Genomic DNA, 57,671 nt, shown 5'->3' with positions numbered 1-57,671 from the left:
AATTCATGCTCGTGAGGATTGCGCGATGGTGCGTGCGGCACTCCGCGAAACGCAGCCAACCCTTTGCTGAATGCTCGCAGGAGCTTTTCAAAAGCTTGATGACAGGGCGAAACGGCGGCCCTTATTTTTGATAAGGTCAGCAGCACGTTCAAGTTCGTTCGTATACGTTTTAAGCGCCTTTGCAGAACGCTCGTCGAACAGCTGATCAGCCATCCGCCTCGTTCTGTTGATCTCTATTTCAATCTCAAATTTGTTGAGCATTGGGAATCTCCAGCCCCCGCTTCGACCTTTAGATCTTTTCAGAAAATGGTTAATAATCTGTGAAGCCGCGGTGGCAAAAATGAGATAGCGTAAGCTACAAAGCGTTCGCGGTCGCACCTCCTTGCAGGGCGACATGAAAGAATCATTTCTCCCCAATCGTCACGCTTGTGCGCAGTTCTCTTGCCGGTTTAAAGTGGAGCGCGCGCCGCAGAGCGAACTTGGCCGAAAGCCGACCGGCCACTTTTGGGCGCCGAAGCGGACGGACCGGAAGCGCCTAGTTGCGGACATTCCGTTGCGCCGGTGGATCGTAACTAGCCGCGTCGTTCGAACACGTAGTCGCGGCTATCATCCAAGCCAATCACGTGAAGCGATGCCGGCTTTCCGATGGCTGGCAACGCAGTGCTGTCCCTGTTGAAATGCACGAACACGTAGTTTCCGCCGAACTCGACAGCTCCGTGACGAACACCAATACCAGCGGCAACGGTAATCTGATGCCCGAACTTGCTCTCCGAGACGACGTAATTTGTTTCCCTGTTAGCTGTGGTGATTTTTCCATCACGCAAAAGCAGGCGGGCGCAACAAGCGTTGATGTAGGTGCCGTTCGCCCAGGACTGCGACGGTAGTATCTGCCGGGGCGAAACGGCGTAGATCAGCCCGAAAACAAAAAGCATCCCGGGAATTAGGATCAGACTGCTCCACCCCACCAAAGATGAGCGCATCGCTTCGTCAGCTGCTCTGCCAGAAGACGCCATACACATACGATGACGGAAATTATCGGACGGAGCAATGCCTGGTTTCCACCACCTATCGCCGTTCAAACCCTTTGCGGGCGTCCAAGGCGTCCGAAAGCCGACCGGCATCTATCGTGTGGGAAAGCTGCCAGTTCGCAAGCACCCAATTCCAGTCGTACAGGCACGCGCCCTTTTCCTAGAAATTGGATTCTTTTTGGACTTATGATCCGGCTTGCCGTCTATCCAGTAAGATGCGTTCGACATGAGCTTGAACCGGCTTAAGGTCCGTCATGAAAAGATGTTAGCTCTTGACGAATCCAGATATGGACCTGATCGTCTGGAATTGGTCCTAACTGAACGTATTATGCTTTCGCCGCCCGCCAAATGAAGATACAAGCGAAATTATAATTCGTATGTCGAAGGTTGGTCTACGATGGGTATAATCCGGATAATTTTCGTTGAGGATGAACCGGACATACGCTCGATCGTCGAAATGGCGATGGGCCTCGACGACAATATATATTATAAGAGTTTTGAAGATGGTCCATCGGCATTAAGGTTTGTCTCTGAAACCCAGCAATGCTTTGATATGGCGTTATTAAATTTTAAACTTCCATTTATGACGGAAATCGAGTTGCATAGGCAACTACGTTTAATACCAATATTAAGAAATATTGTAACGGCTCTGGTAACTGCTCACGTGTCTGAAGACATAACTGGTTATAAAGATCTCGGCATCAGCGGATATATATTGAAGCCGTTCGATCCGATATTGTTAGCGAAGCGGCTGCGAGATATTTATAAAGAAGGTCGAGCAACTTAAAGCAGGCGAATACGTGTCTGGAGTTTGGAAACTGGGAAAGGCGCGAATGGCCAATTATTGGTCAACACGTCTTGCGCCGACGTGGTGGTGCGCGAAAATTTGGTAGCTTATCGCCGGTCTCTTTAGAGAGACTGGAAAGGTCGCGCCGGCGACATCCCTTTAAAATGGTTCGCGGACAGCGCCTACAGCGCCGCGCGGCGTTCATCAAACGATCGTAAGTTGCCGGTGCTTGGTTTCCGGGGAGATCCACATTCGACCTTTCATGTAACCTATCCCACCCCCCCAATCCGGACATTCGTTAACCTGAATGTTTTGAAGCTTGAGCCCCTTCTGGGGCAACCCGTCCTCGCCTCCGGAGTTACGAAGTCCCAGACCCAAGGAGATACGTGATGGCCTCGCCCCCCACCAAGACTGATGAGAGCAACGCCGTCAAAATCGCACGCGGTCTTGTGGCAGGGGTGATCGCTGGCGCCGTTGCGTCCTTTGCGATGGACCGTTTCCAGGCGGCGGCATCTCCGCTACTGCCGTCGGGCGGGGGCAATTCGGAACCGGCAACCGAAAAAGCGGCGGACGCCATCACGACGGGCATCACGGGCCATACGATCCCTGATGCAGACAAACCTCTTGCTGGGCAGGCGGTCCATTATGCGGTCGGGATCGCTTTAGGTGCTGCTTATGGTATCGCCGCGGAGTTCCGACCTTCGGTTACCTTGGGCTTTGGTACGGCGTTCGGGCTTGGCACCGCGACCATATTGGACGAAGTCGCGGTCCCCGTTACGGGGCTTGGCAGCCCTCCGTGGGAAGCGGGGATCGCGAGCAACCTCTATTCCTATGCCTCTCATCTCGTCTTTGGCGGCGTGAGCGAAATCGTGCGCCAGCAGGTCGCTAGCACGCTGACGCCGCAGCAAGTCGGCTAAGCCCTTTTCACGAGGGGCATCGACGACTTACTTGTAGACATTCAAGCGCCCTTCTTTGCCTGCCACTTGCGCTACTGCATCAGCAGGTGTGCGGTTTTAGGCGCTTTTTGACTGATGCGATACCAGTGAGGTTCGCATTACGACGACGCTGATGCCGTTCCCATCTTCAATGGATGATGGCGAACCTCACCTTTGCGGTCAGGTCCAAAACAACAATTCCATCCCAGACGGGAGCATTGCCAAGCACGCCGACGGTCTGCACGGGCCAGTCGGCGAAGCCGGTTGGCTGAGCAGGATTGGTGAAGATAGTAATACGACAGAGAGGGGCCTTGCCGATTGAAACCAGGCCTGTGGAAGGTGCACCTGGGATAAAAAGCGGCTTACCCCAAGCACTGCCCTGACAGTTTGTCGGCGCGCCTTCGGTGGTCACGCGGTTGGTCAGTGTGCACCAGGTCGCTAAGTCGACGTTGAGCGGTAATTCGCTAGACCCGGTATCGAACACAAAGGCGTCGCTGGTGGGCAGACGCGCCTGGGCGACATGCCATGCTCATGGAGACTGGATCGATTGGCGTTGATGATGACGTAGTCTGGCGAGATTTTGTCGCAATCGGGCGAACTCCTACACCCGCGTGCCCGGATGTGTGACGTTCAGAGCCCCGTTTCCACAATGTCGATTCCTGAGATCGGCAAACCATCTCGGTTGTCACTGCTTAGAAGGGGGGCGACCAAAAGCCTGATTGCGGGCTACCGTGAATCTGTGTCCAAATAATGCACAGGTGCTGGGTTTGGTGGAATTACGACAAAGGCCGCCGATCCTGCTGGATCGACGGCCCATGTGTAACTCTGGCTGACGGTTCAGGCGTAGGTCGTTTGGATAGCCGGCTTACGATGGCTGCGCACGCCGGCGCCAACCATACCGAAGCCGAGCAGCATCATTGCCCAGGTCGCCGGTTCCGGCACAGACGGGACGATGACCGGGATCAACGAGACATTACCGTTGAGCGAAAATGGGCTGGTAGTCGCGTTGGGGGTGAAGTTCTCGACACGGAAGGTGCCGCCGGTGGCCGAGGCAGCACTTGTCGCAACGATGCGGAAGAAAATGCTAGACGCGCCGGTCAGTGGCGCGAAGTTCAGGATGCGGCTCGTATCCGAAGTGCCTTGGGTAAAGTTTGCGAGTTGCGTGAATGCGCCGCCATCGACCGCAGCGAAGACGGCCATGTTGCTTGGACCGGTGTTGGAACGAACGGACGCGAACGCGAGTTGATTGACCACCGCGCTATAACCGGAGGTGACGTTGAAACCGAAGTTCAAATAGTCATTCGGATTGGCCGCAAACGCGCCCCAACCAGACGAATTGAACCCGTCCGTAGCACTGACCGGCGTCAGTCCGCCGCCTCGAGTGAAGTTTACGCCGATAAGGTTCGCCGCGACGAACGATGGCGCTTCGGTTGCGGTAATTCCCGAATTGTCGCTGAAGTTATACTGGAGCAGCGATGCCGCGCAAGCGGGGTTGGCAATGGCGAGTAGGCCGAGTGTGGTCGCGCCAGCGAGGGCAGATTTGATAAGTTTCGCAAACTTCATATCCAGCAACATTCTTCTTCCCCTTATGTGATTGGCGAGGGCCATCTCCCACTGCGCTGCGAAATATAGGAGAGTTGTGACAACGCTTTGACAGGAAACGAAAAATTAACGTTCGTCAAAAATACGGTCGAGACCATGCTGCGTACACGAGTAACAGTCCTGATACGCCTACCGCCAACGTTACTTCCATCCTCTATTTGAAGCGCGAACCCATTGACCCGGCGTGGTGATGGCGTCCGCTTTTAAGAACCGCTATCTGCAGCATGAACGTCAACAACTGGGCGAGAGTGACTGGCAAAGAGCCAACCTAATTCGGGTTTTGGACGCTTCAGGAACGCCTGACAATCAACTCGAAAGTTTGTGATATTCAGGGTGAGTTTACGATTTCATCGCTACCCCCCCACTTTTGAAAGGAAATCCAAATTGACTGATGAAACTACGAACACTGTTGAGCTCGCGGCCGAATTGACGATGGCATGGCTGTCCAACCCGAATACGCGCACGTCGGCGGAGGATGTCCCGGCATTCTTGAGGTCGATGCATGACGCAGTGATCGGTCTTTCAACTGCGTTGACAGCAGCTACCGCTGAGGAAGCTGCTCCTGAATTTACTAGTGCGGTCACTGCGCGGAAGTCGCTTGCAAATCCGGATGTCATTATCTCGATGATCGACGGAAAGCCCTACAAGACGCTCACGCGGCATCTCTCTACCAACGGCCTGACGCCCGCTGAATATCGTGCGCGATATGGTTTGAAGGCCGATTATCCCATGACCGCACCGTCCTACTCGGCAATGCGTCGTGATATGGCGAAGAAGATTGGTCTGGGCAGAAAGCCGGGACAGAAAGCTTCTGCCAAGTCCGAGGCGCCCGCATCGACCACGAAGCGTGGTCGGGGCCCCAAGGTAGCCGAGCCTGCTTAAGGTGACAGGCGGCGAGCATGGCAGTCATGTTCGCCGCCACTAGGCTCTGTCCTGACGTAGATAATCGTCCGCTATCGGGCGTTTCCAGACCGGCAGCTTTGCCGCTTGAAAGCTGCGAGTCAGCTTCGCGCAACAGCCGGCGCGCCGGCCATGCCTACCAGCATGCCGCAAAAATTCCGGAGCATTGTTGTGCGTGATAGGTAGGACTAATGTTTAAATCACCTTGGCACTGGATGCGAATGGCGCTGAGCCGCTTTGCTGATTTTCGAGGCCGCTCTTCTCGACCTGAGTTCCTGTGGTCGCTGATTGGCCTGCTAGGGATATGGTATGTATCTCGAACGATCTTGAGCTTGGTCACAGTTGCCCCCTCGTCCTTCATTGCTTTCCTTCCTCGGGCGGTGATCGAAGTTCCGGCGCTGGCGGTTCTGGTAAGGCGGTTGCATGACCTGAATCTATCGGGCTGGTGGCCAATCCCCCCGCTCCTACTGCTGGGGCCGGTCGCATTTATAGTCGCTGATCTCCCAATTCTGCAAAGCCCGACACCAATAGCGGTTTTGTCGTTCGGGTTCATGGTCTGGGTGGCAACAATGCCCGTCGTGATGGTCTTGTCACTGTTCTGGACGGGTAGACAGGGTGTTCCCGGACCTAACCGCTATGGGTCTGAACCTCAATAATCGTAGCGCACTGCCCGTGGACCGGAACGACGTTGTTGCCGGTGGAGTTCATGGCAAACTTCCACCGCCGGTCAGGGAAGAGGTGGCTGCCCGTACTGCCTGCGACGCGGCAACGCGTTGAGGTTGCTGGCGTGGTTGTCTTCGTCCCCGAGAAGGCGGACCTACAAGCCATGCTCACCGCTTTCGGGCGGGCCGACGGACCTACAGCGCGCAAAAAGCCTCGCGGCTGTGGCGTAGAGGCTTTCCCGTTTCTCGATCCTTTTCGGGAACGGCAGCTATCGCCAACTACCTCCTGAAAGCTGCCGGTCCGTTCCCCACCATCTATTGCTGTTTAGACCCTTCGCGGGCGTCCATCGTGCCTCAAAGCCGACCGTCAGCTATCGGGCGGGAAAGCTGCCAGTCCGCAAGCGCCCAATAGCGGATGTCCGTGAGCTCAGACGTTGTTCCATCCGTCGTTGCGGTTCGAGAAGAGGCGAGCGATAATGTTGCAAGAACCCACGTCGGAGTTGCGCAGCTATGGCGGATGCACCGGTTAAAGGCCCCTCATCCTACTTCCCCTCCATCGAGAAGAAGTATGGTCGCTCGATCGCTGAATGGCAGGCGTTGGTGCGCCAGAACCTCCCGGGGAAGCACATGGATCTGGTTAGCATGCTGAAAACCGACCATGGGATGGGTCATGGTCACGCGAACGCCTTGGTCGCGCACACCTTGGCAACAGCCAAGAACTAACCACCCAAACAGTCTGTATAGCTCCCCTGCCGGGTCGTTTGTACAAACGTCCTCTGATGCGGACCGTCAGAGACACTGAGATCGACGACCAAGGAAATGTTTATAATACGCACAGCGACCCGTGAGCCAGAATTAGACCAAAGTCGTATGCCAGCAGCAGTTTAGGAGCGATTTTAACGAAATTGATTAAACGCTTTTCGCACATATATTTCGTATAAGGCATTGTGCGTATTGCATCTGGTCTTCCTCCTCGAGTGATATCGAGTGGTTCAAGCTCTGTCAGAGCGAACGTTCCGCGCGCCGTTTCAGATGACGTAACGAGTTCAGATAACGTAAAAGCCCGCAAAAACTTGTCGGGCAACAAATTTAGCGACGGGGCGCTATCGATCGATGCTCAGCTGCCAGTTAGGCAGACCTATGAAGTTGACCAGCAGGTATTCGTAGCTGGAAGGCTTCAGACTGTTGTGACTTCATATAACAACGGTTCTATGGATGTTTACCAAGAAATAAAGAATCAATCATTCAGCGGTGACAGCAAATTGAATGGAAATGTGACGCTAAAAGATGATTATTATTTCAAAAGCGTACGAGGTAATTTTATCGACAGATTAGCGTAACATCAATCGTAAGAAGCCCAGTCGGTCTGCCGCAAGAAGGGTTTGACGGGATGACGCGCTAGCACCTGTGGCAGTGCTTAATCCGTCGATTCTGGACAGTAGCCACCCCAAGTCCTAAAGCGAGCTAACGACTTTTACCCAATCAGCTGCTTAGCCCCCCTGCCCTGCAAGCTGAACGAGCGGTTGTTTACGTTAATCCCAGCCCAAGAGCAGACGAGCGGCTCTTCACCAAACCCGGTTGTTCCTGATGCAAAATCAAAACTTTCGCATCAGCGCAGTGACATACGGTTACCGGAAGCAATGACTCGATAACGAGCTACTGGTAGTGGAGGGCCATGACGCCAACCTACAGCTTTGAAGTTGACCCGGCCCTCAGTCTGGTCGCCTGTCACATGGCGGGCTTCTACGAGCCCGCGGATGTAGCGGAATTCGCTGCGGCGCGAGATTTGGCGCATCAGCAGCTGCGCTGCGGGCCGAACCAGCATCTCACTTTGATTGATATTCGCGAGATGAAAATTCAATCGCAAGAATCAGTCGCGGCGTTCGAGAAGGTTCTGCACAGCCCTGCGCACTACTCACGGCGAATTGCGATCGTCGTCACAAAATCTCTATCTAAAATGCAGGTTCAGCGCGCGGCGCGCGATCGTCCGGTTCAGTATTTTGAGGACGACGTTTCTGCTGCCCGTCTTTGGCTTCTGGAGCCGCCCTCACATCCCTGATGCAAAAATCACGGGTTTTGCATCGGCTAACCAGTGGCAAAGAACCGTGCGATCCGCATATGCAAAACTCTGATGAATCTTACCAAGCACCCAGGCTCGGCTTCACGATAGCAAGGCCCCCGAACCCGTTCGTGTCGCTTTCTGCCAGATCCGGACATGCCGCTGTCGCAAAAGAAGGGATATATGCGGCGTCGAAACCTAGGACATACGCGACGGCCGAACCGCATGCGCCTCACGTCATGTGGTCGAGCACCTGTCGCACTTGATCGGAGGCTGTGGCAGTCATCGACGGAATGGCGTTAACATGGCGTTCGCGCAACTCGCTCGGCGAGTAGCCGAATGCCTTGCGGAAGCTACGCAGCAAGGCGGCTTGATCGCGAAATCCGTAGCGGACGGCAAGATCGTCGAGCGTGCTGGCGTTGAGCGGATTGCACATAGCTCGGTGCACCGCGCGCAGTCGACGCGTTCGATCATAGGCAAGCAGGCCGCCGTCAAATTCGAACAACCGGTACAGCACCGATCGGGAGATACCGAGGGCAGCGGTGATCCCAGCCACCGACAACGTGCCAGGTGGCTGCGTTGCGACATAGGTCTTCGCCGCAGCGAGGAGTGACACTTGTCCGGCATTCTTGCTGACACCTGCAAGCTGAAGAGCGGAGGCTGTAAGATCGCGCAGGATTGTCGCATAAAGCGGCGCGCTGCTTGCAGTCGCTGAAGGAAAAAACCGGATCATGCCGAGTACCGTGTCACGCAGCAACGCAAGCTCGGGGACGGGAGCAAGTGGGCCTTGGAAGCCGAGAGGGCCGACAGCCTCCTCAAGGAAATCCCGCGCGAAATAAAGGATCAAGCACCGGATGCGCGTCGATGTCGCCGTACTGGGCTGCGCATAATCGCGGACGAACGAGACAGGCGCCTCCAGCTCGAACGTCTCGCCACCCGCTTCGAAGGTGATCGCGCCTTCAAGCAACTGGACGATCTGCACGTAATTGAGCTCGACAGCGTTCACCAACGGGAGATTGCGGGTGGCCACGAATGGATCCACCTCGATCAATGCTATCTGCAAAACACCGAGGTTCCATAGATCGCCGCGTGCAAGGAACGACCCTGGTAAACGCTGCTCCAGCCTGGCGCCGACCGAGTGCGCCGCCCAGTACGCGAACTGCTCGGGCTCCGGCAGGGGCGATGTGTCCATGACGATCTTGGAAATCGTCTCGCTGCATTCATCGGACATCGCTCACCTGGAAAAGGGGTTGTAACACGTGTCGTTGCTTATGGACCATCAACTGGCAACTGGGCTCGCAGCTTGGCGCCACGCTAGGGTTGTGGCTTGAGGCGCCGCCGAACCAACACTTCCCCAAACTGCTCCGACGAGCCACCAGCCATATGCATGGGATAAACGTCGGCTTTTCACGCGAGGTTGAGCCATGCCGCTATCACGAGACTCGCGAGTCTCAAGACATACGCAACACACGCGACGTCAGCGTTGTCGCACGACGGGCATGGTCAATGTAGGGGTGACTGCTTTTCAGCCCCTAGTTCTCTTCGAGGCCCCGAACGAGACTAATTGGGACGCCGAGCCTAGCTCAGTGGGATTCTAGGTCGGTTAAGGCTATCCACAGACGATGAACGTTTTGCTAAGGATACCTTAAAGTACCAATCCGGGTACAAAAGGGAAGAGAAACTAACATGCGCAGAATTGTGAAACTCAAGGCAATGTTAGCGATGACTGGTTCTTTGGTCATGTTGCTTGCATCGAGCGGTCAGGCGAAGGCCGCGTCGTATGTTTACGAATTTCACTTTAACGCAGAAGGATCGTATTCTGCCTCGAATATTTCGTACACGAGTGACAAGATCGCTGCAAATACATTGGACTATCTTAGCGGAAGCGTGAATGGCCTGATAATCAATCCGCTGGTATTTAATGGATTCAGCTATAGCGCCGGCTATGGCTTATTTGGTGACGAAGGTAAGGTGGTCAGTTACTTCTTTGCTCCAGATACTGCCATCACAGGAGTGGGATCATATGTAACTACCTATAATGCTAAGCGTGGGATTGGATATCCAGGCGGTGGTACGGCCTATGACAACGGTAGTGGCGTTTTGACCATATCTTTGGCGTCCGCCGTTCCCGAACCCGAGACTTGGGCAATGCTGATGGTCGGCTTTGGAGTAGTTGGAGCGGCAATGCGCGGGAGTCGTCGTTTGTCTGTAAAGTTCGCGTAACTCCGACCTTTTTCAAGGTGAAGACGCCGCTGATTTGTAACCGGCGGCGCCACTTCAAATACGGGTGCATAACTATGACCAAGATGATCGCAAAGCTTTTGGCGTCTACAACTGTGATCGCGGCCGCCGCTGCGACGCCAGCCAGTGCCACCACTCCCGTTGGCGGATATACGTTTGCAGATGACGCTTTTGCGGATGCCGTAGTTATTACGGGGGACGCAACGTTTTCTAGCGGCATTACCCCCGTTTCGGCACTGATCGACAAAGACGTTAACACCTACACCGGCGTAAACGGCACGCTCAGTTTCGCGTTCAACGACAACGTCGTCTTCAACGGCGCGGGTAACGATCTTGTACTGTTTGAACTAGGCAATATTCTGGACGGCTGGAATGTCACGATCAACAGCATCACCCGCGCCTACACGTCCTACTTCACTGGTAGGCAGGGCTCGCAGTACCAGGTCAATGCCGCCGCGATCGACCTGTCGGACTTTGGGCTAGCAAACGGCGCTACTTTGAGCCGTCTGCTTCTCGCGCCCGGCAGTGGCACTTCCACTTCTCTCGTAGGCGCTCTGAACAGCCAATCGGTCACAGCCGCGGTGCCTGAGCCCGCAACCTGGGGCATGATGGTTCTGGGGTTTGGCGCAATGGGCTTCGCGATGCGCCGTCGCCACAAAGTGGCTGTCTCCTACGCCGCTTAACTCCCGGCTCAGTAGGATCGAAAGGAAGCCGCCAGCTGTATGGCTGCTGGCTTTCACTATGGTGAGTTGCTGCCGGTCACCGGTGCGGGCGCTTACCACACCGTCCTCACGTCGCTTATTCCTGGTCGACCCGCGCGTGCGCTGGCCAAAGCGAACCGCTCTGGTGACGGGAGCGAACAAGGGTAGATGAAGTTCGCAATCGCCTAATTACAGTAGTTCGGACAGAAAGCGTCGCGCGTGCTGACGCAGCGCCCCGCAGCGACCGTCGATCGTCTCAGTATCGATCGAAGCGAACTTTTGTGGGCTTTTAGGTAATTTACTTCATCCGGTGCGCGCGTAAGCTCGGTTGACGGCTCGTGTCCCACGCTGCCGGGGGACGTTAACATGAAACTGATCTTACGCGGATTACTTGGTGGCGCATTAGCGCTCAGCGCCACGTCGGCAGGCGCTGCGTTCATCACAGGGCAAATCTCGGTAGCCGGTTATGCCCAAGCGGTAGGCAGCACCGGGATGGGAGCGGCAACCGGCATTACCTTCGCTAATGCCGCTGGAACATCAGTGTCTGGCAGTTCGGGAACGCTCACCAGCTACGGCGCCGGCAGCGGCTCATTTGCCTCGATCGGATCTTGCGCGTCTCTGACAAGCGGCTGTGGCACAATTCAAAACATAAGCAGCTTCGCCAGCCAGGGTACCCTCCAGAACTTTGTTTCGTTTTCAAGCGGCCTTGCTTTTGATTTGGCCAGCGTCTCACAAGTCACCCGCCCCGGAGCGAACCAGTTGTCGTTTACCGCGCTGGGCAATTTGAGGCTTGCGGGCTTCGATCCGACACCCGGACGTTTCTTCTTTTCGGCTCAGGGCGATAACATCACCAGCTTTAGCAGTGCATTGTTGGCCGATCGGGTCACGCCGAGTGTACCTGAACCCGCCATTTGGGCGATGATGATCGTGGGTTTCTGCCTAGTCGGTGGTGCCATGCGCCGTCGCCAGACGCCCGTCGCCTTTGCTTAAGTCGCACCCCTAATTGAGCTGAATGAAGAGCCGTAGGTTGTGCAGTCCGGCGGCTCTTTTGCGTCGAAGACGTATGTTCGCTTTCCACCACCTATCGCCGTTCCAGCGTCGCTAGCGCGTCTACCCTGCCCGTAACCCGACCGGCAGCTATTGGGCGAAAAAGCGGTCGGGCAGCCCCCGCCCAAACCCGGTCGTTTAGTCTGTACGCGCAAGATCCTGAAACCTACCGTTCGAGCCATAATCAGATTCCCGTTTTTCCATGTCCGGCAGGCAATTTCGGGAAAACTCAATTGGGAACAGATTTTGAGAAAGCGGCTCGTTCGGCGACGACGAAACCATTGCCGCACCACGCCTTTCCCGCTGGACCTTCGTTTTTGAGAAGCCCGCTCCCCCCCTACCGGAGGTCGCCGGGGTCAGTTTTCCACGCCAAATCGAGTTGCCCGCGGCGACAGTTCCGTCCCCCGACTCTCCGCAAGCGGTCCGTAAAGATCGGGTCGCCGTCCGCGCATCCATCTGCGGCCGCTGCTGGTCTCCACCGCGTCTAACTCAAGATCGGCCAGAACCATGTCATCCCCGATCGACCTCGATTCCGAAAGCACGTCTCCATAGGGATCGAGAATCATCGCGTGGCCCGTTCGCACTTCGTCCTCGTCGCGCCCGACGCCGTTGCTGAAGACAATGAACAGCCCATTGTCGTGGGCGCGCGCAGGTAGCCAACGCATCAACCAGTTACGTCCATTGAGGCCTTGGAACTCACGCCTCAGACGTTCGGGGTCCTGCTCGCGTTCTTCCCAATAGCTAATCGGAATATGCTTCATACCCTTTGGGCTGAGCGAATTGGTGCCTCCGGTCTGATGCGGCGCTAACAGCACCTCGGCGCCCAAGAGCGCAGTCGCGCGTGGATTTTCGATAAGGTTGTTGTCCCAGCAGATGAGCATACCCACGCGCACTCCCCATGGCGTGTCGAACACCGTGTAGCCATTGCCGGAGCAAATAAGCGTATGCTCGAAGGCGTGAAGCTTGCGATGGGTATGCCCCGACCCATCCGGCATACAGAGCCGATAAGCGTTGTAGAGCTTGTCATCCTCGTCATGCTCAAGCCAACCAACCCCGATGGCAATTCCCAGATCGCATGCCAGGCCCGCAACGCGCGACACGCTTGGTCCATCAACTGGTTCGGCGAGCGCGTAGAGGTCCTCACGATCCAAACCCGGCACGTGCCAATACCCGCTGATGCACATTTCAGGCAGGCACGCGATCTGTGCTCCTGCCGCGGCTGCGGTTCGGGCGAAATGCTCGACCCGCCCGAGGTTGTATTGCTTATCTGCGGCCCTGTGCTGAAACTGGACAGTGGCGACGCGAAGGCTTCTGCTCATGGAAATGCTCCTATCGGGGCCACCATCGCGATCTACCAGTATAACTCCAATGAAAGGTAGGGGATGGTGTGATAACTGGCAGGAATGGATATTGAACGGCTCCGAGCTTTCATCGCCGTGGCGGATCATGGCCATTTTGGCCGTGCAGCTGAGAAGCTTCACATCACACAACCAGGATTGACCAAACGGATCCGCGCTTTGGAACACACGCTTGGCGGCACCTTGTTCGATCGCGATCGGCAACCGATCTTCGTGACGCAGTTAGGGCGTCATCTGCTCCCGGTTGCCCAGCGCTTGGTGCGCGACGCCGACGCGTTCTTACTAGAAGCCCGCCGCACAGTTGCAGGGGAGACCGGAACGCTTGCGATCGGCTTCGGGCTATCGACGATTACGCTCGCTCCTCGCATAATCAGTAGGTTTCGTTCTCTCGTTCCAGATGTCGGGGTGACCATGAACGATTTCTCTTCACGCGAAATGATCGATCGAATACGTCGCGACGAACTGGATCTGGGGTTCGTTAGATTCCCCGTCTCAAGCGACCTCGCCTCGGTTCCGCTTGCGACTGATCGGTTGGCGATCGCCGTTCCAGCTGATTTCGAGCTTACGAACGAAGGTCGCCTAAGCCAGCTTGAGAAGCTCAAGTTCGTAGCACTACGTGACGAAAGGGGCCCGGGTCTTGCTAGACAGATCCGGGAATGGTGCCACGCGCACGCCTTTAACCCCGTGGTGGTCCAACAAGCCGACGACATCCAGACAGTACTTGCACTCGTTGCGGCCGGAATGGGATGCGCGATAGTACCGGCAAGTTCCGTCTCGCTACTCCCAGGCCGACTTAGATTATTCCTGCTGCCCGGTGACGAGGCGGTCTGGCGTGTAGGCGCAGTCTGGATGGCTACACGCACTACGGGCCCGTTGGCGCGGGCGACAAGGCTCATCCAGGATTGGTCTGAGCCGAACGCGGCAGGGGCCGAGATTCCATTCGTCTGAGATCCTACCATTGCCGTTCGCGGTCGGCACTGATTGCTTCCCGTTTCTGCATACGCGCCCGGTTTTCAGGACGCTGCTCGCATTCCCATTTCTCGATCCTTTTCGGGAATGTCGTTTCGGGCGCTTCCTCCCGATGTTAGTCGTCCGAATTTGAACGGTACTGGGCGCGATAGGACTGCCCAGCCTCTATCTTGAACTTCGAGAAAATAGCGACGATGGGTGTGACTGTTCTCGCAGCCAACGACCCTGAGTGCCCCTGAGCGCATGCATTGCCCAGGATTATGGATTGTTAGGGAGACTAAAAGTTAAGGCAGGTTGGTTGTTGAATCTTTTTCAATCCGAAGCATTTGCAGAGCTTCCGAAAACGTTCGCGTCTAATCGGATGGGATCGATGCGTGAATTAGCCAACGCGCCATGGAGTGCGGCTCATGAGCTTGGCTATATCTCCTATTACCCCAATCGCTTCGTGCAAGCGCATATCAAACTAAATCATCATCTCATTGGATTCGAATTCGAACCAGGTGTCGTCCGCGTTCAACTCGACACCGGACCAACGCTTGACCGAATAATTCGGTCGGGCTCATTTTACTTCGTACCCGCCGGAACAAAGGTTGAAGTTCGCAAAGAACATATATGCGAAAATCTGTTGATTACCCTCGACCCCCAGGTTTGCGAGCGACTCATCCCTGGTCTTTCCTTGCTCCCAATGCTCGAGAATGTTGAGTCTGACGTCATTTCAAAGCTAGCGTTCGACTTTCGTCGGGCATTGCTCGCCGGGCTTCTCCTCCCTAACGTGGTCCCCAATCTCGTTGACGCACTCCTTGTGTCTTTACGTCAGCGGATCAGCGGCCCTGGACCACAGAACGCTCCGATCGGGATCTCGCCGAACCGAATCAAGCGTGCGCTCGACTTCATCGAAGAGAATTACGCTGCAAACGTGTCAGTCGAAGACATCGCATCTGCGGTTGGAGGCATCAGCGTCTTTCACTTCGCGCATGTGTTTCGGACTGCGATCGGGCGCGCACCCTATCGGTGCGTCGTTGAACGCAAGCTTCACCAGGCAAGAATCCTGCTTTCTGAGACGTCGGATGACATCGCGAACGTTGCCTATGTTGCAGGTTTTGCTAGCCAGGCGCACATGACCGAGACCTTCTCACGTCGGATCGGCGTCACTCCTGCCCAGTTCAGGCGAATTTCCTACACTCAACTCGTCGCAGCTTTGCCGTCACTGTAGGGCGCTTGCGGATCGGCTTAATTGCTACGGTTGATCTCGCGTGACAGGGCTCGGCTGGCTTCGCCCACGCCACGCTTTCACCCCGGCAAGGCAAAGTAGCAGGGAAGGCGATGTGGCCGCGTGTATGGCGAATGCATCTGTAAATCTTCAACCAATCAGCAGGACGCTGAGCACGAGAACTACTGCGGCGGGGATTGACTGTGCGAACTGATGCGCACGGAAAAGTGTGCCGATCGCGCCAAGCATGATCAGTGCGCCAAGAACAAGGCCGATCGAACGTGTTGAGCTATTCATGATAAGTACGAACGCTGCTCCTTCAAGCGCAGCGGTCACAAACCGAAAGGAGGGGTGGTAACCCCATTGAGCGTACTCTTGGCGTATCGAGGCAGGACCCACGAAGTTGACGATGGCGCCAATCAAGAAGATTCCGGCCACGGCGTAAATCACCCAGCTAAGGAGCGGATCAGATATGTGGACCCTCGATATTAGCGGCATTCAACCCTCGATCCAGGTGGAGACGACTGTGCAGCCATTCTGCTCCATCATTGCTCTTAGATGCGGTGGTAGATTTCCAAGGATGAGCGTCTTTATGGGGCGGGCGCATGCCCAAGCCTTCTGAAGGGCAGGCATTGCTGTTTGAAAGTGACGTTCGAGGGACTCAACGTCGTCGTGCTTCTCGATTGCGTATATTCTCGTTGGATTGCTCGGCTCGCGGTAGAAATTGTAGCTTAAACGAACCGCATTCTTTTTGGCGATTTCCGTAATCTCTCGAAACGTCGCTTCAAATTCCGCCTCGTTTACAATGAGTTCGAGTTCGATAAATAGCTGAATCGCGCTCGTCATGAGCCTTATCCTTTTTAATCTTGATATCGCAACGATACCGAAGCTGGCTCGCGCTGGCTTTCGCAATTCTGCGAAAATGTGCGTCGCCGTTGTCAAGCGAGGTCGATGCGACGAGCACCGAAAACCGACATCACGGCGTGATGGTCGATGCCGAGGAATTGGGTACGCAGCGGCCGTCGCCACCGCCATGGGAACAAGCCTTCACCAAATGTAGGTTCGATCGATCAAGCTTCTACGTGATTCCTGTGCTTCTCTTGTGGTGAACCAGCTCTCCGGCTGAGAAAGGACGAGGCCGAGCGTGGCTAGCCGGACCAGCCGAAGATCATCACCTGATTCTTCTAACATGGCGCTTTGAAGGGTTGGATGATGCAAGTCGGTCGGTGTCCGGCTTGTCGCAATTAGCGCGAGATCCTGCCTCAAATCCGGAAAGTCTCTGGCGTCGGGGCTAAAGCTGCAACGAACGATTGCGCGGGTCAACCGCACTACCACGACGTCATCTCTCTCCATCGCACAGAGCAATGTCCGCTCCAGATTGCTGCGGCGATCCACAACGATGCTCCTATGAGCTGAAATAGGCGGAGTTTGAGATAACATTGAGATAGCCGTTCGCACCCGCCGCAACGACCATGAACAAGGGCAGCATGGCCAGCTGAAACTCGCCATCGATCAGGAATGTGGTCGCGACCGTCACCGTGATTGCCAAAAGGAGACTGGATCCGACAAAGCTCATGCCGGGCCAAAGCAACAGTCCTGCAGCGACCATGTCGGCCCCTCCCCTCACATAGAGGAGATTTGAGGGATACCGCTCTCGCCAAGCACCTCTTTCCAGCCAAGCTGGACGAACCAGCTCACACAGGCCCAAACCGCCAATGCTTGCGGCAAGCACGAGATTGAAGGCGTGGTATTCAGCGTCAGACATAGCTTAACTTCCCGGTACGCAGGCAGGAAGGGCAGGCAACGTGCGATAGGTGAGCACGTGCGCCAATCCAGACACTGCTGGTTCGACGCCGCGGCTGGGAAGATCCGCACGGGAGCGGAGGACCGAGACACCACCGGTCCACTCTATTTTCGGCAGGGTTGTGCTAGCAGAACGCCCCATGAGTGCAAGCTCACCGGGGACACCGAGATGGCGTAGCGGATGGCGAGATGGCGACTTGGACGGCCAAAGGCGTTCAGCTCTGATCGAATTTGCTGCCGCTCGACCATTCCCGAAATACCATCGGTTTCGAGAATGCCCGCGGCGTCTCGCTGGCCGTTCCCTTTCGAGAACGACGTTTACGCCGCTAACGCCACACTCGGAATTTCGGATAGGCAGCTCGCAGTCTCGAAAGCGGACATACGTCCATCGCTGTGACAAGCTGCGATTTCGCGAGGCCAACCACATGCGTTGGCGCGGGAACATTGAACCGGTACCGCAATCAAAATGATCGCCAGCTCCATTCGAGGCTGGCGATCATCTGTCACTGCCTAGAAATTCACCCGGGCACCCAGGCGCAAGGTGCGTGGTTCAACTACCCGGCTCAACCGAGCATCGGTCGGTCCCGCGGTGTCGAACGAGGGAATGTAGGACTCGTAGAAATAGGCGATGTCCTTGTCTCGGCTGTCGAGGATGTTGAGCACCTCGCCGTACACCTCGAACCGTCCGATCTTGCGAGCGGCGCGGACGTTGACGATCGTGCTTCCTGAATCCCGGACACTGTTGTCTTCGATCAGCGGATAGGGCCCGAGATGGCGGACGCGAACGCTTGCCTCCCAAGGATTGAGCACCAGCGCGATCCCGGCGGATGCGGCGTTCTCGAAGGCGTTGGGAATGCGATCGCCATTGTCGTACCGCGACCGGCTCGCTGTGTAATTGCCGTCGATCGCAAGCCACGGCCTGGGCCGCCAGAACGCCACCAGTTCATAGCCACGACGTTCGCTCGCACCGGTCGGCTCGACCGCATTGGAGTCGCCGACGAAGCGCAGTTCACTGTCGACGTCGAGCCACCAATAGGTCGCGGTCAGCGTAATGCCGGGCAGCTGCCACCGGGCGCCGACTTCACGGCCGCTGCCGCGGACCAGCACAGGCACCGGCGTTTCAACGTTTACCGCGCCGCGGACGTCGTTGGAGTGGAACCCGCGCCCCCAGTTGCCGTAGAACTCCAGCCGGTCGGTCGGCGAGTACGCGATCGATGCCTTGGGCGACAGGATCGTGTCGTCGCCGCTGCCTGCCCCCGCCAACACCGCCGCCTGATCCCGCGCGCGAACGACGTAGTGATAATAGTCCCCACGAACCCCGCCAATCAGGCGGAGACCCGTAACGGGCGTCCACGTCGTTTCGCCATACAATGCTGCCGACGCTTCCTCGACATGGTAGCGGCCGAGCGACGACAGGAACGATCGCGCGCTGGTGCGATACACACCGACGCTGCCGATATGGTCGTAGCGCTCTTCGGTACCGAGCGAGACGGCAAGGGTCGGCGCGAGCGTCCAACGCTTTTCGCCCCTTGCACCGACGATCCAGCGTTTGTCGAACTGGCGGATCTGCGCGCTGGTCCCGTCCGGGTCGGTGTAGGTCGGGTTCGAATACATCGACCAGTCGTAGAACTGACCATAGACATTGGCGTGCCAGTCCGGCTGGCGGACCGCGACATTGCCGACGAGCCGTGTCGTTTCGCCGCGTGCCGTCGGATCGGGTGAACAGAACACGTCCTTGCAGAGCGTGGTACCGATGATGCGCTCGGGAATCTGTTCGGTCGGGCGCCAGGTCGCGCGGTAGGCGTTGAGCGACGCTTCGATCTGGCCTGCACCGGCTGGAGCAGTATATTTCGCAAAGCCAGATGCATGTCGTAGATGTTCGGGCTCCTCCCATGGTCCGTTGTAGACCTTGGTCTGTGCGACGAGCGTCAGCTTCCCCGCACCAATCCCATCAAACGTCCCGCCCGCGGCGATCCGACCATAGCCATAAGAGCCGCCCTCGACCGAAAGCCACGGCCGAGCAAAGCTGTCGATCGTGGTCATGTAGGCAGCCCCCGCCAGCGCGAAGTCGCCGCCATCCGCACGGTATGGCCCTTTGCGAAAATCCTCGCGCGCGACGATCTCCGGGATCAGTCCGTTGAGATCGAGATAGCCTTGGCCATGACCGTGGGTGCGCAGGTTCATTTGCACCCCGTCGATATAAGTCGTGAAGTCCGATCCATGATCGAGATTGAAGCCACGCAGGAAGTACTGATTAGCCTTGCCGCTTCCCGAATGCTGCGCAGCGACCATCCCGGGAATCGCTTCCAGCAATTCAGCGACGCGCAGCAGCGGGCGAACCAGAAGGTCTGCACCGGCGACGGTGCCCTCACTCGCTGCATGCGCAACACCGATCTTTGCTTCGCCGCGGCCGAACACGACGATGTCGTTTGGTGCCTGTGACGGCACAGCCTCGGTGTCTTGCCCCTGAGCCCATGCGGGTGTGGCGCTACATGCCGAAGCGATAGCTACGCATTCGAGCCATTTTGTTCGTAATCTCAGATTCTTCATGTCCGTCCCCCGTGCGCCAAGCGACTTCGGACGGGGGCGTCCGCTTTGAACGGTCGGCACGCGTCGGCAGGCGGACGCAAGCGCCCGCGACACGAACCGATGCGACCCCCGCCGCTCGTTCGTCGCTCAGACGGAAGAACCGTGCCCCGACCATCCCCTGGACCAAAGCAAGAGCGACCAGACGCTGGCAGGTCTCCTGGCTCACGGGTCGTCGCTCGACATACGGCCTTCCCGGATCTCGACCGTTACGGCGTTGGTCCAGTGGCTGCACCCTCCAGAAGAGGGCGCGATGTACGTCTCGCTCGCCGCTTACAGTTGCAGGGACAGCCTCGGCTTCGGGAGAGCGTCTCCCACACCGTGTTCCCTATTAAGTCCCTCTCGGAACACCAGCGCGATCATTGCCCGGCCAACAATATCAGCCGGACCTTTGCGGCGTACCTGTGACGGTGCCAATCCGCAAGGTTCGTGAGCGATCATATAAAGATTTCTTTATATGACGCTTTCCTCTGCCGTAAATTAAGACCCGTAGAGGGTGGTCTGTGCCGTACAGTCGGGCACGGCGAATTCTAAAACAGCATTCTCGCCGGCCAAGCGGTCGGGCTGCGTACCGTCGCCTGTCCTCGATCGCTTCCCGAAGCGGCCAGTCGGCTTTCCACCAAAACACGACATTCACATGTCGCAAAAAGCGGGACTTACGAGACGCTCGAAACTCAGCATTTTTGCGACGACCCTACGGGTCCCAAAGCGCGCGGCAGTTCAAATGGCATGAACCGCAGGACCTATGAGGGGAACTTTGCCACCTGACAGCTAACGGTCGTAAGTGACTGGCGAGCAGCGTCACCACGGGTCGGTTGTGACACTGCCGCGGGTCGAGCGGTCGAGCTGACGTTCTGGGCAGAGGTCGAAGGCCACCGCCTATTCGCCCGTTACCCGGCCTTGAGCTTCGCCTCGAGCGACGCACGAGCAGCATCTAGGCGGATCGGATCCGTTTTTGTCGAAAGCCGGTCGCGGGGCTTCTGACCAAGGAAGTAGGCGATGCGTTCGGCATTCGCCCCGCTCGGATGGGGAAGACCGTCGAGAATGGTCGAGCGATCAACGATGCCCTGATTGGCCAGGTAATCGAGCATGGCGCTCACCTTCGGTCCTAACGGCACCAGAAGCGCGCCGCGCAAGGAGCGCAGTTCCTCGCCCAAGTAGGTCAGCAGCCAATCCCGCATAGACGGGATGCGAAGCGCGTCAGGCTGACCGGACCAGTTTTCGCCATCGACAAAGACCGGGTAGCGCAGCGCCGAGGTGAAATGGACGAGGTCTGCGCGCTCGCTCCAGAGCAATGCGGTGGACGCAAGTTCGAGATGCCGTGCGACGCCGATCTGATCGAGCATGGCGACTAGGTTGGCGCGCATCGGACCCGAAAAGCTGGCGAACACCTTCGCTTCCGCAGCTGCGTCAATCACGCTTGCGCCACGATGCAGAGCGGCTCGTGCAGCCGAGAGCGCGTTCCGGGCTTGTTGAAGGCCCGGCGTAAGGCCGACAATGGCGATGCGCGCTGTCGGGTTCATATAGTCGAATGGAGCGTAGACCATCGAGACGGTCCGGCCGCCTGCATCGGCGTGCGCCAAAGCGAGCTTGGCCGCAGTCCGCGGGTCGGAGACTTCGGCATCGGTAAGATCACGGACGGTAGCGGCAAAACGCGGGAAAAGAGACTGGGCCATAGCTTCCTTCGTGGATTTAGAGTTGTGGACCCGACGCAGATCAGCGCCGACTGCCAAGCGTCTGAAAAGCTGCGAACAGGGAATCGGACGAGACGTGCAGCGCCACGGCGTAGCGTCGCAGTTCGGCCGCGGTCGGCATCTCGTCAGTAGCGCGACGCTTCATGATAGCGGATTCTGCCTCGTTGAGGTCGGGTGAAGGGTCGCCAATCCGGGAACGACCGATCGCGAACACTTTGGGTCCCGGCTCATCATGAAGATCGTTAGCGATCCTCCAAGCCCACCGCCCTTCGTATGTCTCTTCTTCACGTAGAGGCGCGAAGTTGCGGCGGGTCACGACCCAGTTTGTCAACGCCGGCAGGTCGAGTTTCGACCTGACCAGGCTCAGGCCATCGCGGCTGAGCGTGTTGCGTACGGCGGTCGCCGGCATACCGGTGAGGGCAGCCACTGCCTCGGTCACGCTTTGATCGATTGCGCCGTCCTTTCCGTCCGAGGCCTCGCTCGCGAGGAAACAGCCGTCAGCGATCTGCCACCTGTAATATGCCGAAAGGATCGTCCGCTGGAGCGCGCTTCCTTCGCGGTCGAGAGGTGAGCTGTGCCGACGGCTGAACCGAGCGAGTGAGCCGACCATAATCTGCTCCAACTCGTCGACGTCGTCTTCCGAGATCGATCGGCTCTCGGCGGTCGGGCGGAACGCGCTGTGATAGGCGGCGGTGACGATGCGCGTCATGTTGAACCGCAATAAGTCGATGCGCTCCAACGCTTCGCTGCTCTCGCCATCGTCGATGGGATCGAATGGAAAGCCGATGAATGCGCTCGCTGCGTCGGCGCTGGCGATTAGGCCCAAATCCGCGGCTTGCGAGCGCAGGTGCTGCTTCAATTCGACCATGACCGCCTCCATTGAAAAGGGCGGCTCGGGCATGGTGTAAGTCCACAGGTCGTCGAGCCGGTTCACGGGTTCGTCGATAAACTCAAGCGAGCCCGGTGCGACGAGACTGGGAGCTGATCGACCATCAGACATACGGATGGCGAAGCCCTTCCGCACCAGTTCCAAGGCTTCAAGGTAGCTGGGAACGAAAACAGCGTTCTCTTTGTGGTGGCGCTGCGAACCGTAAGCCGGATCACCGAGAACGAACATACGATCGCGCTGGCGCCAAGGGCGCTCGGTCAACCCGGTCGCCGAGTTGGTGCGCTGGATGCGGGTGAGATGGATGGAAATAGGACTTCTCCGATTGATCAGTGCAGACGGGCGGCGGTGATGACCAAGCCGTTGGGTGCGAGGACGACGTAAGCGTTGCGGTAGCGGTCGAGCCGGGGTGCATGGTCGCCAAGAAGGCGGCGAGCCTCGGCCCAGCTATCCTCGTCAAAACGGTGAAGGGTACAGCCGCCGCCCGCGTCGACGGGATCGGTCAGCTCCGTCAGGAAGGCGACGACATGCTGCGGTATCGAACGCTGCTGCATGCGCAGCAGCGCATGTTGGGAAAGAGGATGGCGGAGGTTGATGTTTGACGAGGGGTGCATAGCGAACTTCCTTGCTGATGCACTTTGAATAACTCCGCAATTATGGCAGTCAAGCTAAAAATAGCAACCACTCGTGGCAGATGTGCGCGTCATAACCGGGCGATCGTGACAGAGTCGCGTTCGCAGCTTCCGTGGGCTTATGGGTGCCAGAAGCGCGGTTTAAATCGCATCCAAAGTTGGAAATGAGCCTCCCCCCCGACGGTTTCAGGCCTGATCCAGGCATCGCACTGTCGCAAAAACAACGCCGCCTGAACGAACGTCCGTTCTGTCGCGGCCCTTGCTCGAAAGCGGACTGGCAGCTTCCCACCCAAAATGATCAATATATTGGTGTCACAACCGAGCGGATGTGACACTCTTCGCTGCCGGCAATCTACGCGCCGACATTGCCGGTATGCCTTCGATCGGGCATTGGTGAAGATAGAGATCGGTCGAGGGTGGGTATGGATCGCATCTACGTCCGCGAAGGTGATGGCCTGTTTCTGGGTGCCATCAAGCTTGTTTTCTTTGCTCCGCTGCTCGCGATCCCGATTTATGCGGCAGTGCGGGGATGGAACGCACTCACAGCGTTGCATTGGCACCCGGCGCTGATCGTACTGGCGGCATTTGTCGCAATTGGCGTCATAACCGCAATCCTGACTGCATTAGCGAGCGCCCTGCCCCGCACGACAACCGCGATCGGCATTCTCTACTGCACGGCTATGTATGGCCTTGCCGCTTATGCCATCACCCATGACCCGATTTGGACCACGGTAATCGCACTTTTGACGGCAGTCATATCGTGGGAACCTGTTGCCGCCTTTATCTCACGTCGAGCGGCCCACTGATTGCCCAGGGCCTATGACTTTCTGGCTCGGCCGTATGGCGAGCCCCTGTTGTGCTACAACCTTTTCAGCTCAACGGCTCCTTGTAGGTGGTCCCGGTATTCGGAAGGGTTTCAATCCCTGTCGCTCAATCTCGGCCGTAACCATCTGTAGCGTCTGAATTCCTGTCATAGCACGCAACAGTAGCAGCGTTTCGATCTGCACAGCGCTGGGCTCGCTTGCGACCTGCTTCTCGTCGATGGATGCAATAGGTTGTTTTTCTACCTGATCGCGCAGTTCGTCCAGCGTTTCGCCAATGTCGATCATCGCGGCCCGGATGCTCGCAAGCTCCTCGCGCATGAGGTCCGCATTCGCCAGCCGGTCACGCAGATAGGTGCTGATCGGGATGCCACGCGCTTCGGCCTCGGCAGCATAAACCAGCATCTGGCTCTCGTTCAGCCGGACCCGCACCCAGTTCTCAAGCTTCATACGACCTCTGGCACGCTCTGTGTCCAGATAGACTACAGCAAACTACTGATAAATCATCACTTATTCCACTAGTCGGCACGTTCACGGCACAGTTCACTCGGCGTGCTGATGGTTTTTCTGTGTTATTTCAATAACTTGCCGGCACCGAAAGGTGCGTATGGTGTACGACCCGAAATCACGAATTTAAGGGCCGCAATTGAAGCTCTGACAGGCAAGAAACGGGCTGGCCGAGCTTAAGGGGGTCCGAATTACCCTGATGAGCGCAGCTCAGCAGGCTCTACGCTGATAATAGATACAAAGCAGTGCTGATGGTACAGATTTAGTACTTTCGTGGTACGGCTGTGGTACAATGTTAGTACATAAAATACGCCGATATTTGGCATGATACGATCATGATACATTAATCGTACAAAGATGGTACAAAACGTTGACGGGTCTGATATGTCCTCATAAGGGTCATCAATCGCCAAGGAAGGGACTAAAACAGGATGACAGACCTGCCAGCCCTCAAGGATCAGATCACCAGGTTCACGGGCAAAACCCTGGCATCACAACTCCGCGTCCTTATGCCAGACATCGACAGCCGGGTTCGTGAAGGAGTGGACCATGAAACGATCGTGGAAGGGCTTACCAAAGCTGGCCTCCCAATCAGCCTCAACACGTTTCGGGTTTATCTGTATCGCTACAGGTTAAAAGCTCGCGCTTCTAAGATTGAACCGCTGGTTGAAATCGTGCGCTCCGAACCTGAATCAAATACGGATCGCAATACCGTTACTTATCCCAAGCCAATGGCGGACGATAATCCCCCATCGGACTTACCAGAGACGGAACCTAATAACGTTGCGGTTGATAGCCTGTCGCTCGCTGACCTTCTCGACGCGAAAAAAAGTGACGCCTATATCGATCAGTACATGAACCGCCGGCCTCGTTTGTTGGGTCGCAACCGCGGCCAGCCGTGACGCTAGGTTACGGCTTGCGCTTGGCGGATTTTCGCTTGGCGGCGCGGGCAGCTAACTCGGCCGTGTAGCGCTCTGACTCCTCTTCCTGCTCCTTCCACGCCTGCTCCATCGCAGGATGGATATTGGGTCCGTCCGTTAATTCCTCACCGTTGAGGACATAATCAATTGCCTCGTCCTCGATAGAGGTCCGGATCGTGTTGTTAGGGTAGCCGGGGCCATATCTAGACCCTGTCCAGGTGCCGTCATCCTGCGGCGTCAATGTGCCCATGGGACCAGCTTTGGAAAAGACGATCTGCGCCCGGATAGGATTCTCACGAATCATCCGCCCCACGGCTTCAAGCTTCTCGGCAGCACTCATCCGAGGTTTGCGGACTTTGGCCGTGTCGTCGGGCGTTTGAGCCATAGCTTGCCTCCATAACAATATTGGAGGCACGACCCGGCTGAAGAGCCGGGCGTTCGTAACCCTGCACAAGCACAAGGCGCTGCCACCTTTGGGCAAGCCTTGGACATGCGTGACAGCCACCCGGCCGAGAAGCTCTCGACCGGACTTGTGATCATCGGGGTTACGACGCCCCACGGCCGGGATTGACCGAACCGCGGGTCTATGGTCGCAGAAGGAAGCGCTTTGGACAAGCTGGCGTGACAGAGACGGGCGTTTCGACGATCATCACCCCCATCGAGCCGGGACGATCCTGCCATGAACGATGCCCTTCCGAGTTTCCGGACACCGGTCGAGCAAGCCGCCTACGCTGCCGTGCTGGCTGACCTCGCCGGCCGCGATCGAGGAGACGAGGCGGTCATGATCTTTCGTGAACCGACCGATCCGGACGCGGCGGTGGTCGCCGATGCCATAATCCGCGCCGGCAATGTCAGCGACGCGCTGTACGCCCGCCTCCTCGCCGCTGCTGATCGCCTCTATGCTCCACCGCCTGTCACCCGAGCAGTTGCATTCGATGCGTTCGGTACGCTGGTCCATATCGGTCGCAAGTGGCATCCGTTCGAGCGGCTGATCCGGCAGGCCCGTGACCGGGCGGAGGCTCTGCCCTCGCCGATGGTCCAGCCGATCGGTCTCGCCGACTACGCCGCTGCGTTGGGATTGCCGCACCCGGACGACGAGCTAGCGATGCTGGGCGAGGAACTGGCGACGATCGCGCTGTACCCCGACACGCTGGATGCGTTGCGGCGGGTCCGGGAGCAGGGTGTGAGGATCGCCGTCGCCTCCAATCTGGCACTGCCCTATGCGGCCCCGCTGAAGGCCCTCCTGGGTGATCTGGTGGATATCTGGCACTTCTCCTTCGATGCAGGTGCGATCAAGCCTGACAAGGCGTTCTACGCCGGTTTGACGACCAAGCTCGGCTGCGAGGCCAGTGAACTGCTGATGGTGGGCGACACCTGGCGCGACGATATCGTCGGCGCGGTCGAGGCCAGATCGCGTGCGCGGTGGGTCAATCGCGAGGGTCACGCGTCCCATGCCCGCCGGTTTATCGCCGTTCGCGAGCTGGGTGATGCCTATCCCGATCGCCAGAGAGCTGCGCAAATGACTGAGCTGGAACTTGTCCGCAGCAGCATCAATGCGAACCTTGAGCACCTTCATGCCCAGCAGTGGGCGGTTCGGGTGGGTCTGTTACGGGGTCGGTACATAGAACGGACCCAGATATACGTTAAGCGCCGACAGGCCCGCTCAGGCGACGCAAATCACCTGTTTGTCGTACACCAGTGCCGGCGGTCGAGATCGACGCCGTTCGCAATGGGTCTCAGCGGACGGGTGAGGCGGAGCCAGCCTTCTCAAAAGGGATGGTATTCCGGGAACTACGCCGCAGGCGGGCTAAGCAGGGTTTCCAGCTTACCGAGCGTCTTTCCCCAAGCGCCCGCTCGCCTGTAGTCGCGTTTGAAGCCATGATAGTTGACAGATACGAGTAAGTTTCCGCCTATAAAGTTTGGCGACGGAAGTTGCCCGTCAGGCTCCTTGCCGCCCTCAAGCTCCTTCAGGATGCCCTCCACTTCGGCACTGTCCTGTACGGATAAGGCATACGACACGGCCTTATGATCTTCGCCCGGTGCGCAATGGGGTGAGGACGCGCAGGCAAAGGACACGGACCACCCCTTATCCGTCCGATTGGCGACGATGCTCAACATCGTATCGAGCGGTCCATGTCCCACGTCTATGATCTCGACCTGACCGTTTGCGCTTTCAGCAGGCAGTCCAGCTAGGCGTCGAATGTAGACACTTGTCGTCTCGTGCTGCACGGTTTGAGCCAGCACCTGTGGGACATGGATCAGCGTTACGGCTCCGATCGCCATCCATCGAACAGGCATTTTCATAGCGGTTTTTTGCCCACATTATTGAGTGACCCGACGTTCCGGCTCTACATCTTCATCGAACACCACTCCACTCCGGCGATCTACCCGAAAGTGGCCGATCAGGCTGGAGCAAACATCCTGGCTGGGCAAACATGGCCGGGAGGCGTGGGCATCGAAGAAGAAACTGGTCTTGTCAGCCCGATCCAGCCTGATGACCGCGTTTGATGCATTCCGGTTGGCCGCATGGCTCAACCGTTGGTAAGCGACGGTTCGTACCTCTCGGCGAGCGCTGGCCTCATCCATGGGAGGAGCCGCAAGGGCACCCGAAGCGCAAGCAAGCCAAGCGGCGAATACAATCCGTACGACACGCAAGCGCATTTCGACCTCCACACCCACCTTTTACTCCGGATCACGCTTCCCGAAAAGGAACGGCGATCGAGAAGGCCGGAGCGTTCTCGGAATCGATGGTTGAGTGAGCGCGCCAGTGGCTTCCCAAAACTCGTCATGCACGCGGATATGAGAAGGGGTCTGCGCCGATCTCGACTGCCAATCTCTGGCGGTGAGCAGAACGACGAATTTGACGGGCCGATTACTAGATTGCGGATGCACAGGCATAAGTGACAAGCTTATCAAGTAGGCCCGCCTTCGAGATTGCCGTCAATAAACTCTGCGCGGGGCATGACGCACCACCGCCCGTACAGTGCCGTTCTCTTTTGTTCAGGGCGAAGATTCGGTGTCGGTCGCGTCGCTTCAAGGAAGGCATGAAGTCTTCCTCTATCCCGTCGAGATCGGCGGGATGCAAATATCCCAACTTGCGCGCGGGGCACGCCAAATTCGCTTTAGAAGCAAATGCACCGTAAGCCGGCGACGTCATGATCTGGGCATCGAGGCGATCGGGCACCACAACAGGCAAGGATGCGGATGTGAAGAAAATAGCGAGGATCAACATACGATTCTCTCCTGCGATACGTTTGATCCGCATTAGACTGTGGCATCTATGGCCGCAACTATCTACAGCGGGGTGGCTGCTTTGCCAAAACGATGGTGAAGTGGGAATGTGCGAACTTTTACATTATTAACGATTTTGGCATGTGATCGTCGAACTTTGGCCTGGTATTCAGGGATCATCAGCCATCGGAGCGTGTCATGGGAATTATAGCGGCAGTTGTATCCCCTTCGACCCAGATGGAATGGGGTGCCCCCTTTCCATCTGCGACCGTTGTGTCGGGGCCTGAGCATACAAAAACTGTCGATGCCGCAACCCATGTACAAGAATGTTTTTTACGCTATCGATTCAAATCGAATGCGTCGCTATCTGCCATAGCGGACTTTTATCTTCATGAAGGAAAGGCTAATAAAGCGGTCTTGTTTGACGACTCTAAGAGCAAGATTGCTGAATACCGGACACTCACATTTACGAAACAAAAATTCATGTTCGTGACATTGTCACAAGAAACTGGTTATGTGCTCGGTGCCGTCGTATTTCAGGTGCGTAGCGGCTGCTCTCAACCATAGCAGGCGACTTGCTAGCGCAGAGTTCCCGAAAACGAACGGTCGGCGAGACGGCGCGGGCGTCTTGGAATCGATCGTGTTTTAGGAGCGCGAGCGGCTTCCCAAATCCAGTCACGAGCATAAAAACGGGAAAAGCTTGACGCCGCTCACACACTGTAAACGCGCCCACTAACCGGCATGCTCGAAGCGCCATTTGGCGGGCATGCCCGACCGATGCGATCGTCGAGCGCGTCAGTTCTCTACGGTATGACCTTGGACTGGGATTTTCCAGCGTAGTTTACCAGTGACGTGGGATTGCACGGGATTACCATCCGCTCCCATCACTGGTCGAATCATATGCCTCGTCAGCAGCTGACAGATGGCGGAGTCCCGTTGAGCCGACCCGGTCGAGGGACTTAATGTGCAGTCTGTAAAACCGCCGTCAGGGTTTATAGTCACGTTGTAGGTGATAGGGGTATTCTCTGCCCCAGATACTGTTGTAAATAAAGCCTGATGGTTTGGTTCGGCTGCCGCAGCAATGGCGATGATCGGCGGGCCGCCCGATGGCGTTCCGATCCCGTTCATTCTCCATTTGACGCCGCTTATGACATAGCCGCCGTCAATTGGTCGCTGCTGCCTATCCTTTGCAGGAGTAAATCGACCACGGTGAACGGCTATAGCACAGGTGGCGCGATCTAGAAGCGGGTGTCCGCTGCTGTGGGTAACGCGGCATCCTGTCACCATGCCATGAGGATCGACCGCCAGAAGCGCGGAGACGTCGCCTTCTTCTGCACCCCGGATCGACGCGGCGGGATAGTCGTCGGGGTGAAACCATTGATCAAGAGGGATAAGCGGCTGCGCCGGGATTACTGCGTCCTGTGCCATGGCCGACTGCGCAAGCAACACGCCCGCTGCGGCAATATAAGACCTCATCCGGCGTTCCTCACGCTACCTGCCAGCGCAAATTACACAAACCGGCTGACGGCCCCATGACTGCCGCATGAATTCGTACTGCTATTCCCGATTTGTGGCCGCGATGGGCCTGCCCTCGATCGCCTAAGGACATGGTGTCGGAAAGCTCGAGCGTTCTGATCTGCGAGTGGGTATGAACGCCACTGAGAATCATTCAAAAACGAGAAGCGTTCAAGGTCGTGATCGCTAAGACGCCTATCAGAATTGCATCAGGGCTGCTGCTGCTTGTTAGTGCGCCGGCAACGATCGCTAGCGTTCCCGTGGCCTTCGCGTCGTTGTTCTCGTTCGACGCACCCGGTTCGATGTCGACCCTATCGGGATGGGCAATGTTTCTAACCATGATGGCGTGTCCGTGGTTGGCACTCGGCGCGGGAGCAGTCGCGTTCAAAAACCTCGTGATAGGATCGACAAGGATGCTCATCGTCGCGCTGTCGCTGATAGCCGCGCCAGCGACAGCAGTGCTGCTCTTGGCATGGAGCATGTTCGGGGCACCGTCACCGCCACCTCTTTGCCCTGCAAAATCCTTTCACGTCGCACCGCAGAACCAGGACCCTCGCTGCCTCTCCGGCCGCCCCTAAGAAATAACGCCATATCAGAACGAAAGAACGACTTGAGAAGAGAAGGCGTTCTCGATCACGCCGATCAAGGGCTGTAGACCAGAAGCTTGCTGGTCGGCCGGTGTTACGGTTTGGGCTCGGTCCCCAGCGGCCACCCTGGCGAAATCTGCCCGCTGCGATCCTGCATATAGGCTGGCAGACCCCCATATATGATTTTGCAGGCGCGATTGAAGTTACGATCATCTGTTGGCACCGCCGCCAGCGCCTCCGCTTTGTGGAACGTATAGACGTGATCCTTGCTGGCTAGGGCCTCGTCTTTAACCCGCGTCGCGACGTCCGGGAGCATGGCTCCGTGATATTCAGTGCGGTCGATCCCCTCCTCCGTAGCGATGGCATGGAGCAGGAAACCCGCCATCGTGCAGCCCGTTCGCCGCGCGCCTGAACTTCCGTTGACGACGGTGATGAGGATGAAGGACGGCGACGTCGACGTATGGTCGAGTGCCGCGCGGAAGTGGGCCTGGTTCTGCACGAAGCCCTGCTGCGCCACTGAGGCGCTACCGAATGCCGCTACGCTAGCGACCGCTGCCATTTGCCAAAATTTCGTCAGACGCATCACGTTTGCTCCGGCCGTCTCGCCTATGCGATGAATTCCGGACCGTCGATGAACCTTGGCTGTCTAATAGCTCTAATACTTTTCTAATCGCGTAGTCATATCACGCGGGAGCATCTTCGGCTGATCGCACATAAGCGTACAGTGTTGGCTTGGAGATGCCGAGCATGGCGCCGCCACGAAGCTACTCCTTCAGTTTCTGCAGCCCTGGCCGGGTAGCGACTGTGCCGCGACGTTCCCGAAAGGGAACCCTGCACAGTAACGGTGGCCAACAGCGACGAGTGAACTGCCTCCACTGCAAGCCGCTTTCCCAAAAACCGTTCTCAAACCGTATTCCCGAAATGGCGTCAGCTCAACGGAGTTATGGGAATGCCGGGGACGCTCTTCAGGCGACGCAAAACACATCCTTAACGGCAGGTCTATCTAGCAGCGTCGAAAACGTCGGGGTAAAGCAAGAACACAGTAAGTTTTGACGGTGTCGGAAAACGGTATGTTTTCGACGGACCAGGCCGGTCGCGTGCCCGGCACCTTGGCCGAAAACACCTGTTTGTCGTGCAGTCGTGATTACGACTGGGTTTTTCACACATTTGACCGCTGATGGAGACACTCTGCGCAGGTCGATATGAAGCCGACAGCTAAGCCGTTGCTTCCAGCTCACGTAAGCTGCGGCCGCGCGTCTCTCTACCTGAGCGTCCGATCAGTACCGCTGACAGCGTCATTGGTATGATCAACGCGATCGCCGCGCCCCCCATCGTCGGGATCAATCCAGCGAAGGCCCCCAGTTGGACAGCAACGCCACCAAATTTGCTACTACCCGCGATAAGCCCGGTAGCGCGTCCACGGACGCGTAATGCGTAGTTTTCGGCTGCATAGGGAAGTAGCACGGCGATTAATCCGTTTGTGCCAACCACCAGTAACGCGATCACTGCGATGAGCAGTGGTGGCCAAGCCAGGGTAGGCGCCGGCAGTAGGGCTCCGGCAAGCCCGGCGAGTGTGAGAAGCACAGTGCCGATCAGAGTGCGCTTGCTGCTCCAACGGCTGTAAAGGAAGGCCGCGATCATGATCGTGGGCAGGGCAACAAGTGCTGAGCTGGCGATAATGCCGCTTGCAATTTCGGCACTGAAGCCTCGATCTTGAAGATCCGAAGGCAGCCATAGCAACAAGCCGAAGTTGACGAAGCTCCAGGACAGGGCCGTGATCACCAGGGCGATGGTCAATTCGCGGTGGTGAGCCGCTGCGCTGCCAGCGTCCGCTGGGGCTGCTTGTGGCGCACGCCTGACGATGCCAAACTTTCGAGCCATGTCAGCTAGCTCGGCGTCCATACCCCGTTCCAACAGAAAGCGCGGGGACTCAGGAATCCACCTTGCCATCGCAAGCAGCAGCAAACCGGTGGGAAAGCCCTGCAGCCACAAGCTACGCCAGCCGAACAGGGGCTCGAACAGATGCGCGGCACCGCTCGCTGCGAGGTAGCCACCGACCAGTCCCGTGCCACCAACCAGCACAAGAACCCAGCTTCTGTGCCGTGGAGGCATGATCTCCGCCAACAGCGTGTAGACAACGGGCAGCATTCCGCCAGCCGAGCACCCCATCAGAAAACACATGAACAGGTTCCAGCTGTAGGAAGGCATAGCTCCGCAGATGGATGTCGAAACGAACAGGATCGTCGACAACAGGATCGACACACGCCGACCATAGATGTCCGCAAGCCACCCCCACAGAAACGAGCCAACTGTGGTCCCCGTAAGGGCAACGAACGGAAGCAGGGCAACGGTCGATTTGGCGAGCCCATACTCGCCACGCATGCCGGGAAGCACGAAGCCGAGCGTTGCTGGCTTCATAGTGTCGATGATGAGCCCGAGGGTAAGCACCAGCAGAACGGCAGCATGCGAGCGCGTCAGAGGGGTATCATCGGGCGCTTCATATGCGACGCCAACGCCTGCACTGTGATCAGGCCGTTTCTTGGGTAAAGCGCCAAAGATAGCTGCCGGCACGCCGACGCCGATCAGCGCCATGCCCAGGTACATCCATCCGTCCATCGGCATACCCGACAGGTGATTGCCCATCGTATGGGCCATCGCGAGCATCGGTAGGTGAAGTGCAACCCCAACGCTGATCGCCGCACAGCCTGCCCAGAAGAGCGGCCAGCGCTCGCCGACAACCGAGTTTCCGCGGCTGCTACTGCCATTCGCCATTCATTTTCCCCCACCAGCAGTTGCGACATACGCCGCACGGCTTGCCAGCCGCAAGCAGAGCACCTGCCGGCGGGGCATGTTGCGGCTTATGGTTGCCGAATGGCTTTCAAGCCTGCGGCTCACCAAGCTGAGCGTCCATAAGTGGGCGTTTTCGACCGATCCCTTTTTCCGATCGGCGTTATGTTTTTGAAAGAAAAGTGCGGCAGATTTAGCGCAGACTACGGTCGTTATCAAATAGTGAAACTGCTTGACCACCGCGAACCGTGTCCTATCTAGAAAGAGCGGGCCGGGCCCCTCTGACAATTTCCCTCGGGTGATTGTGATGTCGGACCGCATCGGGTTATCTCGATATAGGCCTGGCCGCTTTGCCTCCTGTCGTCGTTGATGATCCGATCTTTCGATCACCGATTGAAAAGAGGCTCTGAGCATGGAAACCAACAGACCGGCACAGCTCCATCAGCAGTTGGAGAAGCACGCGCGTATCGCGATGGTGCGCCGAACCCCGACTTCTCCAATTGTGCTGCAGTTGTAGCGCTTCGAGTTGGGCTTGAAAGGTCGCTTGTGCGAGCCACCCGCGAGATACCTGCCCTCCTGACCGCTAATCCCGCCCCACGTCATCACGTTTGTTAGAGGTCCCCATGCCTGAGCTGCTCTCCTTGTTATTCCTAGGTACGCCTGTCTGGATGTGGCTGGCATTTCTCGGCATCGTCGCAACGTTGCTGATCCTCGATCTGGGTGTCTTGCACCGCGGACAACGGGAAATCGGAGTACGCGAGAGCCTTGCATTGTCAGTAGGTTACATCACGCTGGGACTGGCGTTCGGCGGATGGATTTGGTGGTATATCGGGCCTACTGCCGGCCTCAACTACGTGACGGGCTTCGTCATCGAGAAGAGTCTCGCGATGGACAACGTGTTCATCATCGCCATGATCTTCGGCTACTTTGCCATCCCCCGCATACACCAGCACCGCGTACTGTTCTGGGGCATCCTGGGTGTCATTGTCCTGCGTGCAGTGATGATCGGTTTTGGCGCGGCATTGGTCGATCGGTTCGAATGGGTATTGTACGTCTTTGCTGCCTTCTTGGTTTTCACCGGTATCAAGATGTGGCTGACTGCCGACACGGAATATGACGTAGCCAGTTCGCCCGTTTTACGTTGGGTTCGCCAGCGCATGCCGGTTACCGACCAACTTCACGGCGAACGTTTCTGGGTGAAAGAGCAGGACCCGGCAACTGGGCGCATGCGCCGGATCGCTACGCCGTTACTACTGGCTCTGGTCATGATCGAATGCGCTGACGTCATCTTTGCGGTCGATTCCGTGCCGGCCATCTTCGCGATCACAACGGATCCATTCATCGTCTACACGTCGAACATCTTTGCTATTCTTGGGTTACGCGCGCTCTATTTTGCGCTCGCCGCGATGGTCGACCGGTTCCATTACCTTAAATACGCCTTGGCCGCGTTGCTGGTATTTATCGGCTCGAAAATCTTCGTTGCCGACATCTTCGGGCTCGCCAAATTTCCGCCCGCAGCGTCGTTGGCGGTCACCTTTGCGATCCTAGGTTGCGGCGTCGGTTGGTCCTTGTGGAAAACGCGAGCGGCTGTCTCGGCATGAGTTTGAACGCGTCCGCCGGCATTGGGAGCGGACCGGTCACACGCTGTGGTTATAGCCGTACTCCGCTTACTGGAACTGGCGTTTAAGACGCACAGGGATAAGGTGGCTGCTGATTATGACCGTCCGGCCGTCTACCAACATCGTCAAAAAAAGGGATCAAGATGCGCGCCGCTTTAGCCATCATCGCGCTAGTCTCTGCTCAACCTTGCTTCGCGCAAACTGACCCGAGGCCAGGCCCGCCTGCAGGTCGGCCTTTGGAGGCAGGCACTGCCGGATGGAGCATTACCGTTGGCGTCGCGCCAGTCCTCAGTCCTGCATGGCAAGGCTCGCGAGACATGGCCTTGGCGATTTTCCCCGACTTGCGGATCAACTACAAGGACGTGATCTTTGCCTCAATTCCTGACGGTTTGGGCTGGAACGTGGTGAACCACGACGGGTGGAAGGCAGGACCTCTGGCCAAACTCCGCTTCGGGCGGGATGAGGAGCGCGGGGGATCGCCGTTCCTCATTACAGGCGGGAGTGACGCGCTACGCGGCCTCGGCGACGTAGATGCAGCTGTTGAGGTGGGAGGCTTTATCGAGAAACGGGCTGGGCCATGGCGTGGACGGATCGAGGTTCGTCGCGGCTTCGGCGGACATGACGGCGTTGTCGCCGACGGGTCAGTTGCTTACCAAGCGCGCCGGGGACGGACCATCATCAACGTCGGGCCTCGCGCAACGCTGGCAAGCCGCGAGTATATCGAGACGTATTTCGGCATCGATGCGGTCCAGTCGCAACGGTCCGGGCTTAGACCGTATTCTGCGTCAGGCGGACTATTGTCCTACGGTGTAGGCGGTACCGTAATTCGTCCCCTGAGCCGGCGAAGCGCCGTCACGCTTTTCACTGGCCTGGATCAACTAGGTCAGAACGCAGGCGATTCACCTCTCGTCCGCGAACGTGGGCGCCGGACCCAATTCACCCTAGGTCTCGGCTACGGATTTAGGTTCAACCTCTAATCGAATCAGACGCATATACCCTACGCCGGTAGCCAGCGACCAAGCCTGAAATAACGAGGATCGCGGCAGCGCCGGTTGCTACGGCAATAGGTCCTGCAGCTTGGCCACCTGCAGCGAAGATAGCAGCAAGAGCCCAAAGGAAAACAGCTGCGTACGGCAGATTGCCACGTCCTCGGACCAGCACGGTGGCCGCGATGAGTCCAGCAATCACGATCACCGCTGCACCGATTACCGGCGCGGCTGCACCGCCCTCCATGCCGTGATACCTCAGGCTAGCTGCGATGTTGACGGTGGTAGCGACGGTCAACCATGCGGCGAGCGCGCTCAACGGAAGGTACGCACACCACCACGCGGTTTTCGACACCGCCGCATTCGACAGGGCACGATAGGCAATGATCAGGCACGTCAGCGTGAAGGTAATGATCAGAACCGATACGAAGCTTAACCCGTAAAGCTGTGTGTAAGCAGCCCAGAGTGCGTTCCCCAAAAATGCGCCCGCTGCCGGCCAGCGCAGGCGATGAAGCAATGCATTTTGGCGCTGTGCGGGCAGGGCCTGATAAACAGCAAACACCGTGGCTCCGAGGTAGAGCGCGCCCCAGATCGAGAATGCCCAGCCTGCCGGGGTTATCAAGGTTCGGACCGCCAGAGACCGGGATCCGATAGGCTCACCGATCCCAATCTGCGGTAAAAGAGGCGTTAGAATTTGAAGCGCTGCTGTCAGCAGCACCGCGAGATGCGGCAGATCGAACGCGGTCCGTTGGGGTAAGGTATTCGTTGCCATTTTTCCACAACGGCCGATCAGCTTACGCGTTGCAATGTCACAAAGAAACTCGCTCGCATTCAGCGCTATCGTACTTAAACTGTCCTCGGGCGCCTGACATATTGTCATTTACCCGAGGCTTCAGTGGGACGACCCAGAGGCCTTTATCCACGATCCCGGTTGCGACGCGAAGGCGGTATCTTATCGTGTTCTAAAGTGCAGAGGATAAGACGCAATATACCAGCACCGGTACGCCAACCAAAACGATTAAAACTAAGAGGTTGAGCTCCATAAGTCGGCTCAGCCAGTCCTCACCTTCATTCTGCCGGGCTTCGGCATCAGCCTTAGAATAGTCTTCTACAATCTCCAGATCGAATTTGTTCGAGAAAAAACTTTGTGGTCGCATCCGCAAGAAAGGCTGAGGTGCTGGATTGGCAGCTTGATGCTGACGGTCATCCTGACACAAATCATCGGATTTCGAGACTTGGTTTTCCACTACACGGTTTCCACTTATTCGAGATCATGGGCTCGCAGAACGCGTCCCAAAGGTCAGATCGAATAAAGCCCGAACTCGAGCGGCAGTGGCCGCGAGCTCGGGCTAAGCGCGTGCGGCGAGTTGGCCGGCGTGGTCGCGGAAACGCTTATGTGTCGCAGGAGCGTACATGCCAGTAACATCGGGGACCCGTGTCCTAATGTCAACTCGTGCAAATCCATTTGCTCTCCTATTGACCTTGACCGGCTAAACCCTAGCTTGAGGGAGCGGGCCGGGCCCCTCTGGCGGTCGTCTCAGGACGAACGTGATGTCGGACCGCATCGGGTTATCTCGATGTCTAGGCCTGGCCTGTTTGCCTCCTTTCATCGCGACTGATCCGATCGTTCAATCGTTGGTTGGAGAGCGGCTTTGCCTATATTTTCTCACAAGTTGACCCAGTTGCATGCCCGGCTGGATGAGCAGATCCGCGTCGAGATGAAGCGACGCATGCCCGATACCTTGCGGCTATTTCGGCTGAAGCGGTTGCGTCTCGACGTGAAGGACCGCCTGCACGCACGCGCCTTGCGGCCGCAGTTCAGCTGAACCGACACGCTGAACCATCGTTGTAGAATCATCGTCCGTAAGGATTGGCTTCACCGATCAGAATGGATCGGGATGGCAAAAGGAGAACGAATATGGCCTATTTTCTAACCGCCGGCTTGGTGCTTGCTGCTACCGGGGCGGCCCTCGGCATGACTGTCGATCATCAGAACCAGGTGGATCACCGCAGCGGTCCGGTCGCCGTCAAATATCGCGGTGACGTTGTCATCACGCACAAGCAGGTGGGCGCGGTTGCACCTGGCGGAAGACCGTCGTCGCTACGCTGCGACTGGGCGGCGAGCATGTCGGTGGCGCGACACGCGGTCGCGGCATCGGGTACCAGGCTGGTGCGCAGCATCGACAGCGAACCGGTGATTTCGGGCACCCGGCCCGGCTGGTGCGTTACGAGCCATGGCGCGATCAAGAAGGAGGTCGCGACGAAGTCAGCGGACATGCAGCAGCATCTGGTAAAGCTGGCGCAGGAAGACGAGCAGATGCTGCGCGTCGAGCTCGACCAAATCCACGGTCCGCAGCGCGCAGGATGATCCGGCGCGTTCGATTGGCGGGCGTGCTCGGTGCCGCAAGTTGCGGCCTGATCACGCCCGCGTTTGCACAAGATGCCGGGTCGGTAACCTTGGAGGTGATGAGCGAAGAGGAACGGCGCGGGCTGAGTTGGAGTGAGGGACGTGCCGCGCTGGCAGGCGATATTCGCGGCTCGCGCGGCCGGCTAGATGCATCGGCGCGCGCGGTGACGCTTCGGAACAGCGTGCGACACGGCGGTGCCGATGCGGTCGTCGACCTGTCAGTGGGAACCGGCTGGGATCTGGGTGCGGTGCGTATCCGCACCGACGCCACGGGCCACGCATTCGTGGGCGCGCGAGGGCGCATGGACTATGTCGAGGCCGGCGTATCGGCAAGCTATGCCTATGGTCCGCTCTACGCCACGGTCGGCGTGATCGGCGCGCCTTCGCAGCGCGCGATCGGCGGCAGCAACGTGCATGTCTATGCGAACGCCAATGCCGGTATTCCTGGTACGCCGTTCACAATACTCACCGAACTGGGCCATTCGTCCGGCAGCGTCAGCGACCCCGTAAGGGCGGAGCGTCTTCGTCCAGGCGGCAGTTACACCAACTGGCGGCTCGGCCTAGAACACCGCCGCGACCGCCTGACGATCGGCGTCGATTATGTCGGAACCGACATTTCCCGAACCGCTAACGCCACCGCAGACAGGTTTGCCGATCGGCGCAACGCCGGCGACAGAATCATAGGGCGCGTCCAGGTTTCGTTCTGACGATTACCGCGGTCAGCGAGTGCCAATTAACGCTGATGTGTACACGAACTGCCTCAACAGCACCGTCTGTATATGTTTGACAAACGGCCGGGGCTGTTGAAAATATTCTGACGTCGCGCTCCTGATCGTCTCGACCGGGATTGATTCCGAGAACGCCCTATCCGTCTCGATCATCGTTCGGTTTCGGGATTAGAAGTCGTGGATAGTAAGTTTTGCTGGCAAGCGATCTTGTTTGCTGCTGCCTTCAAGATATAGGGCTCATTGCTATTAAAGGGCCGTGACAAACTATCGGGAATAGCACGCAACGCGATTGCCGTTCGAAGGCAGCTATGAAGATGCGCGCCTACCAACGGTTGATCACCAGCATCCGCGACCGCCAAAGCTTCACAGATAATCGTTATTAGACGCTCGAGGTGCTGAGCGGTTGTTTCGCCATCCATCATTGCTTCAAAGCCTTGATCATTTTGGCGTACCCGGCAGCACGTTCCAAATGAGCGATGCGAGCTGAAACGTCGCTACTGGCTTCGGCCTGTTCTCGCGCGCGCGCTTCGTTACGAACAAGAGTGCTAAGATCGCTCGCGTTGGACACGTTTATGCTCCTATCAAGCGGGAGCGCTCCAGCGTCTCTCAGTCGCCGCCATGCCATTAGCGAGTCGCGGCGATGTACCGACTTTGCACATGCCGTTAACCCGATGCCAACCTCACTTATGCTACCGTCCCCCATGGTAAACATAACCGGCATAGTCGACGAGGTAGCGCGGCTGGACGCGCTTCGTGCTCTCGATATGCTCGACACTCCCCCTGAAGCCGAGTTCGATGCCATCGCTGCAGGGGCGCGGCATCTCTTTGGCTGCAAGTTCGCATTCGTTTCGTTAGTTGACGCGGACCGGCAGTGGTTCAAGGCAGCGTGCGGCCTTGAGGCTAGCGAGACACCACGAGATGTGTCTTTTTGCACCCATACTATCGCAGCCGACGATCTGCTCGTCATCGCGGACACGCGCGAAGACCCGCGCTTTGCAACCAATCCTATGGTGGTGGTAACACCCTTTGTGCGTTTCTATGCAGGCGTGCCGTTGCGAGTGACACCACCAGGAGGAGGTGCCGCGCTTCCGATCGGTACCTTGTGCGTGGCTGACGACAAACCGCAGGATCCGACCCGCGAAAAGCTGGAGATACTCGCCGGTATGGCGCGAGTCGTCGAAGCGCTGCTTGAGGCGCGCCGGACCAGCAAAGAGAACCTACAGCTAGCGCTTGATCGCCAGGAGGTCCTCGGTGACATGGCTCGCACGCACAGACTGCTCCAGCACGCCGAACGTATGGCAAGGATCGGGTCGTGGCGCCTCGAGCTTGACGGCGAACGAGTACACTGGTCGGATCAGACTTACGCGATCCACGGCTTGGAACCGGGCTCGCAAGCGCAGCTTGCCCTAGCAATGCAGTTCTACCCTGATGACGACCGTGCCAAGCTGGAAGCAGCGCTAGACCGCTGTGTGCGGCAAGGGACTGCATGGGATCTGGAGCTGAACTTCACCGATGCTCAGGGGCGGCCCCGTCGCGTGCGCACATTGGGTGAGATCGATGAGCGCGCCGGTAAGCGTGTCGCCGTCATGGGAGTGATCCAGGACATCACGGATCGGTACCAATTCGAGCGCCGCCTGGTTGCGGTAGCTCGAACCGACGAACTGACCGGCATACCAAGCCGACGCGCCTTTAACGAAGAATTGGAAGTTGCGCTCGATCGCGCCCGGGAAGGTGCACCGCTTGCTATCGCAATCATCGATCTGGATCGGTTCAAGGAGGTCAACGACCGGCTTGGCCATGCGACCGGGGACAAGGTTTTGCAGGTGATGGCCGCCAAGCTGCAAGCAGTACAGTATCTGGGCGATCACTTCATCGCCCGACTTGGCGGGGACGAGTTCGTGCTGATCCTGCGCGGACGGCGTACGCAGGAAGAGCTCGTCCAAGACATCGCGCGATTGCTGGCGGATTTACGCTACGACGTACCTGACGACCGTAACGTTATAATGGTGTCCGCGACGATCGGAGCCTGTGCCTATGGTGCCAGCTATGTCGATCGGGCTTCGTTGCTCAAAGAGGCAGACGAGGCTCTGTACCGTGCGAAGCGGATGCAGCGAGGCACGGGCGCTATTGCAGGCAACAGCGCCCATATCCAAAGTTTGGTTGGTGAGCCGCGTTAATCTGCTTTGACCCCGGCACCTGGTTGGCGAGAATAGGATTCAGGGATTTTGCATGTGACAATAGGCCGATAAGCACCGGACTGATGAAGATCCCCGTCTTGCTGGTATCCGGTGTCCTGTACTGGCTTTTCGTCTGCTGGGTGACAGGCGCGGCGGAACCCTGGGATGCCGACGCCTACTGGCGTCTCTGGTACCCCGCCTCGTTGGGCCTAGCTGCGCTAACAGGGGCAGCGTTCAAGACGAGGGGGTGGATGGCAGGATTCATCCTGACGTTTGCCCAGCTTCCTGTGATATGGCTCACCGCCGGGACTATCTCGCTCTGGGTAATCGGCCTGGCAATGTCCTGCGTCCTCGCTGTGCCGGCTGTCGCAATCTCAGCTTTTACCGGCTGGTTTGCCGCTCGCTCACGACCGTTGTGACAAGTCGCGAATGGATCCGCCTGTGCATCAGTAAAGATCATGGTAGGACCCGTTCGCCCGGGCTGGACGGTGCCCTTACCCGCCTTCCCACAAACGAACCGTTGAATGAGAAGGCCGCCCGCCCCGACCGATGTGTAAACGCTCACGCTTTCTGTCGGTGTTCTGACGCGCTCGTTGTCGTCCGTGTCTCGACGCGCAGTAATTAGGAATGTCCGGGTTCGGAAGGAAACCGACCCGTCCGCTTTCGGGAAGGCGGGTGGCGATAGCCGACATTGGGCAGCTGCAGCCTTTCCCGAAAAGGAGGGTGAAGCGGGAAAACGTCCGCCGGCCCATTAACGGGCTGGCGGCTGCATAAGCTCTATCGTGATATGATCGGGGCCTGAAACGTAGGCAACCAACGTTCCCTTTCTTGGCCCACCCGCGATCGGCAACGGACTACCCTTCGCCTTCCATCCTGCTGCCTCGACGCGGGCAATAGCGACATGGATATCGTTTACGGCCAGAGCCAGGTGGGCCGCACCGATCGCCCCCGCGCTATTAGGCACCGCACCGTTCTGGCGCCCTTTTGAATATTGCAACAGTTCGACGACATAGCCGTCCGGTGCCCTGACGATCGCCGTTTCGACATTAGGATTATCGACACCGGTCACCTGATGCAGGAAATCGCCCCCCATTTCCGATTGCCGCTCAAGTGTGAAACCGAGCGCTTCCGTCCAGAAGCGAACGGCTTCGTCTAAAGACGATACGGCGAAGCCTGTATGGTCCACGGCAATAACGTTTACGGCGTCTGTCATTACTTCACTCTTACTTGGCCGTGCTTGCGATGTCAGGACCTGCGCCGGCTTCAACCGACACCAACAGCATGGCGGACATGATCTTAATGGTGACGCTTTAACGCTTGAGCTTCTTCCCAAAAAGGAACTCATAGCGGGACAGTCGCCGGGGCGATCACGGCGAAAGCCGTCCAAGGCACTCCGTTTCCCAAAATCCGTTCCCGATTGCTCTTTCCCGAAATGGCCTGTTGGAGACGTAGAAACGGGAAAGATCGTGCCGGTTTCGGGAGCCCGGATCGCCATCCCCAACGTCCGCTAATGGGCGGCAACAACCAAGCTGCTACTGGGCGCCGACTGCCCGCCACACCCCGTCGCAAAACACATGATAAGCGACACCCCGGACCTGTGCCTTCGCCGAACCACACACGCCTCCGCCCATAACAATCGACAAACCCTGTCGCTTTGATAGAGTGTGTGGGAACATGCGTTCAGAGGTTTGTCGTACATGCTGGTCGGATATATGCGGGTGTCGTCGGTCGACGACCGCCAGACGGTCGATCTACAGCGCGACGCGCTGGTCGCCGCCGGTGTCGATCATCGGCATCTCCATACCGATAAGGCATCCGGCGCGCGCGACGATCGGCCGGGGCTGAAAGCTTGTCTCGACTATCTGAGCGCAGGCGACACGCTGATCGTGTGGAAACTTGACCGGCTCGGACGCTCGCTGCCGCACCTGCTGACGATCGTCACCGACCTGAAGGCGCGCGGCATCGCCTTCCGATCGCTGACGGAAGCGATGGATACGACCACCCCGCATGGCGAATTGCTGTTTTCACTGTTCGGCGCATTGGCACAGTACGAGCGGGCGCTGACGCGCGAACGGGTGATGGCGGGGCTCGCTGCCGCGAAGCGCCGGGGCCGACAAGGCGGGCGTCCGCCGATGATCGACGCCGAAACGCTCGAACGGATCACCGCCGCGCTGGATGGCGGCGCCAGCAAGGCGTCCGTCTGTCGCACCTTCAAGGTGCCGCGCTCGACCCTCCTTGGGACGCTGGCCCGGATCGGCTGGACCCCGCCCGCCAAGGTCTAAGCCGATGCCGCGTCGCGCCGTCCTGTCGGAGGAACAACGTGCGGCATTGCTCGCGCTTCCCGACGACGAAACCATACTCGTCCAGCACTGGACGTTGAGCCACGACGACCTGGCCGTCATCGTGCGCCGGAGGCGGCCACATAACCGGCTGGGTTTCGCCATCCAGCTTTGCGCGCTGCGCTATCCCGGTCGTCTGCTCCGTCCCGGTGAACTGATTCCCGCCGCCCCGCTCGCGTTCGTCGCCGAGCAGCTGCAGGTCGCGCCCGAGGTATTGGCCGATTACGCGACACGCGGCCCGACCCGGTACGAACAGATCGATGCGCTACGCGATGCGTTCGGATTTTCGCCGCTCAGCCTGCCGCTGCGAACGACATTGCAGGAATGGCTCCTGCCGATCGCGCTGACGACGACCAGCGGTGCCGGGCTGGCGCGGTTGCTGCTGGGCGAGTGCCGGCGACGGCGCATCATCATGCCGGGCATCAGTGCGGTCGAACGGATGGTCGCGCAGGGGTTGCTCGATGCCGAACGCCATGTCGCCGAGCATCTGACCCGAGGACTCGATGCTCGACAGCGCCGGCAGCTCGATGCGCTTCTCCTGCCCCACACAGGCACGAACTTGAGCGATCTGGCCTGGGTGCGGCAGCCACCCGGCAAGCCCGGCCGAAAGACATTCGCCGCCATCATCGAGCGGCTGACACTGCTGCGGGCCATCGGGATCGATCCGGATATCGCCGTAGGCGTCCATCCCGAGCGCCTCCGACGCCTGTGCCAGGAGGGCGTGCGGCTGACCGCGCAACATGTTCGGACGCTGCAAGCGACGCGGCGTCGCGCCACATTGGTGGCGACCATCCTCGAAACCATCGTGACCCTCACCGACGATGCGGTGCTGATGTTCGATCGCCTGCGTGGGCAGATGTTCCGGCGCGAACAGAACAGCGCGGACACGGCACTCAAGCGCGACCGGCGCACCATCAACGGCAAAATCCGGCTGCTTGCCCAACTCGGCGCTGCCCTGCTCGCCGCCAAGATATCAGGTGGCGATATCGGCGCTGCGGTCGAGGCAGCGATCGGATGGGATGATCTCGGCCGCGAGGTCGATGAAGCCCGCAAGCTGATCCGCCCCGATGCGGTCGATCCCGTTGCGATCGCCGCGACCAATTACCCCGTCCTCCGACAGGTCGGTCCCTCGTTCATCGCCTCGTTGACATTCGGGGCGGTGCCAGCCTGCCATGCGCTTGCGCGAGCGGTCGCGATCATGCGCGACCTTCATCTTGGTCATCTGCGCAAATTGCCTGCGGACACGCCAGTCGGCTTTATCCGGCAAGCTTGGCGTCGGGCGATCGGCACCGGCATTCCTGATCGCAGGATCTATGAATTGTGCGTGCTGGTCGAGCTTCGCGACCGGCTTCGCGCCGGCGACATGTGGGTCGAGGGAAGCCGACGCTATCGTGCTGTCGAGCAGCAACTCATTCCTGCCCCCGTATTCGCCACCATGCGCGCGGCCGGCCCCTTGCCGATACCGGCACCGGATACGGCCGATATCTGGCTGGCCGAACGATGCGCCCGCCTCGCCCGTCGATTGGCCAAGGTCGAGCGAAAGGCGGAGACGGACGCGCTGGAAGACGTGCAGCTCAGCTTGGGCAGGCTGCGGATTTCGCCCTTGAAGGCGATTACTCCCGAGGAATCCGATACCGCCCTTGCGCCGCTCTATGCGCATCTGCCCGCGATCCGCATCACCGACCTTCTTGCCGAAGTCGATCGATGGACCGGGTTCAGCCAGTGCTTCACGCATCTGCAAAGTGGCCGTGCCGCGGATGAACCGCGTGCGATCCTCACGGCTGTGCTCGCCGATGCCACCAATCTGGGTCATACGCGCATGGCGGAAGCCTGCAATCTCGTGACCCAGCGCCAGCTCGGTTGGCTCGCCTCATGGCATCTGCGCGAGGAAACCTACGGTCGCGCGCTCGCCCGGCTTGTCGACGCCCAACACACCGCGCCGCTGGCCGCGCTGTTCGGGTCCGGCACCTCGTCCAGCTCAGACGGTCAGAACTTTCCGCTCGACCGCCGCGCCCAGGCAACCGGCGCAGTCAATCCGCACAAGGGGACAGAGCCGGCTGTCTCCTTCTACAGCCACGTCTCGGATCGCTACGCGCCGTTCCATTCCACAGTTATCTCCGCTTCGGCGAGCGAGGCGGCACAGGTGCTCGACGGGCTGCTCCACCACGGCGCCGATCTGCACATCGAAGAGCATCACGTCGATGGCGGGGGCGTCTCCGACCATGTGTTCGCGCTATGTCATCTGCTTGGGTTCCGGTTCGCGCCGCGTATCCCGAATATCGCCGCACGCCGTTTGCACCTGTTTGACGGCATCGAACCCGGCCCCGATATCGCGCCGCTGGTCGCGGGCCGGATCGACGAAGGTCTGATCGAGGCACACTGGGACGACGTGCTGCGACTGGGAACCTCGATCCGCACCGGCGTCGTCAGCGCGTCGATCATGCTGGAACGGCTCGGCTCCTATCCACGCGCCAACGGCCTGGCACTGGCGTTGCGCGAGATCGGTCGCGTCGAGCGTACCCTGTTCACGCTCGACTGGATCGAGCAGCCCGAACAGCGTCGCCGCGCCACCCGCGAACTCAACAAGGGAGAAGCGGAAAATGCCCTGAAACGCGCCATCTTCTTCCATCGCATTGGCCGTATCCGCGATCACGCGCTGCAAGCCCAAAGCCATCGCGCGAGCGCGCTCAACCTCGTCGCCGGTGCCATCGTCCTGTGGAACACGACCTACCTGCAAGCCGCCCGGATGCATCTCGCCAACCTTGGCCGACCGGTCCCGCCGAACCTGCTGCAACACCTATCACCGCTCGGTTGGCAGCATATCAATCTCACCGGCGACTACCTCTGGACTGATCCCGATGCGCCATCGACCGCGCTAAGACCGCTTCGCCAGATGCGCGCAGTCGAAGGCACGGCAAAACCTTAGCGTATATCTGGGTCCGTTCTATGTACCGACCCCAGGATGGTATCCGGCACCTGCGCCTGCGCCGCTGCCGGCAGCGCCACCACGGCCGATGCGAGTGCTTTCAAGAACCGCTGCATGATCCTGCCTTCCATTGCCAAGTCTTTCCCCTGCCGTACCGATCATCGCTGAGCCGCCGCGGTAAGCTCAGCGATCCACAAACTCTAGGCAACTCTCGACTTCCCTCAGTCCTATGGCATTTATCCCGCCGATATTCGGTACAAGCCAGCCCCATGCGATGGTATGGTGCCAGCGATCCGGCCGTTCGCGGTTCCTAGTTCGCGCCCCGCCCACAAGTCGCGCACGTGCACCGTGCCGGTGACGCCAAGTTCGCGAAGCGGCAAACCAACTTCCATCGCTGCGTTGGTGGTGTTGAATAGCGCAACGTACTGATCGCGGCTCCTGTCTGCGCGCGCCGACCAGACCCGTGTGCCGTCGGCGATGAAGTGTGGCCGATTGTCGGTGCTCGCTTGATTGACAGCGAGAACCTCGCGATTGGTGAGCAGCGCCAGTGTCGCGGCGTCGAGATGGCGCAGATCACCCCCCATGATCAGGGGCGAGCGCGCAATTGACCACAGTGTCATCAACGTGCGCTGTTCGTCCGGCGTGAACTTGGTGTCGCGTGTTCCGAGCTTTAGGCGCCCAAGCGGAAGCATGTCAGCGTCCGGCCACGCACCGGGGCGGCGCCATTGATTCCAATTCTCTAGCCTGGTGAACTGCGCCTCTAGCATCGACCATTCGTCCCAAAAGTCATCGCTGATCCGCCACATCTGCGCATAGTCGCGGACGTGCGCACCGCGAGCCACTGGGGTCTCGCCGGGCGATAGGCTGAGCATAATCGGACGCCCGCATCGCTGGATCGCGCGGTGCGCCGCCTCGATCTCCGGCGCATGCGCGTCGTAGGGTCGACTCATATCGTCCATCTTGACGAAATCCACGCCCCATGAAGCGTAAAGCGCAAAGATGCTGTCGTAGTATGCTTGGGCGCCCGGCTTGGTCATGTCCACGCCGTACATGTCGGGGTTCCAAGGGCAAATGCTCGTGGTATCGGCAACGTCGGCGGCGCGGACGTCACTGCCGAGCACAGGCAGATTGCGCCGAACTGCTTCGCGCGGAATGCCGCGCATCACGTGGATACCGAACTTCATCCCCATCGCATGCACTTCAGCGGCGAGCGCAGTGAAGCCGGCGCCGCTAGCACTGGACGGGAAGCGATTAGGCGCAGGAATGACGCGGCCATGCGTATCGAGCGTTGGGGTAGCGACCTTGTTATATTCGTAACTCGTCGCATTCGACTCATACCATTGGATGTCGACAGTGAAGATGTTGTAGCCGAACGGCAGTAGCTTCTCGCGCATGATGGCGGCCGTCTCGCGAGCCTGCGCTTCGGTAATCGTGGTGGCGAAGCTGTTCCAGCTGTTCCAGCCCATCGGCGGACGCGGCGCGAGCAGCCGCGACACTCCTGCGCCCGTACCAGCCTTTGCGGCCGCATTGTTTGGCAGGGTAGCTGAAGCCGCCCCCCCAATGCCGGCGGCCAGCATGGTGCGTCGACTGAGCTGAAATTCTTCCATTATTCCTCTCCCCCCGTTCGCTCGACGGGCACTTAATAGCGGCATGACATTCGCCGACGTACCGAGCGTAGCATTAGTCGAACAATTGATACAATCCCACATAAAGCTTGAAGCAGCTTCAAACCTTACGGATCTGCCGTAGCGGCTGTAGGCGATGCAACGGCGTACACTTGTGCAAATGCGCTTGACATAGAACTAGTCCTACAAGACAGTTGAACCCGCGGGGCATGAGACCCTGAACATGGGGAGAGAATTATGAGAACTCGTTTGCTCGCGGGTGCCGCGATGCTCGCCTTCGTTACGTCGCCAGTGATGGCGCAGTCATCCAACGCGAATTCGGTCACACCGACCGGTACGCCGGAAGCAGATACACCGGTCGAACCGCAAGGGCCGTCCGAGACGGCACCGCAAGGAAGCGGCGGCGATATTGTCATCACTGGGATACGCAGTAGTCTGCGTTCGTCGCTTGCCACCAAGCGCAACGCCGAGAACATTGTTGATTCCATCACGGCGGAGGACACCGGAAAATTCCCGGACACCAACATTGCGGACTCGTTGCAGCGTATTACCGGCGTCGCGATTGATCGCTCGGGCGGCGAGGGCCAGTTCATCACGGTTCGTGGCCTCGGCCCCGAGTTCAACACGGTGCTGGTCAACGGCCGCATTATGGCTACCGATAATCCCGGTCGCGAATTCTCTTTCGACGTGCTTTCTTCGACCCTGATCCAGCGCGTCGACGTGTATAAGACCTCGCTGCCACAACTGCAGGAAGGGGGCATCGGGGCGACCGTCAACGTCGTTACCGCACGCCCACTCGACGGACGCGCGGGCTTCCATGCCACACTGGCGGCCGGCGGCATCTACGATTCACTTGCTGAAAAGGTTAGCCCGGATTTTTCCGGTATCGCGTCCTGGACCAACGCCGACAAGACGTTCGGCGCCCTGCTCTCCGGATCGTATACCAACCGTAAGAGCCAGCTGGATTCGGCGCGGATCGGGGGCTGGATTCTTGGATCGGAAGGGTTGATCAACGGTACCGCCAACTCGACCGGCCTAACCACCTCCGCGCTCGTCGACAGCCCCAACAACATTCATATCCCGCGGGAATACAACTTCGATCGTGAGGAGGACACGCGCGAGCGGATCAACGTAGCAGGCTCGATCCAGGGGAAGCTCACCGACAGGCTGTTACTGACAGTCGACGGCATCTATTCACAATTCAACGTGTCCCAATATACGCGGCGCTACGGCGACTTTTTCACCGAGCGTTTTCTTGGGGTTGAGACTGACGCCAACAACACGGTAACCGGCTTTAACCGTCCCGGCTCGAACTTCCTCGCGGTTAATCCCGGACTACTTCAGCCGTTACCCGGCGGCGTAGACTCCCGCGTCACCCGGCAGCAGAACGATAACATCGTGTGGACCAGTCAGCGGGAGACAGAAAGCTACCAGATCGGAGCCAACCTCGCCTGGAATGTTTCCGACCAATTGCGGCTAAAGTTTGACGCCTCCACCACCAAGGCAACGCAGCGCAATCCGTACAAGTTCGTCGTCGTTGGCTCACTGGCGCAGACGTCGGTACGGTTCGACCTCAACCCACAAAACGATCTTCCCGGCCTCACCAATCTCGGCCCGATCACCGACGCTAGCCTGCTGCGCGCCCACTTTGCTCAGAACGACCTGACGAGAGTGAACGACAAGGGCACCGAGTTCCATTTTGACGGCGAATGGAAGGCGGATCGCGGCATCCTGCAATCGCTGATGTTCGGTGCATCGTACAATGAACGCCGTAAGGTGCGCACTCGCGCTGATAATTCTGACACGGTTTGCACCTACTGCGGATACGACATCCCGATCCCGGCGAACCTCGTGCAGGCCTATTCGATTAACAATTTCCTCCCAGGCGCATCGGGTAGCGATGCGCTGCCGAAGGACTTCTTTACGTTCAATCAGGAAGACATCTTCGCCTTCCTATCCGATCCCGCCAATCTCGCACTTCCGCGGCAGGGGCGCACAGCGGTCCAGCAGGCAGCCGAAGCCGCACGAGTACAGGCTTTGGCGGGCGGCCCTTATGGTCAGCGCGACCGGCCGAACGCGCGCCTGGACGTCGAGGAGAAAGTGTTCGCAGCTTATCTCAACGCCAACTTCAAGGGCGACGGCTGGTCGGGCAACATAGGTGGCCGCTTCGTCAGCACGCGGCTACGCTCGGAAGGGTTCGGGCAGCAGATCGTCAGCATCTTCGTCAATCCAGGCGACGACAATCTGAACTTTGTCTATACCGATCCGCAGGCGATCGGCGTTCGCAACAGCTACACCGACTTTCTGCCCTCGGCGAACATCAAATATGAGATCACGTCACGGCTGCTCGCACGCGCGGCAGCGTCAAAGACCGTAACCCGCCCGACGCTTACGTCGCTCGGTGTCGATAACAGCTACGGCGGCCGGCTTACTAACGCAACGTCGAGCGGCGGAAATCCGCAGCTGCGCCCGTTCAAGTCGGACAACTACGACGTATCGCTGGAATATTACATCACGGACGTTAGCTATCTTAGCGTATCGGGTTTTTACAAAAAGTTTAGCGATTTTCTCGAGAGCCAGACATTGCCAGTAACTATCGCCGGCTTCGATTTCCTCGATACCCGCACGCGAAATGGACAGAGCGGGTCAATCGCGGGCGTTGAAATCGGCGGCCAGTATACGTTTGACCGGTTGTTGCCTGGTGCATTGTCGGGCTTCGGTGTGGCCGGTAACTATACCTACGTATCTAGCAACGTCGACCGTGGCGAAGGCAGCGGTACAAACGCTAATAGCTGCGGTTACAATGGTCTATCCCCTCACTCGGCAAACGGCAGCATATTCTACGAAAAGTATGGCTTACAGGCTCGCACTTCCTACAATTGGCGCTCATCTTTCCTTCGTCAGTGCTTTGGGGCTGCTTCTCGACCAGAAAATCGTGCGTCATATGGTCAGCTTGACGCCAGTATTTCTTATGACATGACTCCGGTGTTTCAAATTTATGTACAGGGTGTAAACCTGACCAACCGATACGTACATGACTATTCTGTGCTAGAGGACCGGCTTTTGATGCTTCAGAATACTGGATCTCGGTACCTTTTTGGTGTCCGGGCTCGCTTCTGATGTGATAGTAGGGTTGAAGCGGATGATCTGCGGCCGGGCCTTAGTCCCGGCCGCAAGCATGATCCGTACGCGCTTCAAGTGTAGCGATGTTTTATTACGTGCTTTAAGCCTTGTAGTCCCTTCATGATTATGTACGGGCGGCTTTTGTACCTTGACGCGGCTTGACCCACTTTCCCAACGCTGATGCAAGACGGACAAGAGACTTGGCCCTGTGCCACGATCGCCCCCCTGGGCGCTCCTCCGAGAAAGAGAATACTATGCCAGAGGGTCACGTAGAACTGTCTGACGACGAAAAGCACCTCGCATCACTTGGCTACACGCAGGAGCTGAACCGCTCCTGGTCGGGCTTCAGCAACTTCGCCATCTCGTTCTCGATCATTTCGGTCCTGGCGGGCTGCTTCACCTCGTTCGGTCTCGGCTGGAACAACGGCGGACCCGCGGCGATCGCTTGGGGCTGGCCGATTGTGTCGGTGTTCATCCTGATGATTGGACTGTGCATGTCCGAGCTGGTCTCGGCGTTCCCGACTTCCGGCGGAATCTATTGGTGGGCAGCCAAACTTGGCGGTGCCAAGGCCGGCTTTTACACGGGCTGGCTAAATCTGATCGGCCTGATCGCCATCCTTGCGTCGACGGCATATGGCGCAGCAACGTTCCTCGACCTTACCCTTGGCACGTTCAGCGAGACATGGCTGGCCGGCTTCAGCCTGACGAGGGTCTTCGTCATGTTCCTAGTGATCCTGGCATTCTCGGCGACCATCAACATCTTCTCTTCGCATTTGCTGGCCGTCATCAACAACATCTCGGTTTGGTGGCACGTGGCGGGCGTAACCATCGTCATCGCCATCCTCATCTTGGTACCCGAGCAACACGCCAGCCTGTCCGACGTTTTTACCAAGACCATCAATAACACCGGCATGTTTGACGGTGCCACCTCCGGGGTTGGCTGGCTGATCTTCGTATTGCCGATTTCGGCGATCCTCACCCAGTACACGGTCACCGGCTACGACGCGTCCGCGCACATTTCCGAGGAAACCAAGAACGCGGCCGACAGCGCAGCCAAGGGCATTTGGCGGGCTATCTTCTACTCCTCCATCGGCGGCTGGATTCTGCTGCTCACATTTCTGTTCGCGGTGAACGATTCAGACGGGGTGTCCAAGGGTGGCGGTGCGGTCGCGGTGATCTTCAGCCAAGCGATGAGCGCGCCCTGGGTGGGCGTCGTATTGCTGATATCGTTGGTCGGTCAGCTGTTCTGCCTCACTGCCGTCCAGACCAGTACCTCGCGGATGCTGTTCGCGTTTAGCCGCGACCGTGCGGTGCCGGGTCATCAGCTTTGGTCGAAGGTCAGCAAGAACAAGATCCCTGTCAACGCTGTGATCGTCACCGCGGTAATCGCGGCGATCATCACGTTACCGGCGCTGGTCGAGGTCAACGTCAACGGCGCACCCGTGCCGGTTGCGTTCTTCGCCGTGGCCTCCATTGGCGTCGTCGGCCTGTACCTGTGCTTCGCGGTGCCGATCTACTACCGCTGGAAGGCTGGGAATTCGTTCCCCGTCGGCAAGTGGAATCTGCGAGGTCACCACAAATGGATGGCGCCGGTCGCGCTTGTCGAGATCATCGTCACTTCGATCATCGCGATGTTCCCGACCTCGTTGGGCGGTGTGCCGTGGGACCCGAGCTTCGAATGGAAGTTCGTCAACTACACCCCGTTGCTTGTAGGCGGTGTGCTGATCCTACTGTTCATCTACTGGCACGTGTCGGTGAAGAAGTGGTTCACCGGACCCATTAAGCAGGTAAAAGTTGTCGCTGAAGGCTTCGACCTCAGCCATTAAAAGGGCGATCACTACAGCGGTCCACCTCTGCCGATTTAACTGAAAGCTGCCGGACCGCTGACCACCGATTATTGCCGTTCAGCGGCCAGAAGTGCGGAAAACTCGGTCGTAATCACGATTGTGCGAAAAACGGATGTTTTCAGTCATCATCGCGGATCGCATGTAAGGGTGGTAAGCCATGCAAACGGCATCGACGTCTTACAACGTGATCGTCTGGGCCGCTGTCGCAAAACTTAGAACATTTGCGACGTAATCGCTTCACGGTTCTCCCCCGCCTGCACCCCACGCTGATCGTCTTACCGATTGGCGGTGCGGCACTGGTCCTGAAACGGGTGATATATTCTAGTCAACGCACTACTGTGCGCTTTTGAGTTTCCTGATCAGAGGATCACGATGAACGGACTATCATTCGCAGCCGCCTTCCTCGCCATCGCGGTACCGCTTGCCGTAGCGCGGGCAGACAACCCGATCATCCAGACCCGTTTCACCGCCGATCCGGCGCCGCTGGTGCACGACGGTGTCGTCTATCTCTACACCAGCCATGACGAGGATGACGCCGACGGGTTCAAGATGCTCGACTGGCGGCTGTACAGTTCCACCGACATGGCGAACTGGACGGACCGCGGTGTCGTGGCGTCGCTCAAGACCTTTCCCTGGGCGGTCCAGACCAACGACGCCTGGGCACCGCAGGTCATCGAACGCGGCGGAAAATTCTACCTCTATGCACCGATCACCGTTGTGGGGAAACCCAGGAACGTCATCGCAGTGGCAGTTGCCGACACGCCAGCCGGGCCGTTCAAGGATGCGCTCGGCAAACCGCTGATCGCGCCAGCCCACGATAACATCGACCCGACCGTATGGATCGATGACGACGGTCAGGCATATCTCTACTGGGGTAATCCCGACCTGTGGTACGTCAAGCTGAACAAGGACATGGTGTCATATGCAGGTCCGATCACCAAGGTCCAACCGCGCATCACCGATTACCAGGAAGGTCCGTGGTTCTATAAGCGCAAGAACCACTATTACATGGCGTTCGCCTCTACCTGCTGCTCGGAGGGCATCGGCTATGCAATGAGCGACAGACCAACCGGACCGTGGACCTATAAAGGTCCCATCATGGATCACGACACCCGCGCCACAGGCAACCACCCTGGCATCATCGACTATAAGGGCGGCTCGTACGTCTTCGGCTTTAGCTATGAGCATAATTTCGCGCTAACGCCGATCCATCATGAACGCCGCTCGGTCTCGGTCGCCAAGTTCGATTACAACGCCGACGGGACAATCCCCAACCTTCACTGGTGGGACAAGGTCAGCGCGCCGCAGATCGGCACGCTCGATCCCTACAAGCAGATCGAGGCGGAGACGATCGCCTGGACCTCGCGCATCAAGCGCGATCGCGACCGGCCTTACGACTGGGCAATGGGCGTGACGACCGCACAGGACGACCGCGTCGGCGTCTATGTGACGCGTGCTACCGACCGCAGCTACATCAAGGTCGCTGGCGTCGATTTTGGCAAGGCAGGTGCCCGCAGCTTCGTTGCAACTGTCGCCAGCGCCAAGCCGGACGCCACCATCGAACTGCACGCTGATGCTGTCGACGGCCCCCTGCTTGGCACGGTACAGGCCGGCGCTCCCGCCGACGGCGCACGGTGGCAGGAGCGGACGGCCCCCGTTTCGGGCGCAACCGGGCGGCATGATCTTTACATGGTGTTCCGCGGCAAGGGCGACGATAGCCTCATGGACGTCGACGCTTGGCGGTTCGCCCGCTGAGATGAAGACACAACGAGAGGTGGGCATGACATTCCGCAAGACCGCATGCGCGGGATCGTTCGTCCGTGCCATGCTGGCCGCCCTGCTCGTCACAGCGGCGCCCGCGGTGCAGGCCGCGCCCAAGGCCACATCCCATCTGGATCTCGACGCGATTGCGCGACAGCGGTTTGGCAACGACGCTGCCTGGTACCGGGATCGGATCCCGTTCTTCCAGTCGTCCGACCCGAGGCTCGACCAGGTCTATTATTACCGGTGGCAGATCGTCCGAGCTCACCAGCGTGACCTGGGCAAGATCGGCTATATCACCACCGAGTTCGCGGACGACGTCAGCTGGCAGCGTGAACCCTATGCTAGTCTGAACGACGCGACCGGTTTCCACCTGAACGAACTGCGCTGGCTGAACGACCGGCGGTTCGCGGCAGACTACATCGATTATATGTACGATCAGGGCGGCAATAACCGCCACTTCACCGACTATATGGCCGACTCCGTCTGGAGCAGGTACTTGGTCGATGGCGACCAGACTGCCGTCCTTGCCCATGTGCCCGCCATGCGAACATTGTACGATGCGTGGTTCGATCATTTCGACTGGTCGAAGAACCTGTACTGGGTCGAACCGCTGCTCGACGCGACTGAATATACTATATCCTCAATCGACGCGTCGGGCGGCAAGGACGGGTTTCGCGGCGGCGAGGCGTTCCGCCCTTCGGTTAACGCCTACATGTTCGCAAACGCCCGCGCGTTGTCTGCCATGACCGCGCTGTCCGGCGATGCGAAGGCGTCCGCCGACTATGCCGCCCGCGCCAGCGCCATCAAGCAACGCGTGCAGGAGAGCCTCTGGAACCCGCAGTTCCAGCACTTTACCGACCGCTATCAGGTCACCAACACGCATGTGAAATACTGGAACTCGATCCGCGGGCGCGAACTCGTCGGCTACGTACCATGGACCTTCGATCTGCCGGACGACGACGCACGCTACAGCGCTGCGTGGACGCACATCCTGAAACCCGACGAACTGGCCGGTCCTGCCGGTCTGCGCACGGTGGAGCCGAGCTACGAACATTATATGCGGCAATATCGCTACGAAGGCATCAGTCGCGAATGCCAGTGGAACGGCCCCATCTGGCCTTTCCAGACGACGCAGGTGCTGGCCGGCATGGCCAACCTGCTCGATCACTACAATCAGTCGGTCGTTACTCGAGCCGACTTCCTCCGCCTGCTCCGCCAATATGCGCAGATGCATTTTCAGGGCAATCGCCTCGATCTGGAAGAGGATTATGACCCCGCTACGGGCAAGCCGATCGTCGGGCTGGTCCGCAGCCACCATTATTTCCATTCGGGTTTCAACGACCTGATCCTGACCGGCGTCGTCGGCATCCGCCCCCGCGCCGACGACGTGCTAGAAATCAATCCGCTGCTGACCGCTCCCGGCACCGACGCACCGATCCGCTGGTTCCGTGCCGAACGGATCCCCTATCACGGGCACCTTGTTTCGGTGACCTACGACGTCGACGGACGCCGGTTCGGACAGGGTGTGGGGCTACGCGTCGAAGTGGACGGCCGCGAAGCGAGGCGCAGCGCAAAGCTGGCACGCCTGACGATCCCGCTGCCACGTGCTGAAAACGCACCTATTGCGCGTGCCATCAACCGGGCAGTGCAAGTCGATCGGACAGGTTTCCCAAAACTGACCGCCTCGAGCGGAGACAATCCAGAGGCGATGCACGACGCAGTCGACGGACGGACTTGGTTTTTCCCAGAATTGAGCAACGGCTGGTCACCGACCACGACGGCAGCAGAGCAGTGGTTCGCGATCAATTTTGGACAGCCGCAGACGTTGAACCGCGCCGAGCTGGCGTTCTTCTCAGATGGCAAGCAGTTTGCCGCGCCTACGGGCTATCGTCTTCAGATCCGTCGCGGCGAGACCTGGCAGGATTTGCCCGCGCAAGCCGACGTCCCGGTGGCCAACGGTATCACGCACGTCACCTGGTCACCTACCGCTGCCGGGCAAGTTCGCCTAGTCGTGGTCCAACCAACTGGCCGATCAGTCCGCTTGGTTGAGCTGAAGCTTTTCTAGAGAAAATTTTGGTCGGTCCTCGGGGGAGGGCGATGAACCGAAAATCCGATCGTCGCAGGGCTTCAATTCGATTTCCCGATCCTTAGCGGGCCGGTCTTCTTAGTCTTGATCGCCGTTCGCTTTCGGAAAAGGATTTACGGCAGTTGCACAAATTTGTGATCAGACCGAAGCAGCACCCGCTTAATGGAGCTTCAGCGGTGCTGTTTGAATGGGTGCCGTATGGTCCTCTTGGGTTAGGCTTCAGCCGGACTAAGCGATCAAATTGACAAGAATTCTATACGCTGTTTTCTCACATAAAACGGACCAGCCTGGAGCGGTGAGCTGAGGGCATACCTAAAACGTACCGGCGGAGAATAAAGCATATAGAGGGGGGGCGGCAGGGGGCGGCGGTATTCGTCTGGAAAGCGGACAGGCCGGAAGCGCCCAAACCCGGACCTTCAGGCTGGCGATCCGGGCACCCAATAACGGCCATTCGTTAAGCACGATCTTTCCCGTTTCTCCGTCTCCGATTGGCCATTTCGGGAAAGAGCAATCGGGAACAGATTTTGGGAAAGCGAAACCCGTAGGCGTTCGTCAGCGCGATCGAGGCGGGAGGTT

The 57,671-nt window shown here is 58.5% G+C and carries 54 protein-coding genes and 1 riboswitch; of the genes, 29 read left to right on the top strand and 25 right to left on the bottom strand.

Annotation, left to right across the window (positions count from 1 at the left end):
• Positions 1-87: 87 nt before the first annotated feature.
• Together QBJ92_RS11795 and QBJ92_RS11790 are read right to left on the bottom strand one after the other, a co-directional pair.
• A complete protein-coding gene (locus tag QBJ92_RS11795) occupies positions 88-261 on the bottom strand; it encodes a hypothetical protein (RefSeq protein ID WP_277969893.1) in 174 nt (57 codons plus the stop codon).
• A 311-nt stretch (positions 262-572) separates the two neighbouring features.
• Positions 573-980: a hypothetical protein gene (locus QBJ92_RS11790; protein WP_277969892.1), complete on the bottom strand. Its 408-nt coding sequence runs from the start codon at positions 978-980 to the stop codon at positions 573-575.
• 445 nt (positions 981-1,425) lie between these two features.
• Here QBJ92_RS11790 and QBJ92_RS11785 point away from each other — a divergent pair, with 445 nt between their 5' ends.
• Entirely contained in the window at positions 1,426-1,815 is a 390-nt protein-coding gene (locus tag QBJ92_RS11785) for a response regulator (RefSeq protein WP_277969891.1), read from the top strand.
• 389 nt (positions 1,816-2,204) lie between these two features.
• Complete coding sequence (locus tag QBJ92_RS11780) at positions 2,205-2,732, top strand: DUF1440 domain-containing protein (protein ID WP_277969890.1); 528 nt, start codon at positions 2,205-2,207, stop codon at positions 2,730-2,732.
• A 166-nt stretch (positions 2,733-2,898) separates the two neighbouring features.
• Here QBJ92_RS11780 and QBJ92_RS11775 read toward each other — a convergent pair whose 3' ends face one another.
• Complete coding sequence (locus QBJ92_RS11775) at positions 2,899-3,234, bottom strand: hypothetical protein (protein ID WP_277969889.1); 336 nt, start codon at positions 3,232-3,234, stop codon at positions 2,899-2,901.
• Between the two features lie 353 nt (positions 3,235-3,587).
• A complete protein-coding gene (locus QBJ92_RS11770; protein WP_277969888.1) occupies positions 3,588-4,325 on the bottom strand; it encodes a PEPxxWA-CTERM sorting domain-containing protein in 738 nt (245 codons plus the stop codon).
• Between the two features lie 411 nt (positions 4,326-4,736).
• Here QBJ92_RS11770 and QBJ92_RS11765 point away from each other — a divergent pair, with 411 nt between their 5' ends.
• The 5 genes from QBJ92_RS11765 (at position 4,737) to QBJ92_RS11750 (ending at position 7,973) form a co-directional block, all read left to right on the top strand.
• Positions 4,737-5,234: a MucR family transcriptional regulator gene (locus tag QBJ92_RS11765; RefSeq protein ID WP_277969887.1), complete on the top strand. Its 498-nt coding sequence runs from the start codon at positions 4,737-4,739 to the stop codon at positions 5,232-5,234.
• Between the two features lie 209 nt (positions 5,235-5,443).
• Positions 5,444-5,908, top strand: coding sequence for a DUF805 domain-containing protein (locus tag QBJ92_RS20645; RefSeq protein ID WP_431358396.1), 465 nt, complete (start codon positions 5,444-5,446; stop codon positions 5,906-5,908).
• A 516-nt stretch (positions 5,909-6,424) separates the two neighbouring features.
• Entirely contained in the window at positions 6,425-6,637 is a 213-nt protein-coding gene (locus tag QBJ92_RS11760) for a DUF4287 domain-containing protein (protein WP_277969886.1), read from the top strand.
• Positions 6,638-6,861: 224 nt separating this feature from the next.
• Positions 6,862-7,254: a hypothetical protein gene (locus QBJ92_RS11755; RefSeq protein WP_277969885.1), complete on the top strand. Its 393-nt coding sequence runs from the start codon at positions 6,862-6,864 to the stop codon at positions 7,252-7,254.
• A gap of 335 nt (positions 7,255-7,589) precedes the next feature.
• Entirely contained in the window at positions 7,590-7,973 is a 384-nt protein-coding gene (locus QBJ92_RS11750) for a hypothetical protein (protein ID WP_277969884.1), read from the top strand.
• Positions 7,974-8,205: 232 nt separating this feature from the next.
• Here QBJ92_RS11750 and QBJ92_RS11745 read toward each other — a convergent pair whose 3' ends face one another.
• Positions 8,206-9,204 (bottom strand): helix-turn-helix transcriptional regulator, encoded by a 999-nt coding sequence (locus tag QBJ92_RS11745; RefSeq protein WP_277969883.1) that lies wholly within the window; start codon positions 9,202-9,204, stop codon positions 8,206-8,208.
• A gap of 455 nt (positions 9,205-9,659) precedes the next feature.
• Between QBJ92_RS11745 and QBJ92_RS11740 the strand changes: the two genes are divergently transcribed.
• From QBJ92_RS11740 to QBJ92_RS11730, 3 genes are all read left to right on the top strand, one after another.
• Positions 9,660-10,196 carry a PEPxxWA-CTERM sorting domain-containing protein gene (locus QBJ92_RS11740; RefSeq protein ID WP_277969882.1) on the top strand — a complete coding sequence of 179 codons (537 nt, stop codon included), beginning with the start codon at positions 9,660-9,662 and terminating at the stop codon, positions 10,194-10,196.
• A gap of 74 nt (positions 10,197-10,270) precedes the next feature.
• A complete protein-coding gene (locus QBJ92_RS11735) occupies positions 10,271-10,897 on the top strand; it encodes a PEPxxWA-CTERM sorting domain-containing protein (protein ID WP_277969881.1) in 627 nt (208 codons plus the stop codon).
• A 384-nt stretch (positions 10,898-11,281) separates the two neighbouring features.
• Positions 11,282-11,905, top strand: coding sequence for a PEPxxWA-CTERM sorting domain-containing protein (locus tag QBJ92_RS11730; protein ID WP_277969880.1), 624 nt, complete (start codon positions 11,282-11,284; stop codon positions 11,903-11,905).
• 413 nt (positions 11,906-12,318) lie between these two features.
• Here QBJ92_RS11730 and QBJ92_RS11725 read toward each other — a convergent pair whose 3' ends face one another.
• Positions 12,319-13,281 carry a nitrilase-related carbon-nitrogen hydrolase gene (locus QBJ92_RS11725; RefSeq protein WP_277969879.1) on the bottom strand — a complete coding sequence of 321 codons (963 nt, stop codon included), beginning with the start codon at positions 13,279-13,281 and terminating at the stop codon, positions 12,319-12,321.
• A gap of 84 nt (positions 13,282-13,365) precedes the next feature.
• On the opposite strand from QBJ92_RS11725, the gene QBJ92_RS11720 reads away from it, so the two are divergent.
• A complete protein-coding gene (locus QBJ92_RS11720; RefSeq protein ID WP_277969878.1) occupies positions 13,366-14,268 on the top strand; it encodes a LysR family transcriptional regulator in 903 nt (300 codons plus the stop codon).
• A 391-nt stretch (positions 14,269-14,659) separates the two neighbouring features.
• Positions 14,660-15,502 (top strand): AraC family transcriptional regulator, encoded by an 843-nt coding sequence (locus QBJ92_RS11715; RefSeq protein WP_277969877.1) that lies wholly within the window; start codon positions 14,660-14,662, stop codon positions 15,500-15,502.
• Positions 15,503-15,649: 147 nt separating this feature from the next.
• Here QBJ92_RS11715 and QBJ92_RS11710 read toward each other — a convergent pair whose 3' ends face one another.
• From QBJ92_RS11710 to QBJ92_RS11680, 7 genes are all read right to left on the bottom strand, one after another.
• Positions 15,650-15,937 (bottom strand): DoxX family protein, encoded by a 288-nt coding sequence (locus QBJ92_RS11710; RefSeq protein WP_277969876.1) that lies wholly within the window; start codon positions 15,935-15,937, stop codon positions 15,650-15,652.
• A gap of 60 nt (positions 15,938-15,997) precedes the next feature.
• Positions 15,998-16,345 (bottom strand): putative quinol monooxygenase, encoded by a 348-nt coding sequence (locus QBJ92_RS11705; protein ID WP_277969875.1) that lies wholly within the window; start codon positions 16,343-16,345, stop codon positions 15,998-16,000.
• 559 nt (positions 16,346-16,904) lie between these two features.
• Complete coding sequence (locus tag QBJ92_RS11700; protein ID WP_277969874.1) at positions 16,905-17,264, bottom strand: hypothetical protein; 360 nt, start codon at positions 17,262-17,264, stop codon at positions 16,905-16,907.
• 548 nt (positions 17,265-17,812) lie between these two features.
• Positions 17,813-19,852 (bottom strand): TonB-dependent receptor, encoded by a 2,040-nt coding sequence (locus QBJ92_RS11695; protein WP_277969873.1) that lies wholly within the window; start codon positions 19,850-19,852, stop codon positions 17,813-17,815.
• 169 nt (positions 19,853-20,021) lie between these two features.
• Positions 20,022-20,258: riboswitch (cobalamin riboswitch) on the bottom strand.
• Positions 20,259-20,778: 520 nt separating this feature from the next.
• The gene (locus QBJ92_RS11690; RefSeq protein WP_277969872.1) at positions 20,779-21,564 is read right to left on the bottom strand and encodes a hypothetical protein; all 786 of its coding nucleotides are present in this window, start codon (positions 21,562-21,564) and stop codon (positions 20,779-20,781) included.
• A 40-nt stretch (positions 21,565-21,604) separates the two neighbouring features.
• Complete coding sequence (locus tag QBJ92_RS11685; protein ID WP_277969871.1) at positions 21,605-22,732, bottom strand: hypothetical protein; 1,128 nt, start codon at positions 22,730-22,732, stop codon at positions 21,605-21,607.
• A 65-nt stretch (positions 22,733-22,797) separates the two neighbouring features.
• On the bottom strand, positions 22,798-23,082 hold the full coding sequence (locus QBJ92_RS11680) for a hypothetical protein (RefSeq protein ID WP_277969870.1): 285 nt from the start codon (positions 23,080-23,082) through the stop codon (positions 22,798-22,800).
• A gap of 440 nt (positions 23,083-23,522) precedes the next feature.
• Here QBJ92_RS11680 and QBJ92_RS11675 point away from each other — a divergent pair, with 440 nt between their 5' ends.
• Positions 23,523-23,906 carry a hypothetical protein gene (locus QBJ92_RS11675; protein WP_277969869.1) on the top strand — a complete coding sequence of 128 codons (384 nt, stop codon included), beginning with the start codon at positions 23,523-23,525 and terminating at the stop codon, positions 23,904-23,906.
• 69 nt (positions 23,907-23,975) lie between these two features.
• Here the strand turns inward: QBJ92_RS11675 and QBJ92_RS11670 are convergent, their stop codons facing one another.
• Positions 23,976-24,371 carry a hypothetical protein gene (locus QBJ92_RS11670; RefSeq protein WP_277969868.1) on the bottom strand — a complete coding sequence of 132 codons (396 nt, stop codon included), beginning with the start codon at positions 24,369-24,371 and terminating at the stop codon, positions 23,976-23,978.
• Between the two features lie 488 nt (positions 24,372-24,859).
• Between QBJ92_RS11670 and QBJ92_RS11665 the strand changes: the two genes are divergently transcribed.
• Complete coding sequence (locus QBJ92_RS11665) at positions 24,860-25,330, top strand: hypothetical protein (protein WP_277969867.1); 471 nt, start codon at positions 24,860-24,862, stop codon at positions 25,328-25,330.
• A 7-nt stretch (positions 25,331-25,337) separates the two neighbouring features.
• Here the strand turns inward: QBJ92_RS11665 and QBJ92_RS11660 are convergent, their stop codons facing one another.
• Complete coding sequence (locus QBJ92_RS11660; RefSeq protein ID WP_277969866.1) at positions 25,338-25,733, bottom strand: hypothetical protein; 396 nt, start codon at positions 25,731-25,733, stop codon at positions 25,338-25,340.
• A gap of 294 nt (positions 25,734-26,027) precedes the next feature.
• Between QBJ92_RS11660 and QBJ92_RS11655 the strand changes: the two genes are divergently transcribed.
• On the top strand, positions 26,028-27,212 hold the full coding sequence (locus tag QBJ92_RS11655; protein WP_277969865.1) for an HAD family hydrolase: 1,185 nt from the start codon (positions 26,028-26,030) through the stop codon (positions 27,210-27,212).
• Between the two features lie 389 nt (positions 27,213-27,601).
• A complete protein-coding gene (locus tag QBJ92_RS11650) occupies positions 27,602-27,856 on the top strand; it encodes a hypothetical protein (protein WP_277969864.1) in 255 nt (84 codons plus the stop codon).
• 367 nt (positions 27,857-28,223) lie between these two features.
• Here the strand turns inward: QBJ92_RS11650 and QBJ92_RS11645 are convergent, their stop codons facing one another.
• Positions 28,224-28,580: a hypothetical protein gene (locus QBJ92_RS11645; protein ID WP_277969863.1), complete on the bottom strand. Its 357-nt coding sequence runs from the start codon at positions 28,578-28,580 to the stop codon at positions 28,224-28,226.
• A gap of 197 nt (positions 28,581-28,777) precedes the next feature.
• On the opposite strand from QBJ92_RS11645, the gene QBJ92_RS11640 reads away from it, so the two are divergent.
• Positions 28,778-29,146, top strand: a complete 369-nt coding sequence (locus QBJ92_RS11640) for a hypothetical protein (protein WP_277969862.1) — start codon at positions 28,778-28,780, stop codon at positions 29,144-29,146.
• Positions 29,147-29,374: 228 nt separating this feature from the next.
• On the opposite strand, the gene QBJ92_RS11635 is transcribed toward QBJ92_RS11640, so the two are convergent.
• From QBJ92_RS11635 to QBJ92_RS11620, 4 genes are all read right to left on the bottom strand, one after another.
• Positions 29,375-30,055 (bottom strand): energy transducer TonB, encoded by a 681-nt coding sequence (locus tag QBJ92_RS11635; protein WP_277969861.1) that lies wholly within the window; start codon positions 30,053-30,055, stop codon positions 29,375-29,377.
• A 193-nt stretch (positions 30,056-30,248) separates the two neighbouring features.
• Positions 30,249-30,575 carry a hypothetical protein gene (locus tag QBJ92_RS11630; protein ID WP_277969860.1) on the bottom strand — a complete coding sequence of 109 codons (327 nt, stop codon included), beginning with the start codon at positions 30,573-30,575 and terminating at the stop codon, positions 30,249-30,251.
• Positions 30,576-30,775: 200 nt separating this feature from the next.
• Positions 30,776-31,264, bottom strand: coding sequence for a hypothetical protein (locus QBJ92_RS11625; RefSeq protein ID WP_277969859.1), 489 nt, complete (start codon positions 31,262-31,264; stop codon positions 30,776-30,778).
• Positions 31,265-31,896: 632 nt separating this feature from the next.
• Complete coding sequence (locus QBJ92_RS11620; protein WP_277969858.1) at positions 31,897-33,453, bottom strand: MFS transporter; 1,557 nt, start codon at positions 33,451-33,453, stop codon at positions 31,897-31,899.
• A gap of 638 nt (positions 33,454-34,091) precedes the next feature.
• On the opposite strand from QBJ92_RS11620, the gene QBJ92_RS11615 reads away from it, so the two are divergent.
• Entirely contained in the window at positions 34,092-35,069 is a 978-nt protein-coding gene (locus tag QBJ92_RS11615) for a TerC family protein (protein WP_277969857.1), read from the top strand.
• A 161-nt stretch (positions 35,070-35,230) separates the two neighbouring features.
• Complete coding sequence (locus QBJ92_RS11610; RefSeq protein WP_268795343.1) at positions 35,231-36,064, top strand: MipA/OmpV family protein; 834 nt, start codon at positions 35,231-35,233, stop codon at positions 36,062-36,064.
• Here the strand turns inward: QBJ92_RS11610 and QBJ92_RS11605 are convergent.
• Positions 36,054-36,845, bottom strand: a complete 792-nt coding sequence (locus tag QBJ92_RS11605) for a hypothetical protein (RefSeq protein ID WP_082463307.1) — start codon at positions 36,843-36,845, stop codon at positions 36,054-36,056. The two genes, QBJ92_RS11610 and QBJ92_RS11605, sit on opposite strands and share 11 nt — an antisense overlap.
• Before the next feature lie 190 nt (positions 36,846-37,035).
• Entirely contained in the window at positions 37,036-37,320 is a 285-nt protein-coding gene (locus tag QBJ92_RS11600; protein WP_277969856.1) for a hypothetical protein, read from the bottom strand.
• Positions 37,321-37,725: 405 nt separating this feature from the next.
• On the opposite strand from QBJ92_RS11600, the gene QBJ92_RS11595 reads away from it, so the two are divergent.
• The 3 genes from QBJ92_RS11595 to QBJ92_RS11585 all read left to right on the top strand — a co-directional run bounded on the left by QBJ92_RS11595 (position 37,726) and on the right by QBJ92_RS11585 (position 39,187).
• Entirely contained in the window at positions 37,726-37,899 is a 174-nt protein-coding gene (locus QBJ92_RS11595) for a DUF465 domain-containing protein (protein ID WP_082445373.1), read from the top strand.
• A 92-nt stretch (positions 37,900-37,991) separates the two neighbouring features.
• Entirely contained in the window at positions 37,992-38,441 is a 450-nt protein-coding gene (locus QBJ92_RS11590) for a hypothetical protein (RefSeq protein ID WP_277969855.1), read from the top strand.
• Positions 38,438-39,187, top strand: a complete 750-nt coding sequence (locus QBJ92_RS11585) for a TorF family putative porin (protein WP_277969854.1) — start codon at positions 38,438-38,440, stop codon at positions 39,185-39,187. The genes QBJ92_RS11590 and QBJ92_RS11585 overlap by 4 nt, the downstream gene beginning before the upstream one ends.
• 439 nt (positions 39,188-39,626) lie before the next feature.
• Here the strand turns inward: QBJ92_RS11585 and QBJ92_RS11580 are convergent, their stop codons facing one another.
• Positions 39,627-39,776 (bottom strand): hypothetical protein, encoded by a 150-nt coding sequence (locus QBJ92_RS11580; protein WP_167396680.1) that lies wholly within the window; start codon positions 39,774-39,776, stop codon positions 39,627-39,629.
• 133 nt (positions 39,777-39,909) lie between these two features.
• Between QBJ92_RS11580 and QBJ92_RS11575 the strand changes: the two genes are divergently transcribed.
• Positions 39,910-41,385, top strand: coding sequence for a sensor domain-containing diguanylate cyclase (locus QBJ92_RS11575; protein ID WP_277969853.1), 1,476 nt, complete (start codon positions 39,910-39,912; stop codon positions 41,383-41,385).
• A gap of 751 nt (positions 41,386-42,136) precedes the next feature.
• Here the strand turns inward: QBJ92_RS11575 and QBJ92_RS11570 are convergent.
• On the bottom strand, positions 42,137-42,598 hold the full coding sequence (locus QBJ92_RS11570) for a VOC family protein (RefSeq protein ID WP_277969852.1): 462 nt from the start codon (positions 42,596-42,598) through the stop codon (positions 42,137-42,139).
• Positions 42,599-43,082: 484 nt separating this feature from the next.
• Here QBJ92_RS11570 and QBJ92_RS11565 point away from each other — a divergent pair, with 484 nt between their 5' ends.
• Positions 43,083-43,667 carry a recombinase family protein gene (locus QBJ92_RS11565; protein ID WP_277969851.1) on the top strand — a complete coding sequence of 195 codons (585 nt, stop codon included), beginning with the start codon at positions 43,083-43,085 and terminating at the stop codon, positions 43,665-43,667.
• A 4-nt stretch (positions 43,668-43,671) separates the two neighbouring features.
• Complete coding sequence (locus tag QBJ92_RS11560; protein ID WP_277969850.1) at positions 43,672-46,650, top strand: Tn3 family transposase; 2,979 nt, start codon at positions 43,672-43,674, stop codon at positions 46,648-46,650.
• A gap of 236 nt (positions 46,651-46,886) precedes the next feature.
• Here QBJ92_RS11560 and QBJ92_RS11555 read toward each other — a convergent pair whose 3' ends face one another.
• Entirely contained in the window at positions 46,887-48,257 is a 1,371-nt protein-coding gene (locus tag QBJ92_RS11555; protein ID WP_277969849.1) for a glycoside hydrolase family 27 protein, read from the bottom strand.
• 255 nt (positions 48,258-48,512) lie between these two features.
• On the opposite strand from QBJ92_RS11555, the gene QBJ92_RS11550 reads away from it, so the two are divergent.
• The 4 genes from QBJ92_RS11550 (at position 48,513) to QBJ92_RS11535 (ending at position 57,074) form a co-directional block, all read left to right on the top strand.
• Complete coding sequence (locus QBJ92_RS11550; protein ID WP_277969848.1) at positions 48,513-51,395, top strand: TonB-dependent receptor; 2,883 nt, start codon at positions 48,513-48,515, stop codon at positions 51,393-51,395.
• Positions 51,396-51,652: 257 nt separating this feature from the next.
• Complete coding sequence (locus QBJ92_RS11545; RefSeq protein WP_277969847.1) at positions 51,653-53,224, top strand: amino acid permease; 1,572 nt, start codon at positions 51,653-51,655, stop codon at positions 53,222-53,224.
• A gap of 393 nt (positions 53,225-53,617) precedes the next feature.
• Complete coding sequence (locus tag QBJ92_RS11540; RefSeq protein WP_277969846.1) at positions 53,618-55,000, top strand: glycoside hydrolase family 43 protein; 1,383 nt, start codon at positions 53,618-53,620, stop codon at positions 54,998-55,000.
• A gap of 25 nt (positions 55,001-55,025) precedes the next feature.
• A complete protein-coding gene (locus QBJ92_RS11535; protein WP_277969845.1) occupies positions 55,026-57,074 on the top strand; it encodes an MGH1-like glycoside hydrolase domain-containing protein in 2,049 nt (682 codons plus the stop codon).
• Positions 57,075-57,671 lie beyond the last annotated feature (597 nt).

It is taken from the genome of Sphingomonas echinoides (assembly GCF_029623395.1).
Classification (GTDB): Bacteria; Pseudomonadota; Alphaproteobacteria; order Sphingomonadales; family Sphingomonadaceae; genus Sphingomonas; species Sphingomonas echinoides_A.
Note: the sequence above shows the minus strand (reverse complement) of the source record. Positions and strands in the feature narration are given on the sequence as shown.

Coding starts and splice junctions, on each gene's coding strand:
- QBJ92_RS11625 (WP_277969859.1), bottom strand. CDS start 31,264: ATGCGTCTGACGAAATTTTGGCAAATGGCAGCGGTCGCTAGCGTAGCG.
- QBJ92_RS11570 (WP_277969852.1), bottom strand. CDS start 42,598: ATGACAGACGCCGTAAACGTTATTGCCGTGGACCATACAGGCTTCGCC.
- QBJ92_RS11750 (WP_277969884.1), top strand. CDS start 7,590: ATGACGCCAACCTACAGCTTTGAAGTTGACCCGGCCCTCAGTCTGGTC.
- QBJ92_RS20645 (WP_431358396.1), top strand. CDS start 5,444: ATGTTTAAATCACCTTGGCACTGGATGCGAATGGCGCTGAGCCGCTTT.
- QBJ92_RS11555 (WP_277969849.1), bottom strand. CDS start 48,257: ATGGAAGAATTTCAGCTCAGTCGACGCACCATGCTGGCCGCCGGCATT.
- QBJ92_RS11590 (WP_277969855.1), top strand. CDS start 37,992: ATGGCCTATTTTCTAACCGCCGGCTTGGTGCTTGCTGCTACCGGGGCG.
- QBJ92_RS11535 (WP_277969845.1), top strand. CDS start 55,026: ATGACATTCCGCAAGACCGCATGCGCGGGATCGTTCGTCCGTGCCATG.
- QBJ92_RS11680 (WP_277969870.1), bottom strand. CDS start 23,082: ATGCACCCCTCGTCAAACATCAACCTCCGCCATCCTCTTTCCCAACAT.
- QBJ92_RS11695 (WP_277969873.1), bottom strand. CDS start 19,852: ATGAAGAATCTGAGATTACGAACAAAATGGCTCGAATGCGTAGCTATC.
- QBJ92_RS11620 (WP_277969858.1), bottom strand. CDS start 33,453: ATGGCGAATGGCAGTAGCAGCCGCGGAAACTCGGTTGTCGGCGAGCGC.
- QBJ92_RS11635 (WP_277969861.1), bottom strand. CDS start 30,055: ATGAGGTCTTATATTGCCGCAGCGGGCGTGTTGCTTGCGCAGTCGGCC.
- QBJ92_RS11550 (WP_277969848.1), top strand. CDS start 48,513: ATGAGAACTCGTTTGCTCGCGGGTGCCGCGATGCTCGCCTTCGTTACG.
- QBJ92_RS11655 (WP_277969865.1), top strand. CDS start 26,028: ATGAACGATGCCCTTCCGAGTTTCCGGACACCGGTCGAGCAAGCCGCC.
- QBJ92_RS11645 (WP_277969863.1), bottom strand. CDS start 28,580: ATGTTGATCCTCGCTATTTTCTTCACATCCGCATCCTTGCCTGTTGTG.
- QBJ92_RS11740 (WP_277969882.1), top strand. CDS start 9,660: ATGCGCAGAATTGTGAAACTCAAGGCAATGTTAGCGATGACTGGTTCT.
- QBJ92_RS11735 (WP_277969881.1), top strand. CDS start 10,271: ATGACCAAGATGATCGCAAAGCTTTTGGCGTCTACAACTGTGATCGCG.
- QBJ92_RS11575 (WP_277969853.1), top strand. CDS start 39,910: ATGGTAAACATAACCGGCATAGTCGACGAGGTAGCGCGGCTGGACGCG.
- QBJ92_RS11725 (WP_277969879.1), bottom strand. CDS start 13,281: ATGAGCAGAAGCCTTCGCGTCGCCACTGTCCAGTTTCAGCACAGGGCC.
- QBJ92_RS11780 (WP_277969890.1), top strand. CDS start 2,205: ATGGCCTCGCCCCCCACCAAGACTGATGAGAGCAACGCCGTCAAAATC.
- QBJ92_RS11790 (WP_277969892.1), bottom strand. CDS start 980: ATGCGCTCATCTTTGGTGGGGTGGAGCAGTCTGATCCTAATTCCCGGG.
- QBJ92_RS11540 (WP_277969846.1), top strand. CDS start 53,618: ATGAACGGACTATCATTCGCAGCCGCCTTCCTCGCCATCGCGGTACCG.
- QBJ92_RS11760 (WP_277969886.1), top strand. CDS start 6,425: ATGGCGGATGCACCGGTTAAAGGCCCCTCATCCTACTTCCCCTCCATC.
- QBJ92_RS11585 (WP_277969854.1), top strand. CDS start 38,438: ATGATCCGGCGCGTTCGATTGGCGGGCGTGCTCGGTGCCGCAAGTTGC.
- QBJ92_RS11770 (WP_277969888.1), bottom strand. CDS start 4,325: ATGTTGCTGGATATGAAGTTTGCGAAACTTATCAAATCTGCCCTCGCT.
- QBJ92_RS11785 (WP_277969891.1), top strand. CDS start 1,426: ATGGGTATAATCCGGATAATTTTCGTTGAGGATGAACCGGACATACGC.
- QBJ92_RS11565 (WP_277969851.1), top strand. CDS start 43,083: ATGCTGGTCGGATATATGCGGGTGTCGTCGGTCGACGACCGCCAGACG.
- QBJ92_RS11795 (WP_277969893.1), bottom strand. CDS start 261: ATGCTCAACAAATTTGAGATTGAAATAGAGATCAACAGAACGAGGCGG.
- QBJ92_RS11560 (WP_277969850.1), top strand. CDS start 43,672: ATGCCGCGTCGCGCCGTCCTGTCGGAGGAACAACGTGCGGCATTGCTC.
- QBJ92_RS11690 (WP_277969872.1), bottom strand. CDS start 21,564: ATGGCCCAGTCTCTTTTCCCGCGTTTTGCCGCTACCGTCCGTGATCTT.
- QBJ92_RS11630 (WP_277969860.1), bottom strand. CDS start 30,575: ATGCTCCATGCCAAGAGCAGCACTGCTGTCGCTGGCGCGGCTATCAGC.
- QBJ92_RS11720 (WP_277969878.1), top strand. CDS start 13,366: ATGGATATTGAACGGCTCCGAGCTTTCATCGCCGTGGCGGATCATGGC.
- QBJ92_RS11745 (WP_277969883.1), bottom strand. CDS start 9,204: ATGTCCGATGAATGCAGCGAGACGATTTCCAAGATCGTCATGGACACA.
- QBJ92_RS11670 (WP_277969868.1), bottom strand. CDS start 24,371: ATGAAGCTTGAGAACTGGGTGCGGGTCCGGCTGAACGAGAGCCAGATG.
- QBJ92_RS11715 (WP_277969877.1), top strand. CDS start 14,660: ATGCGTGAATTAGCCAACGCGCCATGGAGTGCGGCTCATGAGCTTGGC.
- QBJ92_RS11610 (WP_268795343.1), top strand. CDS start 35,231: ATGCGCGCCGCTTTAGCCATCATCGCGCTAGTCTCTGCTCAACCTTGC.
- QBJ92_RS11705 (WP_277969875.1), bottom strand. CDS start 16,345: ATGACGAGCGCGATTCAGCTATTTATCGAACTCGAACTCATTGTAAAC.
- QBJ92_RS11675 (WP_277969869.1), top strand. CDS start 23,523: ATGGATCGCATCTACGTCCGCGAAGGTGATGGCCTGTTTCTGGGTGCC.
- QBJ92_RS11545 (WP_277969847.1), top strand. CDS start 51,653: ATGCCAGAGGGTCACGTAGAACTGTCTGACGACGAAAAGCACCTCGCA.
- QBJ92_RS11640 (WP_277969862.1), top strand. CDS start 28,778: ATGGGAATTATAGCGGCAGTTGTATCCCCTTCGACCCAGATGGAATGG.
- QBJ92_RS11650 (WP_277969864.1), top strand. CDS start 27,602: ATGGATCAGCGTTACGGCTCCGATCGCCATCCATCGAACAGGCATTTT.
- QBJ92_RS11700 (WP_277969874.1), bottom strand. CDS start 17,264: ATGTCTGACGCTGAATACCACGCCTTCAATCTCGTGCTTGCCGCAAGC.
- QBJ92_RS11660 (WP_277969866.1), bottom strand. CDS start 25,733: ATGGCTCAAACGCCCGACGACACGGCCAAAGTCCGCAAACCTCGGATG.
- QBJ92_RS11605 (WP_082463307.1), bottom strand. CDS start 36,845: ATGGCAACGAATACCTTACCCCAACGGACCGCGTTCGATCTGCCGCAT.
- QBJ92_RS11665 (WP_277969867.1), top strand. CDS start 24,860: ATGACAGACCTGCCAGCCCTCAAGGATCAGATCACCAGGTTCACGGGC.
- QBJ92_RS11730 (WP_277969880.1), top strand. CDS start 11,282: ATGAAACTGATCTTACGCGGATTACTTGGTGGCGCATTAGCGCTCAGC.
- QBJ92_RS11615 (WP_277969857.1), top strand. CDS start 34,092: ATGCCTGAGCTGCTCTCCTTGTTATTCCTAGGTACGCCTGTCTGGATG.